This window comes from Streptomyces clavifer (assembly GCF_036345975.1).
Lineage (GTDB): Bacteria > Actinomycetota > Actinomycetes > Streptomycetales > Streptomycetaceae > Streptomyces > Streptomyces clavifer.
The window spans coordinates 7,673,966-7,731,636 of the sequence record NZ_CP107793.1; the positions used below are offsets into that span (position 1 = coordinate 7,673,966).

Sequence of the window (57,671 nt, forward strand, 5' to 3'; positions counted from 1 at the left end):
GAAACCCAGATCGCCGTCCGCGGCGACACCCTCACCGTCCCCCGGCTCACCCGCACCGCCCCGCCGGCCCAAGGCCCGGCACCCCGATGGGACCGGGGCACCGTCCTCGTCACCGGCGCGACCGGCACCCTGGGCACCGTCCTCGCCCGGCACCTCGTCACCGAACACGGAGCCCGCCGGCTGCTGCTGCTCAGCCGCCGCGGCCCCGACGCCCCCGGCGCCGCCGAACTCCGCACCGAACTGGAAGCACTCGGCGCCCACGCGATGACCGTCGCCTGCGACGTGACCGACCGCGACTCCCTGGCCGGCGTCCTCGCCACCCTCTCCGACGAGCACCCGCTGACCGCCGTCGTCCACACCGCCGGCGTCCTCGACGACGGCGTCGCCGCCCGGCTCACCCCCGACCAACTCGACAACGTCCTGCGCCCCAAGATCGACGCCGCCTGGCACCTGCACGAACTCACCCGGGACCTGGACCTCACAGCCTTCGTCCTCTACTCCTCCGTGGCCGGCCTCATCGGCACCGCGGGCCAGGCCAACTACGCGGCCGGCAACACCTTCCTGGACGCCCTAGCCGCCCACCGCCGCGCCCACGGCCTGCCCGCACTGTCCCTCGCCTGGGGCCTGTGGGCCCAGGCGAGCACCATCTCCGGCAGTCTCGACGACACCGACCTGCGCCGCCTGGCCCGCGCCGGCCTGCGTCCCCTCGCCACCCAGGAGGCGATGGCCCTCTTCGACGCGGCCCCCGCCACCGGCGAGGCCGTCCTCGCCGTCACCCGCCTCGACACGGCGGTCCTGCACGGCGCAGGCGACGAACTGCCCCCCGTCCTGCGCGCCCTCGCCGGGCCGGCCAAGCGCCGCGCCACCACCGCCGCGAGCACCGGGACGCCTCAGGAGGCCCCCCTCGCCCAACGCCTCGCCTCCCTCGGCCCCGCCGAACGCGAACGCACCCTCACCGATCTCGTACGCACCCAGGTCGCGGGTGTCCTGGGACACGGGGACCCCGGCCGCATCGAGGCCGACCGGGCCTTCCAGGAACTCGGCTTCGACTCGCTCACCGCCGTCGAACTCCGCAACCAGCTCGGCCGGGCCACCGGACTGCGCCTGCCGACCACCCTCGTCTTCGACCACCCCTCCCCGCAGGCGCTCGCCACCCACCTCCTGGCCGAACTGGCCGTGGAGGACGCCTCACCGGCGGAACCGGTCCTCGCCCCCCTCGCCGGTCTGGAGACGGCCATCGCCGCCGCACCGGACCAGGAGACGCGCAACCTGATCGCCGCACGGCTCAAGGAACTCCTCAAGGCGGCCGAGGCCGCCGGCAGCCCCGGAGGACCACAGGACACCGACGACGAGCAGAACCTCGAAACGGCGAGCGACGAGGAACTCTTCGCACTGCTGGACGAACTCGAATGACCCGCCAGGCACGCGCCGCCCACGGCACGCACACGGCAATCGGACACACCATCACCGGGGAGCTGAATTCACGTGGCTGACGAGGTACAACTCCGCGAATACCTCAAGAGGGCCATCGCCGACGCCCGGGACGCACGCAAGCGTCTGCGCGAGGTCGAGGACAAGGAACAGGAGCCGATCGCCATCGTCTCCATGGCCTGCCGCTACCCCGGAGGCGTCACCTCGCCCGAGGACCTGTGGCAACTGGTGGCCGACGGAGTCGACGCGGTCTCCTACTTCCCCACCGACCGCGGCTGGGACCTGGAGGGCCTCTACGACCCCGACCCGGAGAAGACCGGCACCTCCTACTCCCGTGAGGGCGGATTCCTCTACGACGCCGACCTCTTCGACCCCGAACTGTTCGGGATGTCCCCACGCGAGGCCCTGGCGGCCGACCCCCAGCAGCGACTCCTCCTGGAGACCGCCTGGGAGGCCTTCGAACGGGCCGGCATCGACCCGGTCTCGCTCAAGGGCACCCGGACCGGCGTGTTCGCCGGCATCATGTACAACGACTACGGCTCACGCCCCCACCTCCCCCCGGAGGACTTCGAGGGCTACCTGTTCAGCGGCAGCGCGGGCTCCATCGCCTCGGGCCGCGTCGCCTACACGTACGGCCTCGAAGGCCCGGCCGTCACCATCGACACCGCCTGCTCCTCCTCCCTCGTCGCCCTGCACCTCGCGGCCAGCGCCCTGCGCCGCGGCGAGTGCGACCTGGCCCTCGCCGGCGGCGCCACCGTGATGTCGACACCGGTCGCCTTCGTCGAGTTCTCCCGGCTGCGCGGACTGGCGGCCGACGGCCGCAGCAAGTCCTTCTCCGCAGCCGCGGACGGCACCGGCTGGGCCGAGGGAGTGGGCCTCCTCCTCGTGGAGAAGCTGTCCGACGCCCGCCGCAACGGCCACCGGGTCCTGGCCGTCATGCGCGGCTCCGCCGTCAACCAGGACGGTGCCTCCAACGGTCTGACCGCCCCCAACGGCCCCTCCCAGGAGCGCGTCATCCGCCAGGCCCTGGCCGCCGCGGGCCTCACCCCCGCCGACGTGGACGTCGTCGAGGCGCACGGCACCGGCACCCGCCTCGGCGACCCCATCGAGGCACAGGCGCTGCTGGCCACCTACGGGCAGGAACGGCCGCACGGCCGTCCCCTCCACCTCGGCTCCCTCAAGTCGAACATCGCCCACGCCCAGGCCGCGGCCGGCGTCGGCGGCATCATCAAGATGATCCAGGCCATGGAGCACGGCGTGCTGCCCCGCACCCTGCACAGCGATCAGCCCACCACCCACGTCGAATGGGACGCGGGAGCCGTCTCCCTGCTCAACGAGGCCAGGCCCTGGCCCGACACCGGGGCCCCGCGCCGCGCGGCCGTCTCCTCGTTCGGCTTCGGCGGCACGAACGCCCACGTGATCATCGAGGAGCCGCCCCCGGCCGAAGGAACCACGGACGGCCCCCCGCGGACGGTGACGCTCCCCGTCATGCCGTGGATCGTCTCCGGCGGGACCGCCACCGCCCTGCGGGACCAGGCGCGACGGCTGAACGCCCGCCTCACCGCGGACCTCGACGTGTCCCCGCTGGATGTGGGTTTCTCCCTGGCGGCGGGGAGGGCGGTTCTGGAGCATCGTGCGGTGGTGACGGGGCGGGACCGTGGGGAGTTGCTGGCGGGGGTGCGTGCGCTGGCGGAGGGCGGGACGGCTCCGGGTGTGGTGCGTGGTGAGCGTGCCGGTGGCCGGTTGGGTTTTCTGTTTACGGGTCAGGGTGCGCAGCGGGTGGGGATGGGGGTGGGTTTGTGTGGGGTGTTTCCGGTGTTTGCGGGGGTGTTTGATGAGGTGTGTGGGTTGTTTGATGAGGTTTTGGGTGGTTCGTTGCGTGGGGTGATTGTGTCGGGTGTGGGTCTGGATGAGACGGGGTGGGCTCAGCCGGCGTTGTTCGCGGTGGAGGTTGCTTTGTTTCGTTTGGTGGAGTCGTGGGGTGTGTGTCCTGATTTTGTGGTGGGGCATTCGGTGGGTGAGGTGGTGGCGGCTCATGTGGCGGGGGTGTTGTCGCTTGAGGATGCGGTGGGGTTGGTGGTGGCGCGTGCGGGGTTGATGCAGGCGTTGCCGGTGGGTGGGGCGATGGTCGCGGTCCGGGCGGGGGAGGAGGAGGTTCTGGCTGTGCTGGGGGGTCGGGACGGGGTTGCTGTTGCTGCGGTGAATGGTGCGGGGTCGGTGGTGGTCTCGGGTGTGGAGGCCGGTGTGTTGGAGGTGGTGGCGGAGCTTGAGGGGAGGGGTTTCGGGTCGAGGCGGTTGCGGGTGAGTCATGCGTTTCATTCGCCGTTGATGGATCCGATGTTGGAGGAGTTCGGGGCTGCGTTGGCGGGGGTTTCGTTCGGGGTGCCGCGGGTGGGTGTGGTGTCGACGCTGACGGGCCGGGTGGCGGTGGGTGAGGACCTGCGGTCGGCGGGGTATTGGGTGGATCAGGTGCGTGGGACGGTGCGTTTCGCTGACGCGGTCGACACGATGGCCGCTCAGGGAGTGACGTCGTTTCTGGAGATCGGGCCCGACGCGGTGCTGTCGGTGCTGGCGCAGGGTGCGGTTCCGGCGTTGCGCCGGGACCGTGACGAGGTGGTGTCGCTGCTGTCGGCGGTGGGTGCCCTGTTCACGCGGGGTGTGCCGGTGGACTGGCGGGCCCTGTATGCGGGGACCGGTGCCCGTCGGGTACCGCTGCCCACCTACGCCTTCCAACGCCAACGCTACTGGCTCGAACCCGGACCCGTCCCCGGGGCCCACAGCCACGACGCCCCCACCACCGGCCACCCCGTCCTCGGATCACCCATCACCGTGGCCGGCTTCAACCAGATTTTGTTCACCAGCCGCCTCTCCCTGCAGAGCCACCCCTGGCTCGCCGACCACGTCGTGCTCGGCTCACCCGTCCTCCCGGCATCGGCCCTGGTCGAACTCGCCATCCACGCAGGCGACCTGATCGGCCACCCGGCACTCGACGAACTCAACCTCCAGGTCCCCCTGGTACTCCCGCACGAAGGCAACATCCAGCTCCAGGTCAGGGCCGGAACCCCGGACGACACCGGACGGCACTGCCTGTGCCTCTACTCCCGCCCCGACGACTTCGACGCACCATGGACCATGCACGCGGAGGGCTGGTACCTCACCGAGGAGCCCGAGACCGCAGCCTCCCTCGCCTGGGACGACAAAACGACCGGCCGGACCACGGAGATCCAGCTCCCCGAAGGCCTCCGCACCGACGCCGGTCGGTACGGACTGCACCCCGTCCTGCTGCAGGCAGCCCTGCCCACCCGCCCCGAAGACCCGGCATCCGGCACCGTCCCGGTCCCCGCCGACTGGTACGGCGTACGCCTCCACGCCACCGGAGCCACCGCCGTCAAGGCACGGGTCGCAGAGATCAACGACGACTCCTACTCACTCCAACTCGCCGACGCGGCCGGCAACCTGGTCGTCTCGGTGGAGTCCGTCGTCTTCCGCGACATACCCAACGAACAGTTCACAGCCGCCGTCGGCGGCGACAGCACAGGACGCGAATCCCTCTTCCACCTCGACTGGACCCCCACCGCACTGCCGGAGACCGCCCCACCGCCCGCCTGGGCCGTCCTGGACCCCGACACCACCGGCGAAAACCGCTACCCGCACCCCCGAGCCGTGGCCGACGCCCTGGCCTCCGGCACCCACCTCGACGCGGTCCTGCTGCCCTGGCCCCCCGAACACCCCGGCACCGACCGGATCGCCGCCACCCACACAGCCACCCGCACCATGCTGAAGCTGGTGCGCGAGTGGCTGGCCGACGAGCGCCTGGAGGAGACCCGGCTCGTGGTCGTCACCTCGGGAGCGGTCGCCACCCGCGACGGAGAAGACGTCACCGACCTCGCCGGCGCCGCCGTCCGGGGCCTGCTCCGCTCCGCCCAGTCGGAAGCCCCCGACCGCATCGTCCTCATCGACACCGACACCGACACCACGGCCCACGCCGACATCACCGCCCCCCAGGCACTGCCCGCCCTCCTCGCCGCCGGCGAACCCCAGGCCGCCCTGCGCGAAGGCAGGACACTCCTGCCCCGCCTACGACGAGTCCCCGCCACCGGCACACATACCGGCCGGGCCCCCGTCTGGAAGCACGGCACCGTCCTCATCACCGGCGGCACCGGCACCCTCGGCGCCGAATTCGCCCGCCACCTCGTCGCCGAACACGGCGCCACCCGCCTCCTGCTGCTCTCCCGCACCGGGGAACAGGCCGACGGCGCGGCAGGCCTCCTGGACGACCTGCGGGGCATCGGCGCCCACGTCACCGTCGCCACCTGCGACGCAAGCGATCGCGACGCACTCGCCCGGGTACTCGCCGACATCCCGCAGGAACACCCGCTGACCGCGGTCGTGCACACCGCCGGCGTACTCGACAACGGGCTGATCCCCGCACTCACCGACGACGGACTCACCGACGTACTGCGACCCAAGGCGGACGCCGCCTGGCACCTGCACGAGCTGACCCGGGACCTGGAACTCGAGGCGTTCGTGACGTTCTCCTCCACCGTGGGCGTCCTGGGCGGCCCCGGCCAGGCCAACTACGCGGCAGCCAACGCCTTCCTGGACGCCCTCGCCGCACACCGGCACGCCCAGGACCTGCCGGCGACCTCCATCGCCTGGAGCCTGTGGCAACTGGGCGGCATCAACGCCCACCTGACCGAGAGCGACCTCAACCGCTTCGCCCGCGACGGCTTCCGGCCGATCGCACGCGTCGAAGGCCTCGCCCTGTTCGACCGGGCCACCGCCGACAGCCGGGCCGCCCTCGTCGCGACACCGATCGGTGTGTCCGCGGTACGGGCCCAGACCCGGATCCCCGCCCTGCTGAGCGAACTCGCGGCACTACCGGGCCGGCGCGTCGCCCACTCCGGACCCGCCGGCCCCTCCGCCGACGACCCGGCGGCCGGCCTCGCCGCACGACTGGGCGAACTGAGCGAGGCGGAACAGGAACACCTGCTCCTCACCCTCGTACGCACCGATGTCGCCGCGGTCCTCGGCCGTAACGACGCCCAGTCCATCGCACCGGGACGAGCCTTCCAGGACCTGGGCTTCGACTCCCTCACCGCGGTCGACCTGCGCAACCGGATCGGCACCGCCACCGGGGTCAAGCTCCCCGCCACCCTCGTGTTCGACCACCCCACCCCCGCCGCCCTCGTCGGATACCTGCGGGACCGCCTCACACCGCAGGAACCGGACGCCCACCGGACACTGCTCGACGAACTGGACCGGATGGAACGGACGCTGGCCGCCGCACCCCAGGACGACCAGGGCCGCTCCGCCGTCTCCGCCCGCCTGCGGGCACTGCTGTCCCGAGTCGAGGAGACCGGCGCCACGGCCCCGGCGCCCGGGACCGGCCTGCCCGACCCGTCCGACGCCATCGAGTCGGCCTCCGTCGACGAACTCCTCAGCTTCATCGACAACGAACTCGGCAACCCCGCCACCTAGCGACCGGTCCGCCCCGGTGGCGGACACGGAACCCCAAGCCGGTCCGGCGGCCCCTCGCCGGACCGGCCGGCCCCCTGCCACTCAGCCTTCCGCCCGAGGAGCATCAACCCGATGTCCAACCCGTCGAACGAAGAGAAGCTGGTCGAGTACCTCAAGCGGGTCACGGTCGACCTGCAGAAGGCCAACCGCAAGATCGCCGCACTCGAGGCGGCCGAGTCCGAGCCGATCGCCGTCGTCGGCATGGCCTGCCGCTTCCCCGGCGGAGTGACGTCCCCCGACGGACTGTGGCACCTGGTCGACTCCGGAACCGACGCCATCACCGACTTCCCCACCGACCGCGGCTGGGACCTGGAGGGCCTCTACGACCCCGACCCGGGCCACCTGGGCACCTCCTACACCCGCCAGGCCGGCTTCCTGCACGACGCCGCCCTCTTCGACGCCGCGTTCTTCGGGATCTCGCCCCGCGAGGCCCTCGCCATGGACCCCCAGCAGCGCCTCCTCCTGGAGACCTCCTGGGAAGCGCTCGAGCAGGCCGGCATCGACCCCGACACCCTGCGCGGCAGCCGCACCGGCGTCTTCGCCGGGATCATCGAGCAGAGCTACCTCGGCCTGCACGGACCCGAGGAGTTCGAGGGCTATCTGCTGACCAGCAAACTCAGCAGCGTCGCCTCCGGCCGGGTCGCCTACAGCCTCGGCCTCGAAGGCCCCGCCCTCTCCGTCGACACCGCCTGCTCCTCCTCCCTCGTCGCCCTCCACCTCGCGATCCAGTCGCTGCGCTCCGGCGAGTCCGACCTCGCCCTGGCCGGCGGCGTCACGGTCACCGCGACCCCCGGCGGATTCATCGACTTCTCCCGGCAGAGCGGCCTGGCGCCCGACGGCCGCATCAAGTCCTTCTCCGCCGACGCGGACGGCACCTCGTGGTCGGAGGGCGTCGGCATGCTCGTCGTGGAGAAGCTGTCCGACGCCCGCCGCAACGGCCACCGGGTCCTCGCCGTGGTCCGCGGCTCCGCCGTCAACCAGGACGGTGCCTCCAACGGCCTGACCGCCCCCAACGGCCCCTCCCAGGAACGCGTCATCCGCCAGGCCCTCGCCGACGCCCGCCTGACCACCGCCGACGTGGACGCCGTCGAGGCACACGGCACCGGCACCCGCCTCGGCGACCCCATCGAGGCACAGGCGATCCTCGCCACCTACGGGCAGGGCCGCCCCGAAGGCCGTCCCCTCTACCTCGGCTCCCTCAAGTCGAACATCGGGCACACCGTCGCCGCCGCCGGCGTCGGCGGCGTCATCAAGATGATCCAGGCCATGGAGCACGGCGTGCTGCCCCGCACCCTGCACGTGGAGAGCCCCACACCGATGGCGGACTGGGACTCCGGCGCCGTCGAACTGCTCACCGGGGCCCGCGCATGGCCGGCCACCGACCGCGCCCGCCGGGCCGCCGTCTCCGCCTTCGGCGTCAGCGGCACCAACGCCCACGTGATCATCGAGCAGCCGCCCGCGGAGGAGCCTGCCGAGCCGGCGCCGGCCGGGACGGCCGGCCTGCCCGTGATCCCCTGGCCGATCTCGGGCAGGACACCGCAGGCCCTGCGGGAGCAGGCCCGCCGCCTCCTCGACCACATCTCGGCCGACACGAGCCTCTCCCCGCTGGATGTGGGTTTCTCCCTGGCGGCGGGGAGGGCGGTTCTGGAGCATCGTGCGGTGGTGACGGGGCGGGACCGTGGGGAGTTGCTGGCGGGGGTGCGCGCGCTGGCGGACGGCGAACAGGGGGCCGGTGTGGTGACGGGGGCGGTTGAGGACGGTCGGTTGGGTTTTCTGTTTACGGGTCAGGGTGCGCAGCGGGTGGGGATGGGGGTGGGTTTGTGTGGGGTGTTTCCGGTGTTTGCGGGGGTGTTTGATGAGGTGTGTGGGTTGTTTGATGAGGTTTTGGGTGGTTCGTTGCGTGGGGTGATTGTGTCGGGTGTGGGTCTGGATGAGACGGGGTGGGCTCAGCCGGCGTTGTTCGCGGTGGAGGTTGCTTTGTTTCGTTTGGTGGAGTCGTGGGGTGTGTGTCCTGATTTTGTGGTGGGGCATTCGGTGGGTGAGGTGGTGGCGGCTCATGTGGCGGGGGTGTTGTCGCTTGAGGATGCGGTGGGGTTGGTGGTGGCGCGTGCGGGGTTGATGCAGGCGTTGCCGGTGGGTGGGGCGATGGTCGCGGTCCGGGCGGGGGAGGAGGAGGTTGTTTCCCTGCTGGGGGGTCGGGCCGGGGTGGCTGTTGCTGCGGTGAATGGTGCGGGGTCGGTGGTGGTCTCGGGTGTGGAGGCCGGTGTGCTGGAGGTGGTGGCGGAGCTTGAGGGGAGGGGGTTCGGGTCGAGGCGGTTGCGGGTGAGTCATGCGTTTCATTCGCCGTTGATGGATCCGATGCTGGAGGAGTTCGGGGCTGCGTTGGCGGGGGTTTCGTTCGGGGTGCCGCGTTTTGGTGTGGTGTCGACGCTGACGGGCCGGGTGGCGGTGGGTGAGGAGTTGCGGTCGGCGGGGTATTGGGTGGATCAGGTGCGTGGGACGGTGCGTTTCGCTGACGCGGTCGACACGATGGCCGCCCAGGGAGTAACCGTCACGCTGGAAATCGGACCCGACAGCACCCTCTCCGCCCTCGCGGCCGACCTCGTCCCCACCACCGTCGCCCTTGCCCGCCGCGACCGCCCCGAGACCGATACGGTCGTCACGGCACTCGGCCTCCTCCACCAGCACGGCGTCCCCGTCGACTGGAAGGCGTTCTTCTCCGGCACCGGTGCCCGCCGGATCCCACTGCCCACCTACGCCTTCCAGCACCAGCGCTACTGGATCGACTCGGCGGCCGCAGCCCCCCGCACCGCCGGACACGGCCTCCGCCCGACCGGCCACCCCCTCCTCGGCGCCGCCGTCACCCTCGCGGGCGCCGACCGGACCGTGTTCACCAGCACCTTCTCCGCCCGCACCCACCCCTGGCTCGCCGACCACACCGTCTCCGGTTCCGTGGTGCTGGCCCCCGCAGCGCTCGTCGAGCTGGCCGTCCGGGCCGGCGACGAGTCCGGGGCCACCACCCTCGACGAATTCGTCATGGACACCCCGTTCGTCCTCGGCAAGGCCCGCACCCACCAGCTCCAGGTCGAGGTCGGCGCCCCCGACCCCACAGGCCGCCGCCCGGTCACCGTGCACGGCCGCCCCGACGACCCCGACGCACCGTGGACCATGCACGCCCACGGCACGCTCGGCGTCACCGCCCAGGGCCCCGCGTTCGAGCCGGCCCCGTGGCCGCCCGCCGACGCCGAGGAGATCGCCCTCGACGAGCTGCACGCCGGACTCGCCGAAGCAGGCCTCGCATACGGGCCCACCTTCCAGGTCCTCACAGCCGCCTGGCGCCGCGGCGGCGAACTCTTCGCCGAAGCCGCCCTGCCCCAGCCGACCGGCACCGACGGCTTCACCCTGCACCCCGCACTCCTCGACGCGGCGGTACGCCCCCTCCTGCCCGCCGTGACGAAGGGGAGCCCGCTCGTCGGCCACTGGCACGGCGTACGGCTCTACGCGACCGGTGCCACCACACTCCGGATCGGCATCACGCCGGGGGACGGCGGCGCACGCATAGAAATAGCCGACCCTTCCGGACAGCCCGTGGCCCTCATCACCGCGGCGTCGGCGCGCGGTGTCGAGGACCGCGCGTTCGCGGCGGCCGCCGACCGGCACGACGACGCGCTGTTCCACATGGGCTGGACGCCCCTGGCCGTAGAAGCGGCGGAGGGCATCACCCCCGCCGCACTCGGCGACGACGGCGACTTCACCAGCCCCGCCGAAGTCGCCGCGGCCGTCGCCGCCGGCCGGACAGTCCCCCTGGTCGTGCTCCGCACCCGGCCGGAACCGGCGGGCTCCCTGCCCGGCTCGGTCCACGCCACGACGGAGAAGGTCCTGAAGCTGGTGCGCGAGTGGCTGGCCGACGAGCGCCTGGAGGAGACCCGGCTCGTGGTCGTCACCTCGGGAGCGGTCGCCACCCGTGAGGGGGAGGACGTCACCGACCTGGCCGGCGCCGCCGTCTGGGGCCTGCTCCGCTCCGCCCAGTCGGAAGCCCCCGACCGCATCGTCCTCATCGACACCGACACCGACACCACGCCGGCCCGCACCGACACCGGCACGGCCCGCCGACCCTGCCCCGCGAACGGCGGGCACGTCGTCGCCCTCGCCGCCTCCGGTGAACCCCAGGCCGCCCTGCGCGCCGGACAGGTGTACGTCCCCCGCCTCGCACGGGCCGTCACCCCCCGCCCCGGCACCGCCCCGGCCTGGAACCCCGACGGCACGGTCCTGATCACCGGCGGAACCGGCAGCCTCGGAGCCCTCTTCGCCCGCCACCTCGTGACCGCACACGGAGTGCGCCACCTCCTGCTCACCAGCCGCACCGGCCCCGCGGCCGCCGGCGCCCAGGAACTGTCGGCCGAACTGACCGCCCTCGGAGCCCGGGTCACCATCGCCGCCTGCGACACGGCCGACCACACGGCACTCGCCGAACTCCTCGGCACGATCCCCGACAGCCTCCCGCTCACCGGCGTCGTGCACGCCGCCGGCGTCCTGGACGACGGCCTCGTCACCACCCTCACCCCCGAACGGCTGCACCGCGTGCTGCGCCCCAAGGCCGATACCGCCTGGAACCTGCACCGCCTCACCCAGGACAAGGAGCTCACCGCTTTCGTCCTCTTCTCCTCCATCGCCGCGGTCGTCGGCGGCCCCGGCCAGTCCAACTACGCCGCCGCCAACCAGTTCCTGGACGCCCTCGCCCAGCACCGGCACGCACACGGGATGCCCGCCACCTCCGTCGCCTGGGGGCTCTGGGAGCAGTCCGGCGGCATGAGCGGCCACCTCGGCGAGAGCGACCTCGCCCGCATCGCCCGCAGCGGATTCCGCCCCGTCCCCCAGGACCAGGGACCCGCCCTGCTCGACCGGGCGATCGCCCTCGGGCACCCGGCCGTCGTCGCGACCCCCCTGGACATCGCCGTCCTGCGCGAACAGCCCGGCCGCATCCCGGCAGTCCTCACCGGTCTCGCACCCGCCCCCGCACGCCGGACCGCCGTCGAGAAGGGCACACCCGCAACCGCCTCGCTCGCCGACCTGGTCGCCGGGCTCGAGGGGCCAGAGCGCGAACAGGCCGTCCTGGAAGCGGTTCTCGACCTCAGCGCGGCCGTACTCGGCCACGCCGACACCTCCGGCATCCAGGCCGGACAGCCGTTGACGAAACTGGGCTTCGACTCGCTGACCTCCGTCGATCTCCGCAACCGGCTGAGCGCCCTGGCCGGCTCCAAACTGCCCGCCACACTGGTCTTCGACCACCCCACCCCCGCCGCCCTCGCCGCCTTCGTCTGCGGGCAGCTCGCCGGCGGGCCCGGCCCGGACACCACCCCGGCCCCGCCCACCGTGGACTTCGCGGCCGAGGCGCGCCTCGCCGACGACATCCGCCCTGCGGCCGGGACCGTACGGCCGGCCGAGGAGCCGCACTCGATCCTGCTGACCGGAGCCACCGGCTTCCTCGGCGCCTTCCTGCTGCGCGACCTGATGCGGACGACCACGGCGACCATCCACTGCCTGGTCCGCGGCGCCGACCAGGACGAGGCGAGGGACCGGCTGCGGACCAACATGCAGTGGTACCGGCTGTGGGACGAGGTCGACGAGAGCCGGCTCTCCCTCGTCCTGGGCGACCTGGCCGAGGAGCGGCTCGGCCTCACGCAGGAGCGCTTCGACGCCCTGGCCCACACGGTGGACGCCGTCTACCACAACGGCGCCCGGGTCCACTGGCTGCATCCCTACACGGCACTGCGCGACGCCAACGTCCGCGGCACCGAGGAGGTGCTGCGCCTGGCGGCCCGTCACCGCACCGTCCCCGTCCACTACGTGTCCACCGTCGGCGTCTTCGACGGCGTACGGGAGGAGGGCGTCCCCCTGAAGGTGACCGACCCGACGGGCCCCGCCGAGGCACTGCCCAGCGGATACCTCCAGAGCAAGTGGGTCGCCGAGCAGCTCATCGGCACCGCCCGCGACCGGGGGCTGCCCGTCTCCGTCTACCGGGTCGACGTGATCTCCGGAGACACACGCAACGGCGCCTGCCAGACCCGCGACTTCGTATGGCTCAGCCTCAAGGGCATCCTCCAGTCCGCGGCGGTGCCCGGCGGCACCGGTGGCCGCTTCCACCTGCTGCCCGTCGACTACGTCAGCGCCGCCATCACCACCCTCTCCCGGCAGCCGGACACCGCCGGCCGCACGTTCCACCTGTTCAACCAGAGCTCCCTCAGCCTCGCCCAGTGCGTGGAGAACCTGCGGGCGCACGGGTACGCGCTGGACGAGCAGGACTGGCCCAGCTGGAACGAGAGGGTCAGCGCGAGCAGCGACAACGCACTGCGTCCGCTGCTCCACGCCTTCGAGATGATGACCTCGGACACCGACGGCTTCTACCCGCCGATCGACACCTCGGAGACCCTCGCGGCGCTCGCCGGGACAGGCGTCGACTGCCCGCCGCTCACCGACGGCCTCTTCGCCCGGTACGTCGACTTCTTCGTCGAGGTGGGCCACTTCCCACCCGCGCCGGGCAGGGAGCAGGCGCGCGCCTGACCGGAGGTCCGGGCCGGCAGCCGGGCGAAGCGCCCGGCCCGGACCTCCCCCCGGCACCCTGGGACCCGGAGGAGGCCCGGGGCCCGGGGCCCGGGCCCCGGACCTCCCCCGACCTGACATACCCTGCCCCGGCCTTGCGGGAATGCGGGCCGGCGGCGGACCGCCCGATGGCAGCATCGGCGCCATGAGCGATACGGGTGGATTACTGCGGGACAAGGTCATTCTGGTCATGGGCGCGAGCAGCGGGATAGGCGCGGCAGCCGCGTACCTCTTCGCCCGCGAAGGCGCGTCGGTGGTCCTCGCCGCACGCCGCGAGGAGAGGCTCGCCGCTCTCGTGGCGCAGCTGACCGCCAAGGGGTTCGAGGCCTCCTCGGTGGTGTGCGACGTGACGCGCGCCGACGACGTGCGGCGCGCGGTCGGGCACGCCACGGAACGCCACAGCCGGCTCGACGGTGCCTTCAACAACGCGGGCATCGGCGGGGACCGGGCCCCTCTCCACGAGATGGGGGACGAGGTCTACGACACCATCGTCGACATCAACGTGCGCGGGCTGTGGAACTGCCTGCGCGCCGAGATAGGCGCGATGCTCGCGAGCGGCGGCGGTGCCATCGTCAACAACAGCAGCGTGGGAGGCCTGGTCGCGATACCCACCGCCGCCCCGTACGTGGCGTCCAAGCACGCGGTGGTCGGCTTCACCCGCGCCGCGGCCGACGAGTACGCCCGCCAGGGCATCCGCGTCAACGCGCTGGCGCCCGGTTCGACCCGCAGCGAGATCACGGTGGACTGGTATGCGCGCAACCCCGGCCTGGAGGAGGCGGTCCACGCGGTCACCCCCCAGGGCCGTACCGCCGCACCGGAGGAGGTGGCCGAGGCCGCGGCCTGGCTGCTCAGTGACCGGTCCTCCTACGTCACCGGCACCGTGCTGCCGGTGGACGGCGGTTACGTCAACCGGTGAGCACAGCCCCGGGAACGGGGCGGGGAAACCGAGGAGGGGGCGGTGCCGGTCCGTACGGACCGGCACCGCCCCCTGTGCCGCGGGCCGGATCCTACTGCGCGCAGTCCATGGTGATGGAGAAGGTGCGCTCGCCGCTCTGCACGCCGGTGACCTCGACGCGAACGGTGTCCTCGTCCTTCGCGGGGACGACCGCGGCGTCGATCAGGCACGGCGCGTCGAACTCGACGTAGGAGTCGAAGGTGCTCATGACCCGAACGGGGCCGTGTCCCGGACCGGTGACCGCGTGGGCGGCCTGGTACGCCGCCTCTATCAGCACGAGACCGGGCACATGGTCGACCCGGTGGTCGTACAGCGCGGGGTTGGACACGTCCATGCGCAGTTCCCAGCGGTCCGCAAGCCCCGTGGGAGCCAGCAGGACCTCGTGCTCGTGGGCGCGCCCCACCGTGTGCGGCAGGACGGGGGAGGGAACGACGACCTCCCCCCACGGGACCTCGGCGTGTGCCCCGCGCAGCCGGCGGTAGGCGCCCGGGGCGATCCAGCTGAAGTCGAGGAGCGACTCCGCGACCAGCCGGCCTTCCGAGAGGATCGACAGCTCGACCCGCAGTGACCTGGGGTTGTTCGGCTTGAACGTCAGAAGAACGAACAGGTTGTCCGGTTTATTTTTTGGATCGTAAAAATCGCTGGAGACACTGAAGTCCATCCACTCCATCAGCGTCTGGTGCGGAAGCGGAACCGAGAGTTCGGCGTGCCCGATGAGCAGGCAGCTCTGCCGGATCGTCTGGGCGAGCAGTAACTGCACCGAGTCTCCGAAGAATCCGCCCCGGGGCCAGTGCGCGCTCACGGCGTAGCGGCCGGATCCGAGGGTGGACCAGTTCGTGAGGAGGACGGCTTCCGTCCGGTGCAGGTGGATGAACTCTTTGGGGATGCGCTGTACGGGTGCCGCGATCCGGCGGACTACGTGGCTGTGTCTCTGGCGATCGGAAAGCAGTGTCTTGGGCATGATCCCCCCCTGGGTCAGGCCGAGATGAGGCGCCGGGGTTCGGCACGGGATAATATACCGCGCAAGCGGTCCTTTTTTCGATAGGTAAGAACACAAACACCAGGGGTGACTGTGGCGCAGCAGGAACGAGCGATCCGGACCCGAAGGGTCATCCTGGCGACGGCCGCCGAGATCTTCGACGAGCGCGGCTACGAGTCGACGACCATCGCCGAGATCCTGGAGCGGGCCGACGTGACCAAGGGGGCCCTGTACTTCCACTTCCCGTCCAAGGAACACCTGGCACGCGGCGTCCTGGCAGCCGCGGTGACCACGGACGGAGTCCGCCCCCAGGCCCTCAAACTGCAGGAACTGATCGACATCGTCCTCCTGCTGGCCTACCGGCTGCCTCGTGAACCCGTACTGAGCGCCGCCCTGCGCATGGCCATCGACCCCCAGTCCCGGCGCCAGTTCGGCACCCGCTGGGTCGACTGGACCGAGCTGCTCACCGCGCTCCTCAAGGAGGCCAAGGAGCGCGGGGAGGTCTGCGCGGACGTCGACGAGACGGAGACCGCCCGCATGCTGGTGTGCTGCTGGACCGGTGTCCAGGTGGTCACCGAGGGCCTTCCCGGGAGTTACGACCTGGCGGGCGAGATCGCCTCCCTCCTGCGGCGTTTCATGCCGACCATCGCGGAACCCGGCGTCATGTCCCGGTTGACGGTCTCGGCCGAGCGGGCGGCCCATCTCCACGACGACATGCCCGCCTGGCGTTCCGAGACGGGGGAATCCGAGTTCGTCGGTCTGACCCCCTGACGTCGAGGGGGCGTTCATCCGGATCGGGCCGAATCCCACATGGGCACCACGACGCCGCCACCGAGCGGCGTGGTGGGACCCGGCGGGACCCGGACCGGGCTGAGCACGCTCTCGTGCAGCCACTGGATGTCGCGCGACGGCTCGAGGCCCAGCTCCTCCCGCAGCAGGCGCCGGACCTTCTGATACGCGTCCAGCGCCTCGGCCCGCCGTCCCGCCTGGTGCAGGGCGGCGATCAACTGACCGTGGAACCACTCGTTGAGCGGGTAGTCGTGCACGAGCGTCCGCAGCTCGGGGATGAGTTCACGAAGCCGTCCGAGCCGCTGCATGGCCTCGACCCGCAGCTCCAGCGCCCTGATCCGCAGCTCCTGCAGGTGGACGATCCTGCCGGCGAGGACATCGCCCGTCGGCACGTTGGAGAGCACGGGGCCGTGCCACAGGTCGAGCGACATGCCGAGGGCGTCGGCGGCGGCCTCGTACCGGCCCGCCCGGAGCTCGCTGTTCCCCCGGGCGACGAGCCGTTCGAAGATCTTGATGTCGATCTCGGAGTCGTCGACGCGCATGGTGTACCCGCCGAACCGGGTGGTCAGCAGGGAGTGCTCGGTGCCGGGACGGGCGTCCTGCGTGAGCAGTCTTCGCGCGTGGTGCACATAGGTCTGCACCGTGTTGAGCGCCGAACGCGGCGGACCGTGCCGCCACAGCTCCTGGATGAAGGTGTCCGGCGTCACGAGGTCGTTGGAATGGGTGAGGAGCACGGCCAGGACCTGGGAGACCTTGGGGCTTCCCACGGGGAGGACGGAACCGTTGTCGGCGATGATCTGTAACGGTCCGATCAGGTTGAATCGCATGAGCACTCTCCTTCGATGCGAACGTCTTCGGCGGTCCGGCGTACGGCGGGCGGCCGGGGGAGAAGAGGGAGGGCCGGCCGGATCAGCCGGCCCCCGGCAGCAGCGGCACCAGGGGCGTCCGGTGCGGTGCCGCGGTGGTGAGGGCCGCCCGCATGTAGGCGAGATGGGCCACCGACGCCAGCGTGATGTGACGGTGCCAGCCCTGGAAGGACCGTCCGGCGAAGTCCCGCAGCCCCACGCGTGAGGCCACCAGGGCATCGTCGCGGTCCACGACCTCGGCGAGCCCGGCCAGCCGCAGCACCCCGGCATGCCCCAGCCGGCTGTCCGCCAGCCACAACCGTGCGGCGGACAGGTCGGATTCGGGCCACTGGGCCACCAGGAGCCGCTGCCCGCCCGCCTCCCGGCCGCCGTCCGGCGCCCCCGGCAGCACGACCGCGACCGCCATGGACAAGCTCCTGCCGCCCGCTGCGGGCCGGGCCCGCCAGAGCTGCCGCATCGAGCCGACGAGCCGGCCCGCGCTGAGTGGCACGTCCCCGTGGCCGGGTAACGCCAAGGGCCCCACCCGCAGCCGGAGGCGCTGCTCGACACGCTGCACCAGAGGGACCCCGGCCCGCCCGAAGCGCCGCACCATACGCAGCGGATCGAGCCCCGGCGCGTCCAGCACCACGGGAAGGGGAACCCCGGAACGAGCGCGCACGGCACGCAGGGCCACGTCGCCCGCGTTCTCCTCCGGACTCAGCGCCCGGCCCGTCGCCGGGATGCGCGCCCGCCGCCGACGCAGCTCCTCGGTCCAGTCGGCCGACAGGGCGAGCTGCCAGTTCACCGGCACACCCGCGGCCGGTGAGACCAGCCAGGCCCCGAAGGACTGCTGCGCGGTGACGGTCCGTCCGAGCTGCGGCGCGAAGTACTCCGCCACACCGACCGAATGCCCGCCCCCCTTGGGGACCACGGTGGGGCGCACCACCCAGGCCCGGGGCCCGAGCAGCTCGTCCGCACGCCGGGCGAGACCGCGGCGCACGGGCTCCCACTCCCACGAGGACTCGCTGATGAAGTGATGGATGCTCTGGCTGCGCGCCGCCTGCCCGCCCAACTGGCTCGCCACGTTGCGCAGGGTCTTGCGCCCGTGCGCGCCCAGCAGCCCGGCCACGTACTCCCCGGCCTTCGACCGCTGGTCGTTCCTCGGCAGGGAGTCGAACAGGTCCATGGGTATCTCGGCGAGCATCTGGTGGAACGAGGGCGAGTGCATGTCCCATAACTCCCTGCGAAACCCTGGTGTCCTGTTTTCGGTCATGGCGCGCCGACGGCAGGCCGCGCCGCGCGCGAAGCCGCGTGGCGAGCCGTCATCAAATGAAACCACACACGCGGTTTGTTGTGTTGTCCTCGTGAAGCCTTACCCGTGCAGAGCGAACCCGCCACCCCCGCCGACCAGGGCGGGGCGACGGGAAAGAACCGGACACCCGCTCCCCCGCGAAAGCCGCGGCCCGCCCCCGGGAGGCCCGCCGCCCCCGGGGCCGTCATGCTGCTGCGGCCACTGACGACGCACGCGACGGGTACGCCGTCCTGCATCACGGTCACGACGAACTGCGCCCACGGGGCCGCCACGCCCACGGGAGCCGGGCAGGGCTGACGCCGCCCGACGGCCGTGCCGCCCACCCCCTGCACCCCCCCACTCCCGCACCTACGAGGAGCACAGGGGCAGGGTGGTGGTGAGCTGGGTCAGGCTGTCGGGGTGGACCCGGATTCCGGGCAGCCAGAGGCGCCTTCCGCCGTGCGTGACCTGGATCCAGATGCTGGTGTGCTTGTGGTTCTCGTCGGTGACGGTGACCCCGTTGGCGACGGTGCAGCGGGCGCGGAGCAGGTCGTGGTGCCAGACACGGTCGGCCGCGTTGGTCGTGACGTAGGGGCGGTAGGGGCTGTAGGCCAGGGAGAGCGCACATGAAGTCGTGCGCGGTTCCTGGCAGACCTCCTCGACGTTGTGGACGAGAACACCCGCATCACCACTCCTGCCCGAACCGCCCTCGGCGCCCCGTGCGCCGGGTGCGGCACCCGGCACCCCCTGCGAGGGAAGCAGGAACAACAGGAGCCCCACCGCCACGAGTCCGCCCGCAGCGGCCGCGGCCACCGCGATGACCCCCCGGCCGGACAACGGCCCACGCCATCGGTGCCACCGGGCCGGGCCGCCGCGGGAGCGTGACGGACCGACAGCATCTTCACCGGCACCCGATTCCTCCGGAGTGCGCCGGACGACCGCGGCGACGGGCTCGTCGGGCGGGGCCTGGCCGGTCGCCTCCCACAGGGCGCGGTACTCGGCAGGATCCGCCCCCAGCGCCCGGCACAGGTCCCTCACCACGGGCCAGGCCGGCACGGTCTCGCCCCGGAAGTAGCGGGAGAGCGACGAGTCGCTGATACGGACCCGGGTCTCCAGGCCGCGCAGTGTGCACCCCGATCGCTGCTGCAGGCTTCGCAGCGCCGCTCCCAGCTTCCGTGCTGCCGCATCACGGTCGGGCCGTTGGCCGGTCATCGAAGTCGCCCTTTCCGCAGGCGGGGCAACGGCGTCCCGCCGCCTGTCCCGCGTCCCGGGACGGATGCGTCCCAGCAGGTCAGGACTGTATTTATCCCGACATCGGTGAAGCAAGCGGGATCTGGTTGTAAAGGTGCGGCTTCCTGCGCAAACTCGGCGTACCGGCTGAACAGATCACCCCCAGGGGTGAGCGTGCCGGTGGCTGTGGCCGTGCCGGCGGATGCCGCACGTGCCGACTTCGTATCCCTACCGGAAGGATCTTCACCATGCGTGTACGCACCGCACTGTCCGCTTTCGCAGCGATGGCCGTGGTCGGGCTCGGGCTGGTCTCGGCGGCACCCGCCGTCGCGGTGTCCGGGGCGGCGTCCCACCCGGTGGCCGCCGTCCAGGCGGCCGACGGCCTCGACATCCACCGAGGCAAGTACATGACCCTGGGCGGCTGCCAGACCGCCGGACAGCAGGGCATCGAGCGCGGACACTGGGACCGCTACCAGTGCGCCGAGGGCTCAGCCTGGCCCTGGGTGTGGAACCTGTGGACCAACCGCTGAGCACATGACGCCGGCGGTGGCCTCCCCCACGCAGGAGAAGCCACCGCCGGCCCGCACCGGTCCGTACGCCGTGTGCCCCCGGACGCCGTACCCCGCCCGTGCCGCCGGGTACAGCGCCCAGGGGCCGCAACCCCGAAGGGCATTGACCGAATCCGGACCCGGGCCGGTACGCACCGGTGCCGTGACCGAGCCGTCTCCTGCCGCCCGGCAGCCGAACCGCCCCGGGCGGTACGAGACGACCACGTGCCACGGCCTCCACGGGCTGGTCGCGTTCCCCGGCCGGCGCGACCACCGCTCGGCAGGCGAGCTCGTCGATCCCGAGGCCAGGGCATCAGGCGCGACCCGGTCCGCCGCGTCGCCGAGCGGTCCGCGTCGCCCTCGGCGCTCGCCGTCACGCGTGTCGCGGCGGCTCCGAAGGCGTCGTGCCGCGGCCGGGCGCTCGCCGGTACCCCCGTCCTGCGCGACCCCCGGAATCCGCCCTGGGCCCCCGCCCGGCCACGGCAGGGGTGCTCAACGACAACGAGGGGAGCAGCGGCACCACTCCGCCCAGCGAATCAGGCGGGGCCGACCGCAAGAACACCGCGCCCACCGAGGCGCCAGTCGTGGAAGCGATCCCTTCCCGACTCCGGCAGCCCGCCCTCTGGCTGGGAGGTGACCGCAGACGCCTCGCACCCCTGCTCCCCGCACATCCGGGGATGGCCCCAACCGGCCGAACAACCCAACCGGGGCGCTTCTTACGGATCTTCGTTCCGGGGGTCCCGGCGGGCGGTACAGTCCGCGTCGTGGACATACCCGACTGGTTCGGCTGGATCCTTCTCGCTCTGGCCGTCCTGCAGGCACTCGCCCTCGTTCCCGTCATCCGCCGACTCCGCGAAACCGACTCCGCGGTGCGCTCCAAGGCGCGTCTCGACTTGCTGGACACCATGGGCAGCCTGGTACTTCTCGGCGGCCTGCTGCTGAGCCTCCTGCTGGCGGAATCCTGGTTCTGGCTCGCCCTCGCCGGCCTCGTGCTCAGTGGTGCCTCCTACGCCATGAAGGGCCTCAACCTGCTCCGCGCCCGCCGCCGTCGCGCAACCTGACCCGGCGCCCGCCGTGACCGGCAGGGAGACGCCGACGCCCCCGGCTCTCAGGGCCTGATGCTGGTCGAGGCCTGGCCGACCGGCGCCGCCTACGCTTGGGAGACCCGCGACCGGCGGCTGTGCTGGGCGTCGGCCACCGGCCCCGGGTTCTCCGAACTGTCCTGCACCGTCGAGCCCGTGCCCGTAGGAAAATCAAGGAAGGTGGATCCGCTCGCAACCCTGTTCACCGATGGCTGGGTTCAGCTCTTCGCCACCGACCACCAGCAGGTGACCTCCGCGACCTGTGGCGGCAGCCCCCTGGAAGTCCGCCGGGTCGGCACCGCCGCGCACGGCGTCCGGACGCTGTACGCCGTGCGGTTCCCGGACCACACGAAGGGCAGCATCGCGCTGCTCCTGAGCCACGACGGCACGACGTCCCGGGCCGCGCTCCAGCTCGACGACACGGGCGATCGCACCTGCACCGCCACCTAGCGGCATCCTGCCCAGCAGGTCGAGCTCGCCTCGCGAGCGCATCGACACCGACAGGAGTCCGAGCACGGTCCCTTCACGAGCACCCCGCTGCGCCGGGTGCGGGACAGGAAACGCTGCTGCCCGCCCACACGGGAACGCCATGCTGCGCGCTTACCGGCAGGCAGCGGCGATCCAGTCCGGTGCAGACGTGGCCCCCGGCCCGTGGACCGGGCCCGTCGTAGTCCGGGCGACCGTCGCCCTGACGAACCGTAGGCGCGGCCCATCTCCGCGACTGCAGGCCACGCAGCCTGCTCCCCGCTTGCGAGGAACGTCGCGTGGCCGATGCCCTGGTTCGGGGCCGCGATCACGCGAGGAGGAACGGCTCCGTCAGATGCGGCGTCGCCAGGTGCAGCGGCATGGCGGTCTCGCCGCCGAACATGCGCTCCCTCGAGTGCCTGGCCGCCTCAGGGTCGGCCTCGTGCGCGTAGGCGAGCTCGGGGTGGAGCAGCTGGAGCGCGTGTACCAGGAGGTCGCCGGTGACGAGCGCGCGTTCGCGCCCGTCGGCGACCAGCACGCTCTGGTGTCCGGGCGTGTGTCCGGGCGTGGCGACCGCACGCCCGGCGCGCAGCGGCGTGTCCCCGTTGAGGAGCCGGAGCCGTCCGGCGGCCGCGAGCGGGTCGGTGAGGGTCTCGCGAAGCTGCGGGTTGAGCGTGTCGATGGCGTCGAACTCGGCCTGCTGGAGCAGGTATTCGGCGTTCGGGAAATAAGGGCGGCGGCCGCCGGCCGAAGCGCTGCCGTCCACCGCGCCACCCGCCGGCGGGACGGCCGCCTCGGTCACGACCGCCCACCCGACGTGGTCGGTGTGCAGATGCGTGAGCACCACGGTGTCGACCTCCGCCGGGTCGATGCCCGCGGCGGCGAGTGACTCGGGGAGCACACCGGGCACGGGCGCCCACGAGCCGGCCGGGCTGTCCGCCGGACCGATCCCGGCGTCCACGACGGTGAGGCCCTTGTCGCCGCGGATCGCGTACGCGCGGAACTGGAGCCGCCAGCGGTCCTCGGCGTCCACCGCGCCCGGGTCGTAGCGGTCGGCCTCGGCCCACTGCGCGGCCGTGGCCTCGGGGAAGGCCTCGGCGCGCGGGGAGAAGAACGGGCCCTCGCCGTCGGCGAGGGCGATGATCTCGGTCGAGCCGATCCGGAGGCGGGGCACGCGGAGGGACATGAACGCGATCCTGCCATGCCTTCACACGGGTGGTGCTTGTCCCATGCGTGATGATCTCGATGTGGGGACACCGACCTTGCGAAGAGGATTGCGAAGACGGCGTTCTCCCTGCCGACTTGCCTCCGACGGCGGCGGTACGAGGCGCACTGCAGGCGGGTGACCGACGCGGGGCCCGACGAGGACGCCGCACCGAGGCGCGACAGGGAACTCACCTTCGGCAACAGGCACTCGACCTTCCGTCCAAGAAGCGCGGGCACACGGCACCCGGGGATTCGACGGTGACCATCCGGCCGGGGGTGTGGGAGCGAAAGCCTCTCGCTCTACCCTGACGAACCGGGCCCGGTCTCGACTGGTGCCCGTACAGAGTGTGGGGGACAGGCCCCGGTCACGGGACGGGCCGCACCACGACCGAGGCCGCCCGTGGCACGACCAGGCCGACCCGTGGTGACCGGGCGGCCCGGCCTCATGCGCATCGTCCGGAGCAGCGGCATCGATTGCCGCATTCGTGGTCAGGGAATGGCTGTCGCCGCGATCGACACGGCCCGGGAACCCTGAAGGGCATCGCCGGAATCCGGCCCTGGCCGTAGGCCGTTCGTCTCATGCCGCCTTGGACGGTTCCGCGCCGGGCAGGCCGAGTAGACCCCGTGCCACGGCCTCCACGGGCTGGTCGCGTTCCCTGGCCAGAGCGATCACTGCTCGGCAGGCGAGCTCGTTGATCCCGAAGGCCAGGGCATCGGGCGCGACCCATCCCGCCGCCTCGTCGAGGCGGTCCGCGTCGTCCTCGGCGCTCGCAGTCACATAGGTCGCGGCGGCTTCGAAGACGTTGTGCCGCGGCCGGGCCGGGTCCCGCGGCGGAACGGGGACGGGTGGATGGGCGGTGAAGACCTTACGGAGGGGGGCGAGCGCACGACGAACGGCGATCATATGAATCCGCCTTCCCTGAGACGAAGCGGTCGTTACCGTATACCGCTCACCCATCAAGTCTTCCACTGAGCAACGAAGTTCGAACAGGATCGGTCCGAGAAGCACAACCAGTGCACAGACGGACGGCGCCGGCGCAACTGGATGTGAAGCGTAGGCCGCAGGCGGAGAGGCTGACGCCGAGCGCCTGGGAGGAGCTCCAAGCTGCTCTTTCCGACGTGGGCTCGTTCCGTCGGGGCCGCCGCCCGCTGGTGGTCGAGGGACTCCCCGCCCGTAGCAGGCTCAGCGAGGACCGTGTGCGAGCCGTAGTCGATACGAGTGGAGGCCCCCGAACCGTTACGGGTCCAAGGAGGCTTCCTGCTGAGCTGCCGCTCGTCGGCGCGCCCTTGCACGGCTTCCTGGAAGCGATCAGCGAAGGGCCCCTGCCTTGCCTCCGCCAGGCGGATGCAATTCCTTGCTCGGCGTGGGGCAGGTCAAGTACCAGTCGATTCGTGGGTTTTCATCTCTACGTGTCAGGTGCCGAGGCGGGCGCCCGGCTTGCGCCGGTGTGAGCTGGGGCACATACCAGGGGATCCATGACCACTCCTCGGTCATATGACTACGGGGAACTGGCAGGTAGCGGGCCGTTACCGAAGGGTAGTTGCGTATTGAATGTCCCGTCGATGCCTGGCGGGATGAAATTCGCGTACTCGTGCATGAACGATCGAGCGTTCGGGGCGCTTGAGTGGTCGTCACATAGCTGCGGCTGCGGGCCAAGTGCCCGGTAGGGGCGCTACTTCGTCCTCGCGCGAAGAGGAGTCATGAACGACAACGAGTACGTCAAGCACATCGGTGGCAGCGGGGACCCGATCGGGGTCCACCTCCGCCTGCCACTGAGTTACCAGGCCCTGTACCTGGCTGACCAGACGGCCTTCCACGACTACGCCTTCGCCGTCCTGGACGACGACGAGGCTGCCGAGGAGTCCGTGCACACCGCAATGCTGCGGGTACAGGACAACTGGGACGAACTGCTGGTCGAGAGAAACATGCAGCAACAGGTCTGGGCGATCATGCGCCAGACCGTGGAGGAGTTTCGGCAGGACCGCGAGGATCGGGCCGCGATAACGCAGGGCCTGGACGACTACCGCCGGGGACTGCACCGCCTGAACAGCGAGCAGGGCGTCTTCGAAGCCCTGGCCGCGCTGCCGCCCCAGCAGTTCGACGCTGTCGTCCTGCGCTACAAGCCCCAGCGCATCGGCTGGTACATGGGCATCAGTGAGCAGACAGTCGCTTATCACTGCCGCCAGGGCAAACAGCGCCTCGAACAGGCCGTGCCCACGCTGCTCAAGAAGGACGGCGAGGCCCGCACCGGGGGACCGCAGCGAGACGGACACGAAGGACTGACGCCGTGAGCAGAGCGAAACTCAATCATCCCCGTCCCGCCGACACTGTCGAAGAGATCCTTGCCAAGACCGGCGAAGCCCTAAGGGCCCGCCGCCGCCCCTTTGACGAGGCGACAGGCCTGCGCCGCCTGGCCCGCGAAGCGGCGCTCCCCAAGTCACGCGAAGCACCCCTGGTGATGCGGGCCCGCCGCCAGCTGTCCGTGATGGCGCGCCTGTACCTCAAAGGCCCCGGGGCGCCCCAGCACGTCGAAGAGCTGGCCGCTTGCCTGGGTGACGACGGTGAGGGCAACCTGCACCCGCCGTTCGAAGACCTCGACATCGAAGGGGCCCAGCTCTTCGGCTGCATGCTTCACCTCGCCGGTCATGCGCAAAGCGCGCAGTTCTGGTGGGAACTGGCCGCAGGCGCCGGCCACCTCGGTGCCGCCTACTGCCTCTACCTCCATCACACCGGACAAGGCGCCCGTACCGAAGCCATGCACTGGGTGGACCAGCTGCACCTGCAGGCCATCGATCTCGACAAGGAGTTCCTGCTCGGCGCCGCACGCTTCACCCGGTGGATGCACGAGCACCGTCCGCCGGCTGCCCACCCTGACCTGCTCGAGGAAGTCGTGAGACTGGCCGTGCACCACAGCGACGAGCAGACCCTGGTGTGGCGGCCGGAACGGCAGATCGCCGACCGTCTTCACCACTCGGGCCGGCGTGCCTGACCACCGAACCCGCAAGCGCTCAGACCCGAATCAGGACACCGAGGACTACGTCCATCTCCTGCCGCGCGAGCGTTCCGAGCCAGGGGTCGCCCGCCTGATCCTGGCCGCGAGCCGGTGCCGCGGTCCAGGTGTACGCGCTGCCCCTCGTCTCATTCCAGGATGAGCTGCCGGACGGCGGGGCGTCCTCTCCGATCCGAGCTCCGTACGGCCGCACCCGGCCGATCCGGAGCGGCTGCCGCGACCGACTCGTCCGGCCGGCGCACCGGAGGGCGGCGCTGCCGGCGAGCCCCGCCCTCCGGCACGCCGCGTTATCGGCTGTGGAGGCCGGCCGAAGTGGGCCACCGGGCAGCCCAGGTCATGAGGAAGCCGCACGATGCATGAGGGGCCCGCCGCGTGGCAGGCCCCTCATGGTGTCGAGGCTTCCCCCGACGGCGAGACCCTCGTTGGCGCGAGGGACTCTGTAATCCGCAAGCGTGTCCAAGGTCAGGAACAAGCGCTGTGGATAGCGGCCACGGTGGGCCGCTGCTCCATGGTTACGAATCCAGGAGCAGTAGGGCCAGCGTAGTGGACAACATTGTTTGAAAGCGAGTTTCCTGAAGATCTCCCACAAGGCGTTGAGCTGGACAGACAGCAGCGTGGCGGGTTTTCGGAGCTGTGTTGTTCAGTTCTTCACCCCACGTGCTTATAGCCAGTTCGGGTATTCCCAGCCACCCGATCGGGTGATGGCCATTGCGGGCCAACCGCCCATACCGGTCGACGGGTTGGTGCCTCTGTGACCCCAAGGAAGATCGCTTGGAAACAAGCGCGGACATCGTCCTCTCCGCAGGGTTATTCAAGATTTCGGCCGTCGCATGCTCTGCCGGCTTCCAGCGTGGTGGAAGCGCCTATACGTGCGGCAGTATGAATGTGTAAGCGGTCGGATCCGTTGGGGTGTTGGCGCACCCGTCAGTCGGCGGTGACGACCTTGTCCGAGGTCGAGCAGGGTCCCTGTCCTCATGTCGAGGTACTCCCTTGCCTTAAGCAGGGACCCTGTTTCTTTCAGGAGAAGAAGCAGTGGAGATCTACGCACCCCTTCCCGGCGGCATCTGCCTGCCCTATCCCTACTACCCTCTGCCCAAGTTCCGCCTGCCGCGGGCGCCTGACGCGGTCCGCGCGACCCGCAAGAGGATCACCGACACCACACGCGGGTTCGCACGGTCTCTGCGTGCCACTCTGTACGCCGCCGCCGGTGCCGCCTCAGTCGCCGGTACCACACTGATCGGCATCGACCCCGTCGAGGCGACCTCACTGGGTCTGAACGTCACGGCTGCGCTGTTCGCCGTCGCACCGCTCCCGGCCAAGCAGAGCATCGTGGCTGACGAGCAGTCCGGCACGGGCACCACCGGCGACATCGAGATGACGGTCCCGGCCTCAAGGCCCCGTGACTCCGGGGACCATCGACGGTGGAAGCGCTCCGCGCGCCGCTTCGTCCTCAAGCACAGCCCGCAGCACACCTTCCTGGCGGAGGCCTGAGATGGCACGCCCCGAAAGCCCCATCTGGGTCGGAGCCAGCCCTGAGAACCGGTCCCTGGTCCTCGCCATGCGCGAACTGCGTACCGAGAAGGGGATGCCGTACACCACCCTGGCCCCGCTGTGCCACTACTCGGTGGCCACGCTCTCCACCGCAGCCTCCGGCAAGAAGGTCCCGAGCTGGGAAGTCGTCAAGGCGTACGTCCTGGGCTGCGACCCCGACACCGACCTCACTCAGTGGAGGAGCCTCTGGGACGCGGCCCGGCTCGCAGGAAACCCTCGGCCCGCACCGGCCGCACCTGCTGTGGCGCCCGCAGCGCCCAACCGCCGTGAGCGCCGCCGTCGTCAGCGGTACCCCGATCCGCAGCCGCTCGAACTGCCCTCGGAGTCGCTGGCCGAGCTCCTGCGCACGGCTACGATCTCGATGCCGCGGCAATCGCATCAGCGCCCGGGGCGCGACGACACGATGCGGACGGCACTGATGCTCTGCACGACGCCGGCCGACTTCACCGGGCTCCTGCGGGACCTGCGCCAGCACGCCGACCTGTCCGTCCGTGAGATAAGCGACGTCGCTTCCCAGAGGCACGGCATCCCGATCTCCAAGTCGGCCGTCCATGACATGACCAGCGGAGGGAAGCTGCCGACCACCGAGCAACTGCACGCCTACCTCCTGGCGTGCGGTATCGACCGCGACGAAACGACGATGTGGCACCACACAGCCACCCGTCTGAAGATCTCGCAGATCCGTGAAGCGGGCCGCCCGACGGCCACACCGATCCGTGCGGCTTTCGAGAAGATCAGCCACATCGGGTTCGAGGCCCTCATGACTACCGTGATGACGCTGTTCGTCATGCTCGTCCAGGTCAGCCACATGACCGAGGGCCTTTTCTAGAACGGCGACACATCACGTGAGCCCCGGCCGGCTTCCACGGTCGGGGCTCACTGGCTCGAGGATCACCCAACAGTTCGCTGCCTTCTGCTCCCCGCGTACGCGGGGATGGTCCCCACGGTAGATCCTTCGGCCCTTCCCAACGCAACACCGTTTCGATATGAACATCGAAGCGATGCGGGCGCTGGAGGCATGCTGGCAATCGCGATCCCCGGCTCCCTCGCCGAAGGCCCCCTGCCCGGCCATGAGCTGCGCCGCCACGTCACGGCACTGACCGGTTACAGCCGTCCGGACAGCTACGGCACGCTCTACCCGGAGCCGGGCGTGGTCACTTACCGGGACGACGAGGAGTACCACGCCGCCCACCCCTGAGAGCGGGTTCCCGGCCTCCTGGCACCGGGCAGTCGTCGCGCGGGTCGCCCAGGAGGTTCCGACGCCGTCCATCGCATTCGCCGACGCGGTCGCAGCCGAAGCCCCGCCGCACGGCCGGGGCCGTACTGCGGCAGACCGGACGACGAACGAGGGGGTACGGCGGTGAGCCACGCACTGCGCCCTTATCAGCAGGAGGCCGTCGAGGCGATCAGCGCCGGCCTGCGCGAGGAGGGCCGCGGCCGGCTACACGCGGCATGCGGGTCCGGCAGGACCCTCATCTCCGCCATGACCGGGGCCCGCCTGGTGCCCGCCGGCGGCCTGCACCCCGACGAGCACGCCGGCTTGCGAAAACTCACCGGGTGCGAACGCGGCGAGGCCGCAATGCGCTTCGGTGTTCTGGCGGCCCGGCCCGAAGGTGAATTCGCAGCTTGCTGCCCGGCCGAGCAGGACACCCAGGACTCCAGCGAGCACGGACGCGTCGTCGTGCCCGGGGAATCAACCGTATGCGGCACTCGGGTGGACCGGCTCAACGAACAGCCGATCCATCGAACCCCGCATAGTTGTCGGGCAGCGGGAGTTCTGCCCAGATGGTCTTGCCGCCGGCCGAATACCGAGTGCCCCAACTCTGAGTCAGCTGGGCCACCAGCATCAGCCCGCGGCCGCCCTCGTCGAACCCGGCCGCCCGGCGCAGATGGGGGGCGGTGCTGCTGGTGTCGGAGACCTCGATGATGAGCGTACGGTCCAGGATCAGCCGCAGCCGGATGGGGCCGGAAGCGTGCCGGATGGCGTTGGTGATGAGCTCGGTGACCACCAGCTCAGTGGTGAACACCGCTTCCTGGAGCTCCCACCACGTCAGCTGCCCGTCGATGTCCTTGCGGGCGACCCCGCAGCTCGCCGGGTCGGCGGGGATCTCCCACGACACCACGTGCGCTGCGTTGAGAACCCGGGTGCGCGCCATCAGCAGAGCCACGTCATCGCCCGGCGCCCCGCTCGGTAGCAGCGCCTCAATGACCGCCCCGCACCGGGCATCGAGCGAGACGGCCGGGGCGGCCAGCGCCTCGTGCAGCACGCGGTAGCCCTCGTCCATGTCTTGATCGCGGCGCTCGACCAAGCCGTCGGTGAACAGCGCCAGCACCGACCCTTCGGGCAGCGAGAACTCCGCCGATTCGAACGGCAGCCCCCCCAGGCCCAGTGGCGGCCCAGCAGGCAGATCCATGATGGTGGCCCCGCCCGTTTCCGGGTCGATCAGGACGGGGGGCGGATGTCCGGCCCTGGCTACTGTGCAGGCGCCGGTGACCGGGTCGTAGACCGCGTACAGACAGGTGGCGCCGATGTCCCCGGCCGTCTCCTCACCCCCGGTCTCCTCGGAGAGACGGAGCACGAGGTCGTCCAAGTGGGTGAGTAGCTCGTCCGGCGGCAGATCGACGTCCGCGAGCGTGCGTACCGCGGTACGCAGCCGCCCCATGGTCGCCGATGCCCGCACCCCGTGCCCCACCACGTCGCCCACGATCAGGCCCACCCGTGCCCCGGACAGCGGGATCACATCGAACCAGTCGCCGCCCACCCCGGTCTGCCCGGCCGCCGGCAGGTAGCGGGAGGCGACCTGCACGGCGCTGCGCTGCGGCAGCCTCTGCGGCAGCAGACTGCGCTGGAGCGCAAGCGCGGTCTCCCGCTCCTGGGTGAACCGCTGCGCATTGTCCAGGCACACTGCGGCCCGCGTCACGATCTCCTGCGCCACCAGTACGTCGTCCGGCGCGAACGGATCCGGGCGCCGGTACCGCAGGAATTGCGCAACCCCCAGCGTCACCCCGCGCGCCGACAGTGGCACAGACAGGATGGAGTGCACCCCCAGCTCCCTGGCGTGCCGCGCCCGCAGCGGTTCCTGCTCCGCCCAGGTGTGGAAGGCCGGATCGTCCTTGTGCAGCACCACCGGCTCCCCCGAGAGTACGGCCCGCACCGGCGAGGACGCGATGGCGTGGTCCCACACCTGCCCTGTCTCCACCAGCGCCTCAGGGGTGTCCTCCCGGGTGGAGCGGTGCGCGACCCGGCGCAGGGTCAGCACGCCGTTCTCCAGCGACGGCGGGGCGTCGCCGTGCAGGTACGGGGTGGCGAGCAGGTCCACGCTGCCGAAGTCGGCCAGCCGGGGGACGCACACATTGACCAGCTCCAGGGCGGTGCGGCCGATCTCCAGGGTGCTGCCGATCCTCCGGGAGGCGTCGTTGACCAGCTGGAGCCGGGCCTGCGCCCGGTCCTCGCCGGATATGTCGACGGCGGACAGCGCGACCCCCACCAGCTCGCCCCGTGTGTCCCACACCGGGGCGATCCGTCCCAGCCAGGCGTGCTCGCGCGGCTCGCCACCGGTACGCAGACGGGTGCGGACGTCCCTGGGCCTGCCGCTTTCCATCGCCTGGCGCAGCTGCTCCTCCAGTTCGATGCTCTGCGGCTTGCCGCCGATCTCCGACAGACGTAGGCCGCGAGCCTCATCCTCGGTGAGCCCGATGACCTGCTCCATCGCGTGGTTGGCGCGCCGCAGCCGGATTTCGGTGTCGTAGAGGGCGAGAGCGTTGGGCGCGTAGAGGAACGCTGGGCGGGGCAGTTGGTCGTCCTCCTCGGTGCGTTCGGTGCCGGCCAGAGGGCTGACGAGCAGCCACCCTTCGGAGCCGTCTTCGTGCTGCTGGAGCCGGTGGGCCAGCAGCCGTACGGTCAGCCGCCGGCCGTCGCGGTGCCGCAGTTCCACGGTGCCCCTCCAGGGCATCGGCCGCTCGTCGCCGGACGGGGCGGTGGCGGTGGCGGCGACGGGATCGGCGAGTAGCTCGGCTGCCGAGTGGCCCAGCATCTGCGCCGCGGTGTGGCCCAGCAGCCGCCGGGCACCGTCGTTCCAGTGCGTAATTCGGCCGGAGCCGTCCAGGAGGGCGCGGGCAGTGGCCGCCTCGTCCGGGACCAGGCCCCAGGGGTCGTCCCCGCCCCGGGAGGGTTTTCCATAACCGACAGTGCTCACCTCCCCAGCCTGGGGCATCAGTGAGCAGGCCGACAGCCAGAGAACGCCCGCCGGGGACTCCGTGCGGATCGTGAGACGGCGCAGTCCGCTGGTAGTACGGGGGTGGAAGATCAGGTTCTCGAGCATTCAGATCTTTTTTCATCGCCCGGTTGCCGGGCGCGTCTCGTTGGTGATGCGGGCCCGCGGGAGCTGGGCCGTGGCAATGGTCACCGCTCCTCCGCTGCTGCCACGGCTGACCGCCCCTTGATGAGGCGGGACGTTGGCCGGAAGTCGGGCTAGTACTGCGGTTTTTGGGCACATGAACTCGATGTCCGCCACGGCGATGATGGCGTTCACGACCTGGCCGTCGACGCACTTCACCTCGGAGATGAAGCACAGCCGCTTCGCCAATCGTGCCGCCGACCTGCATGGCTGTGTCCCCCGGGTCATGCCTTCGACAGAGGGACACAGCCATGCCGAGCCAGGAGGCCAGCGGCCCCGTTGCGGGACCGCGAAAAACATGACGAGGGGGCGAGGAGGCCCCGACGTCGCGTAGCCCGGTGGTGGGGGAGTACCCCCCCGTGGCAACCACGAGGACAGAGTTGTCCAGGCATGCCCTGACGTCGGCCTGGCTGTCAACCAGCAGGACCTTTCAGGGATCGATCAGGGTGTTCAAGCTCCTGCTGGTCGCGGTGCAGACGAGATCGACACGTTCGTCGTCATCTCCCCGTAGCAGCCATTCGGCGCTCTCCCACGGCCTGGCCGACCGAGCGGACAGGCCCCGGTACCGTGGCCTGGGGCAGGCACCGAAGCGGGCTGCCCGGTTCCCCTGGGCGGGAGCCAAGTAGCCCGCTGGGTGCTCAGGACTCTATGGGACGGGTCAGAGCGCACTGCTGCCGTTGATGATGCAGCCCGCCTCGAGCTCCTCCTCCTCGCTGTGCGCGACGACCTCCGGCTCGATGTCGTCCTGCTGCTCAGGGTTCGTGTTCTCGGGCATCCTGTCCTCCTTGATGGACGGCGACGGCTACGCCGGCTGGGACAGAAGGTACGAGCCCCCGGTATGGGAACGCCTGGCCGCGAGTTCGGTACCGGTACCGTGGCCCGGCAGCTCTTGGGCCGGTACGAACCGGCCGCTGCACGCCGGCCGTCGGCGGGACCGCCCGGCTACGGAGCAGACCTACTCCTTGGCAGCTATGGCTGTGGGGGCCACGGCCCGCTGCCGAGATTGTTCCGTGTGGTTACAACCAGCACAAATGACTGACTGTCATGTGTGCTGGAGTACTGGGAACATGAACTTGACTGAGTACCTCGGTCAGGGCTGCCGCGTGTCCGGCCGCTGCCCCCTGGCGTATCACGCACCGAGCTGGATAGCCCTGAGCCGCGGATCCGGGCGGCCGCACTGCGGCGGGATGGCAGTGCCGTTCACGATCCGCGGATTGGTTCGGCGAGATTGCAGGTGACAGCAGTGCCGGTGGGGAAATCGTCGCCCGCGGCCTCAGAGCGTCGTGACCACCACGCGCTGGGCGTACGGCGCGCCTTCGAAGTTGCTCACGCTTGCCGTGACTTTCACCGGGTCGCCCTCTCCGAACGGGAGATGGTTGCCCGACAGTGTGCGGGCGGTGATCGCCACCGTGTGCTTCTGCCCGTCACAGGTCAGTTGGGAGGGCTGCACGGTCGCGACTCCGCGGGGGCTGTTGATCTGCGAATCCCGCTCGTCGGCCAGCCGCCACGCTATACCCAGGTAGAGGGTTGGGGCCGGATCGCAGGAGTACGTCACGTAGGCCGTGATGCCGTCCCTGTTCTGCGTCGTCGCAGGGAAGTACGTTGCCTCGCCCACAGTGACGGTGTTGTCCTTGCCGAAGATCGTCGAGTCATCCCCGGCCAGGGCCGGGGGAGCGGCGGCCAGGGTGCCCGCTCCGGCGAGGAGCGCAGTGACGGCGACGACGGAGACGCGGCGTCGCAGAGCTAACAAGTGCATGCTGAACTCCCCTTGTCCACCGACGGTTTGCCGGTCCAGTCGTGGATCTTCGCAGCTGCCCGGACACGTGTCCAGAGTGCGCCGCGCGCCCGCAGCGGGCCCTGACCCCGGCGGCACTGCCACGACGGTCGAGGTGGTCGGGGTGGTCGGACAGCCGGTGAGCCAGGCCGTGGGCGCGGGGTCGAACAGGACACGGCCGTCGATGTCGTCGGTGAGGAAGCGGGGCGGGCGCTGGGTGAGCCGCGTCAGGCCCACGTCTCCGTGGGCGGCAAGGTCCGCGGGCACTCTGCACCGGAGTTGCCGCCGCCGACCACGACGACGTGCTGCCGGGCGAGAAGTCGGAGGGCCGCCGTCCGCTGCCGGTGGTGCGCAGTCGGCATCCGGTGAACGTCTCGTGGCCGGTCCGCGTATCCCTGACTGGGGCATCCGCGAGATCGGTACAGAATCCCTGCTCGTCCGTGATCTCCATCGGCTCGGTCCTCGCCGTCCACGTCCCGCTCCTGCTCACCTTCAGCCTGCTGGGGACCCCATGGCTCTGGCTCAGCTTTCCCGCGGCCGCGGTCCTCTCAGCCGCCGCAGCGATGCTCATCCTCCGCCGCACACACCTGCCCGAACGGGCGAATCCACGGTCCGCGCCGTGAGCTTGCCGACGTGGCGGCACGCGCGCTCGACCAGGTCCCGCATCTGTCCGGCGGTGACGGGTCGGGCGTCGTCTCCGGTCTCGTCGCCGCGGTCCCCGTCCCGGTGATCGCCGAGGGCCGATCGCGCCCCCTGAGCAGGCCGCCCAGGCCCTCGCGGCGGGCGGGCTCGGTCTCGTCGTTGGGGCCGCCATCACCGTACCGGCAGCTCTGACCAGGACCTTTGTGGCTGGCCTCACGTCCTGAGGCGGCGGTGGGCGCGGTACGGGCGCCGGTTAGCCTGAACGGCATGCGTGTCATCAGGGACCTGCCGGCACTCGCCGCGGGCGAGGGGGACGTGCCCTTCGTGATCCAGGGGTACGAGGAGTTCGTCGCCGCCGACACGACGTGGAACGAGCACTCGCACCCCTGGCACGAACTCCTCTGGAACGAGTACGGGACCTCCACCGCCGTCGTCGGCTCCCAGGTGTGGTGCGTCACGCCGACGCTGGGGCTGTGGATGCCCGCGGGACAACTGCACTCCGCCTCCGCGGTCGCCGGAACCTCCTACCGCGCCCACTTCTTCCGGCACGGCACCCGGTCGGCACTGCCCGACGTGCCGGTGGCCGTGGAGATCACCCCGCTGCTGCGGCTGCTCCTGGAGCGGATCGAGGAGCCCGAACTGCCGCCGGCGTCCAGGGCGGTGGCCGAGGTGATGGTGCTCGACGTCCTGCGGCCCTCGCCCAGGGCCCTGCTGGTGCAGTTGCCCACCTCCGCGTTGCTGCGGCCGATCGTGGACGCCGTACGCGGCGATCCATCCGACCAGCGCACGCTGACCGGATGGGCCGCCGCGCTGGGATGCAGCGCCCGTACCGTCACCCGCGCTTTCCAGAGTGAGACGGGCACGAGTTTCGCCCGCTGGGTCGCCTCGGTGCGGGCCCAGCACGCCGTGCACCTGCTGTCCCTCGGCTTCGAGGTCGACGTGGTGGCCGACGCGGTCGGCTACCGCTCGGCGAGCGCCTTCGGCGCTGCCTTCCGGCGGACGACCGGCATGACTCCCGGCAGGTTCCGGGTGCGCTGAGGGGGCTGCCGCGCCGGAGCGCCCGCACCGTTCTGTGTGTCCCGATCGCTACAAGGGCTGTCGGGAAAGCTTGATTGATCCACACGCCCCAGCTCCATACTCTTTGCAGGCAAGCCTTACCTAACTAGAGTGAAAGTTGAGCACGGGCCGATGAGAACTCCACGCCTCCGCACGCTCGCCCTCGCGGCGGCCCTCCTGATCGGTCTCACCGCCTGCGGCGGCACCGACGGCACCGACGACAACGCCGCCGGTGCCGACGCCAAGAACTCCGGCCAGTTCCCGGTGACGGTCAAGCATGCCCTCGGAACCACCGTGGTCCCCAGCAAGCCCAAGCGTGTCGCCACCGTGAACTGGGCCAACGAGGAAGTGCCACTCGCCCTCGGCGTCGTCCCCGTCGGCATGGCCAAGGCCAACTTCGGCGACGACGACGGGGACGGTGTACTGCCCTGGACCGAGAAGCGCCTCAAGGAACTCGACGCCAAGACGCCCGTCCTGTTCGACGAGACCGACGGCATCGACTTCGAGGCCGTCGCCGACACCAAGCCCGACGTCATCCTCGCCGCGTACTCCGGGCTCACCGAGCAGGACTACGAGACCCTCAGCCAGATCGCCCCCGTGGTGGCCTACCCCGAGGCCGCCTGGGCTACCCCCTGGCGCGACATCATCCGCCAGAACAGCAAAGCCATCGGACTCGCCGACGAGGGTGACAAGCTCATCGGCGACCTCGAGGGACAGATCGGCAAGACCGCCGCCAAGTACCCCCAGCTCAAGGGGAAGACGGCGATGTTCATGACGCACGTGTCCTCCAAGGACGTCAGCGAGGTCGGCTTCTACACGACCCACGACACCCGCACCCAGTTCTTCACCGACCTCGGCATGAAGATCCCCGCCAGCATCTCGGGGCCGTCCGAGTCCACGAAGAAGTTCGTCCTCACCAAGAGCGCCGAGCGCATCGACGACTTCAACGACGTCGACATCATCACCGGCTACGGCGACGACACCGGCGAACTGCTCAAGGCCCTCAAGGACGATCCGCTCACCTCGAAGCTGGCTGCCGTGAAGCGGGGCTCCATCTACCTGCTGCCCGGCAGCACCCCGCTGGCCACCGCCGCCAACCCCACCCCGCTGTCGATCCCGTACGTCCTGGACGACTACGTGAAGGCACTCGCCGAGGCCGCGGACAAGGCCAAGTGACCGTCACCCCCACCCCGGTCGCGCCGGACGCCGTGCTGATACGGCGTCCGGCGCGCGTCCGCGTCCTGTGGCTCCTCATGGTCGCCGCGGTCCTGGCCGCCGTCATGGTGGCCTCCCTCGCCTTCGGCTCCCGCGGCGTCGCCTGGTCCGACGTGTGGGCGGCACTCGGCGGCGCGGAGGCCACCCTGGAGGAGGCCGCGGTCGCCAAGCGCATACCGCGCACCCTCCTCGCCGTCGTCGTGGGCGCCGCCCTCGGACTCTCCGGCGCGGTCATGCAGGGGGTGACCCGCAACCCGCTGGCCGACCCCGGCATCCTCGGCGTCAACATGGGCGCCTCGCTGGCCGTGGTCACCGCCATCGCCTACTTCGGGCTCGCGTCGGCGGACGGGTACATCTGGGTGGCGATGCTCGGGGCGGCGCTGACCGCCGCCTTCGTGTACGCCATCGGCTCGCTGGGCCGCGGCGGCGCCACCCCCCTGAAACTGGCCCTCGCCGGTGCCGCCATCACGGCCGCGCTGACCTCCCTGGTGAGCGCCGTCGTCTTGCCGCGCAACGACATCTCCGACACCTTCCGGCTCTGGCAGATCGGCGGCGTCGGCGGCGCCTCCTACGAGCAGCTCGGCAGCGTCCTGCCGTTCCTCGGCGCCGGTTTCGTCATCTGCCTGGCCTCCGCACGCGCCCTGAACTCGCTGGCACTGGGCGACGACCTGGCCGCCGGACTCGGCGAGCGGGTGGCCCTCGTCCGGGGTGGCGCGGCGCTCGGTGCGGTGGTGCTGTGCGGCGCGTCCACCGCCGTCGCCGGACCGATCCTCTTCGTCGGTCTCGTCGTACCGCACGTCTGCCGGCTCCTGGTGGGTGTGGACCACCGCTGGCTGCTGCCGTTCTCCGCGCTGAGCGGCGCGGTCCTGCTGACGGCCGCGGACGTGGTGGGCCGGGTCGTGGCACGCCCGGCCGAGATCGACGTGGGGATCCTGACCGGGATCATCGGCGCCCCCTTCTTCATCCACATCGTCCGACGCCAAAAGGTCAGGTCCCTGTGAGCGCACCAGCGGTCCGCGTCCCGTCGTCCACACAGTCGGCCGTCACCCGGGCACGGGTCCGCGGCGCGAACCGGCGCCGGCTCCTCGTCCTCACGCTGCTGGTCCTCGTAGCCGCCGCGTTTCTCACGTCCCTCATGGCGGGCCACACCTTCTATCCGGCCGGTGACGTGCTGCGCGTGATCATGGGCGAGCAGGTGCCGGGAGCGTCCTTCACCGTCGGCACGCTGCGACTGCCGCGGGCGGTGCTGGCCCTGACCGCGGGCTTCAGCTTCGGCATGGCCGGCGTCACCTTCCAGACCATGCTCCGCAACCCGCTCGCCAGCCCCGACGTCATCGGCATCACCGCGGGAGCGAGCGCGGCGGCGGCCCTCGCCATCGTGACCTTCTCGATGAGCGGGACCGGGGTGTCGACCGTGGCGATAGCCGCGGCCCTCGGGGTGGCACTGCTCATGTACACCCTCGCCTTCCGGGACGGGGTCGCCGGCATTCGGCTCATCCTGATCGGCATCGGTGTCGCCGCCCTGCTCGACAGCGTCACCTCCTACGTCCTGTCGGAGGCCGGCGAGTGGGACCTCCAGGAGGCGATGCGCTGGCTCACCGGCAGCCTCAACGGAACCACCTGGGCGGAGACCGTGCCCGCCGTCCTCGCCGTGCTCGTGTGCGGCCCGGTGCTGCTGTCCCGGGCCCGTGACCTGAGCGCGCTGAGCCTGGGCGACGACACGGCCTCCGCGCTCGGCGTCCGCGTCGAACGCACCCGCGTGATCGTGATCGTCGCGGCCGTCGGACTGATCGCCTTCGCGACGGCGGCCGCCGGACCGATCGCCTTCGTCGCCTTCCTCTCCGGCCCGATCGCCGCCCGCCTGACGGGAACCGGCGGCTCCCTGCTGGTCCCGGCCGGACTGGTCGGTTCCCTGCTCGTGCTGGTCGCCGACTTCACCGGCCAGTACGCCTTCGACGTCCGCTACCCCGTGGGCATCGTCACCGGCGTCCTCGGCGCGCCCTACCTCGTCTACCTGATCGTCCGCACCAACCGGGCCGGAGGCTCGCTGTGACCGCGTCCCACACCCTCGCCACCGAGGACCTCGAACTCGGCTACGGAGACCGCGCCGTCATCGAGGGCCTGGACCTGACCCTCGCGGCCGGACGGATCACGGTGATCGTCGGCGCCAACGCCTGCGGCAAGTCGACGCTGCTGCGCGCGATGTCCCGGCTGCTCGTGCCGCGCACCGGCCGGGTCCTCCTGGACGGCAAGGAGGTCCACCGCACCCCCGCCAAGGAACTCGCCCGCACCCTCGGCCTTCTGCCGCAGTCACCGGTCACTCCCGAGGGCATCACCGTCCTCGACCTGGTCGGCCGGGGCCGCCACCCCCACCAGCGCGCCTTCTCCCGCTGGACGGCCGAGGACGACGCCGCGGTCGCCGCCGCGCTGGAGGCCACCCACACGACCGACCTGATGGACCGGGCCGTCGATGAACTCTCCGGCGGCCAGCGCCAGCGCGTGTGGATCGCGATGGCGCTGGCCCAGCAGACCGACCTGCTGCTGCTCGACGAGCCCACCACGTTCCTCGACATCAGCCACCAGATCGAGGTCCTCGACCTGTTGACCGACCTCAACCGGTCCCGCGGCACCACGATCGTCATGGTCCTGCACGACCTCAACCTGGCCGCCCGCTACGCCGACCGGCTGATAGCCCTGGCGTCCGGGCGACTGCACGCCTCCGGAACACCCGGGGAAGTAATGATCGAGGACACCATCCGGGCCGTGTACGGCATGGAAAGCCGCGTCATCGAGGACCCGGTCTCGGGCAAGCCCCTCGTCCTGCCGATCGGACGCCACCACTCGACGACCGCTGCCGCCGAAACCGCGGCCGGGTCGCCGCAGCACACGGCCGGGTCGCCGCAGCACACGGCCGGGTCGCCGCAGCACACGGCCGGGAACCGCTGAACCATGATCAAAAAGCTCGCCGCGATCCTGCCCGACCTCACACCCTGGCGCTCCTCCCGGGACTTCCGCCTCCTGTGGGTGCAGGGCCTGGTCACCTATCTCGGCAGTGTGATGGCGCTGATCGCGCTGCCGCTCCAGATCAAGGAACTGACCGGCTCACCGCTCGCGGTGGGCGCGATGGGCGCCGTCGAACTGGTGCCACTGGTGGTCTTCGGCCTGTACGGAGGCGCGCTCGCGGACGCGGTGGACCGGCGCAAGGTCATCGTGCTGACCGAAGCGGGGCTGGGCGTGCTGGCCGCCCTCCTGCTGCTGAACGCGCTGCTGCCCAGCCCCATGCTGTGGCCGCTGTACCTGGTGGCGGCCGGGGTGGCCGCACTGGCGGGACTCCAGCGTCCCGCCCTGGACTCGCTGCTGGCCCGGATCGTCCCGCACGACCAGCTTCCCGCCGCCGCCGCGCTCAACGCCCTGCGCTGGCAGGCGGGCGCGATCGGCGGACCCGCACTGGCCGGCCTCGTGGTGGCGTACGCCGGGAACGTCCCCGCCTACACCACCACCGTGGTCTGCTTCTTCGGGTCGGTCCTGATGTGCCGTCGGCTCTCCCCGGTACCGCCCGTCGAGCACGCCGCCAAGCCGTCGTTGCGCGGCATCGCGGAAGGGGCGAGGTACGCCTGGTCGCGTCCGGTGCTCCTCGGCACGTACGCGGTGGACCTGGCGGCGATGTTCTTCGCCTTCCCCAACACCATCTTCCCCTTCCTCGCCGACGAGCTCGACGCCGACTGGGCGCTGGGCCTGATGTACTCGGCGGGCGCCGTCGGGTCGCTGCTGGTGAGTCTGACCAGCGGCTGGGCGTCGCGGACACCGCGGCACGGCCTGCTGGTGGTCTTCGGCGCCGCCGGCTGGGGCCTGGCCATGGCGGCGGCCGGGTGGGCGTCGAACGTCTGGCTGGTACTGGCGTGCCTCGGCCTCGCGGGAGCGGGGGACATGCTGAGCGGTCTCGGCCGCTCCACCATCTGGAACCAGACCATTCCCGACCGGCTGCGCGGGCGGCTCGCCGGCATCGAGGTCCTCTCCTACAGCGTCGGTCCCCAGCTCGGCCAGGTCCGCGCCGGGGCGATGGCCGGCTGGACCGGTGCCCGCCCGGCGATCTGGAGCGGCGGACTCGCCTGTGTCGCCGCGGTGGGCCTGCTCACCGCCGCGCTGCCGAAGCTCGTCAGCTACGACGCCCGCACCGACGAGGACGCGCTGCGCCGCCGGGCCGACGAGAGCACCGGAACGGCACCGGCCACCCCGTGACATCGCGTCGCCCGCTGCTCCCGCAGCCACCGGGCCGCGGAGGCGGGCCGCATGCCGGGTGCGGGCAGGCGCGTGGATGGCCGGCCCTCGCAGTCGGGCACCTTCATCCCCGGCCAGAACACCGACTTCGCCCTGGACGCCTACGACACCAAGGGCCAGGGCATCCTCCGCACCCGGGTACCCAAGGGCACCTACCTGCTGGAGACACCGGTCCAGACCCGCAAGGGCACCCAGGCCGACCCGGACACCCGCAAGGGCGTCACCTGGGGCTTCTCCGCCGGGCAGCACCAGCCCGGCAGCGGAGACGACAGCCTTGAGGTCATCTTCAACGAGCCGACCCCGAAGGCCTACCAGCGGGGGAAGACCTACACACAGACGTTCAACGTCGGAGTGTTCAGCCCCAAGATCAACACCTACAACACCGCCCGCCGCTCGGGCAACGACCTCAGCTTCTGCATCGCGGAGTACACCGACGGCGCCGGCAACATCGGCCTGTCGACCGTCACGAAGCAGCAGACCCGCGTCACCGCCGACGGCAAGAAACTCCTCAACTCCGAAGAGGGCCTCTGCCAGGACGTCTACGGCCTGCCGTCGAAGAGTGCCGCCTACCGGATCAGCACGGACGCGACCCGCTCCACCAAGGTCGCCGGCGTCACCACCCGCCTCACCGCCGCCTGGACCTTCCGCTCCAAGAAGACCCCGGCCGACAACTACACGGTGCTCCCGCTCTCCTCGGTCCGCTTCGCCCCGAAGCTCGACCTGCACAGCCGGGCCGCAGCCGGGAAGAAGCTCACGGTCCCGCTCACCCTCCAGGGTCCGGCAGCCAAGAGCTTCAAGAGCCTGTCCGTACAGGTCTCCTACAACGGCGGCAAGACCTGGTCCAAGGCCCCCGTTCTCACCAACAAGAGCAAGCGGACACTCTCCCTCAGCCACCCCAAGAAGGCCACCTCGGTCTCCCTCAAGGCCAAGCTCACCGACAGGCAAGGAAACACCTACCAGGTCACCATCGTGAAGGCCTACCTGCTCAAGTAGTCGGCCCTCATGACCGCCGGCCTGCGCACGCCGTGTCCCGCCCGGGGAAGCCCCGGGCGGGACACGCCGGCTGCCGGGTTCCACGTCCGGTTCGCACAGCGCGGCGAGGGCCGCCTCGCCATCGACGAGCGCGCCATCGCTGTCGAGGAGCCCCCAGCCGCCGCGGTGGAGAAGCGTGACGGACCTGGAACGCCGGGACCCGACTTCCACAGTCCCCCGCCCGGGCCCGGCTAGGAAGTCCGGTACGCGGACCGGATCGAGGCCGCGCACCAGCAGGCGATCGTACGGGTGCTGGAGTGGATCGAGGACAAGGTCGCGGTGATCCGGCACGGCAGGGACGGCGTCTACCGGGTGAGGCCGCCCGGCGGTCTGGTCGCCGCCCGCTTCCGCCATCACGAGGCCCGCTCCGGCCGACCGTTGCTCCAGACCAGGTGCTGCCGTCGGCGAAGGGGCAGCGCCTGGACGGCACGTGGGGCTCGATCCACACCACGGCACTGCACGAGAACACCGTGGCCGCTTCCGCGCTCTACAACGAGCAGGGGAATCCGGCCTCGAACGTGGCGTGGATCATCTGCTCTTCCGTCGCAGGAGCCCGCGGGCCGGTCAGGCCGGCACCGTGTTGTCGGATGTCAGCCACGCCGACCTGATCCGCCGTTCGGCGGCCAGCGACCGTACCGCCGCCGTAGCTCCGGCGCCCTGTGTCGACTGGTGTCTGTTCGCCACCGCCTGGAACGTCTCGCTCGTGCGACGCGATCCGCGCCGGATGACGTGGAGCAGGATCCGTTGTCGGTGAGGACGCGTTCGGCGGTGGCTCCGCAGGAGGGGACGCAGGTGCCGTAGGAGGGCTGCTGTGCCCTCGTCCGGTGGTTGGGGATCTCGCTTCCGGCGAGGCGACACGGTTTGCCTGCGTCGGTGTCGGCGGGGCTCCTCTGCCGACACCGACGCAGTGGTCCTCAGTTCTGGTTCAGCGGGAGTGCGATGTCGACGACCTGACGGCCGGCCGGGAACGCGCCGACGAGGGACGTTTCGCCGTCGAGGATGCTCACCTGGTAGAAGCGCTGCTTCCCGCCGGTGTTCAGAGTCGCGAAGCCGCGGTTGGAGCCGTCGGAGGGCTTGTAGTAGATGTCGAACCCGGCCTGGGGGCCGGCGTTCGCTCCCAGGTTTCCGGTGGGGGCGAGGGTGCCGGCGTTGGCCGGGGACTGGAGCGAGATCCGGTCGTTGACCGTGTCGATGTCGAACAGGGTGGTGGCGGTGTCGACGTCGAGGTCGTTGTTGGTGTAGGCGGCCCCCGTGACGCCGAGCGCGGTTGATGGCGGCGTGGTCGGGTTGGTGAGGGTGCCGTCGGGTGTGGTGGTTCGCGGTGCGGCCGGGTCGTCGATGTTGTGGCGCAGGTTCTGGCCGGTGTCACTGATGACGCGCAGGCGGTTGGCAGCGGGGTTGAAGTCCACGCCGAAGTTCTCGCCCGCCAGGGCGACGGTGAGCTGGGACACCTTGACGGCCTGCGCGTCGCTGTTCACGGTGTAGACGCCGCCGCGGTCGCCGACGCCGTAGAGCTTGCCGTTCTGGACACGGAAGTCGATACCGACCAGCTTCCTGTCCGCACTCAGGCCGGACACCTTGCCGAACGACCAACTGTCGCCCGGGTCCGTGACCCGGAAGCCGACCAGGCGCTGGTCCGAGGTCAGTCCCACGCTGACGAGACCGGGTGCCGTCGCACGTCCGCGCGGACCGAAGGGGGTGGGCTCGGCTCCCGCTGACGCGAGAGCGGGAGCAGCGAGGGACGCCGCGATGACGCCGGCGGCGGCTGCGGAGAGAAGACGGGTACGCACGGTTGCACTCCCAGTGGTAGTTCGACCGCCCACGGAACGGGGCGGGTACACCCTTCCTTCGATGCCGGTCTCGCCCTGGTTTGGGCTTACGGGATAATACGCCCCAGATGGCCTAAGTGGATTGATATATGCCGCATTGTCCAGGTGTGGCGAAGGCGGGTGAGCTGGATCTCCCCTCGACACAGCGCGCACGGCCGACGGCGCCCTCTTCCGCATACGAGCTCGTAAAAGGCTGGCTGACGGCGGCGCTTGACGGATGTCGCCGGAGGCCGGGGCCTGCGGGAGCGGGGCGTGGACGACCGAACCCTTCTCGGTCTCGGGGATCAGGCCGTACACGAGGATGCACGAGGCATCGATGCGGCCCGACGGGTCGGGGCCGGTCGGGTCTACAGCACCTCCCCCCGCACTCCGCCTCATCACCTGCGGCGGCGACTGGCCCAGCGACACCGGATACCGCGCCAACACGGTGGTGTACGCGACGCTGACGGGGACGGAGCAGCCCCTCAAGAGGAAGCGGCCCCCGGTCGGACGGGTGCGTCGACCCCGCGTCCACGTCGGCGTCCCCGGGAGGTGTCCCGCGGCAATCTCCGAAAAGCATCGGAGGGGATTCCCGCCGCGGGCCTTCGCGGGTCACCGGCCGGGAGCCCCGACGGACGTCCGACCGGGGGGTGGACGCATGCCGACGCGCCGAATCGTCGTCGCCCTGCTGAGGGCTGCGACCGTATCGCCGGCGACGGTGGCCGTCGGCGTCCTCGCTTCGCTGGCGGCCAACGCCGCCACGTCGGACGAGCGGTGGCCCAAGCCCCTGGACTGGATCCGGACCCACTCCTGGCAGTCCGTCGGGTACCTCGCCGCCGCCTTCATCCTCGCGTTCGCGGCGAGCTGGGCCACCGCGCAGGGCGCGACCGCCGATCCTCCCCCGCCGCCGGCCACGCGGGTGCCCGAGTGGGTGGTCGACCGGGGAGAGGGCGACCGCGCCGTCGCCGCGGTGCGGGCGAAGGCCGACGGACGGGCCATCGCGATCACGACCTCGCTGGAAGGGGCCGGCGGGTTCGGCAAGACGACGCTGGCCGCGTCGTGTGCGCGCACCCGAAGGTCCGCCGGCACTTCCGGCGCCGTGTCTTCACCATCACCGTCGGGCGGGACGTGCGGGGCAGGGCGGCGATCGCGGCCAAGGTCGCCGAGGCCACGCGGTTCATCACCGGCGACACGACGGCGTTCGACGACCCCGCGCTCGCCGGCGCGCACCTCGGCCGGCTGCTCGACCAGCGGCCCCGGACGCTCCTGGTCCTGGACGACGTGTGGGAGGCGGCCCAGCTGGCGCCGTTCCTGCTGGGCGGCGCGCGCTGCGTCCGGCTCGTGACGACCCGCGTGCCCGGCCTCCTGCCGCCGGGAACCGCCCGGGTCACCGTGGACGAGATGACCGTCGAGCAGGCCCGCCGCGTCCTCACCTGGCAACTTCCGCCGCTGCCTCCCGCGACGGTCAGGGAGCTGCTGGCGGCCACCGGACGGTGGGCCCTCCTGCTCCGTCTGGCCAACCGCCTCATGGCCGACCAGATCGCCTCCACCGCCGACCCGTCGGCCGTGCTCGACGCCGCGGAGAACGTGCTCGCGAACCTCAGGGCACGAGGGCCTGCGGCGGCGGACCCGTCCGCCGCCCCGCTGGACCTCGACGATCCGCAACGCCGCGCCCTCGCCGTCCGGGCCACCGTCGAGGCGGCGACGACACTGCTGCCGCCCGGCGGCGCGGAACGACTGGCCGAGCTCGGCGTGTTCGTCGAGGACGAGGCCGTCCCGATCGAGCTGATCGCCCGCCGCCGGCAGTCCACCGGAGGACTGCCGGCGGCGGAGACCCGGACCCTCTGCGGACGGCTCGGCAGCCTGTCGCTCGTCACCCTCTCCACCGCGCACGGCGGCTGCATCACCCTCCACGACGTGCTCCGCGACTACCTGCGCGGCGAACTCGGACCGACCCGCCTCACCGCCCTCCACGGGGTGCTGGTGGACGCGGCGGCTGCCACCGTGGCCGGCGGAGCCGCGGGCCCGTCCTGGTGGGAGCTCTCCGACGGGTACCTCCTGGACCACCTGGTCGAGCACCTGCACGCCGCAGGCCGGACCGGCGAGGCCGAACGGCTGGCCGGAGACATCCGCTGGGTCGAGACCCGGCTGCGCAACGCGGGCCCTCGGCGCCCTGGAGCGACCTGGCCCGCCTCCCCGGTCCCGCCCCCGCCGCCCTGGCCCGTGACCTGACCCGCGCCTCGCACCTGCTCGGATCCCCGGACGCCCCTCGCCTGATGCGGAACGTGCTCCACAGCCGTCTGGAGGACCTGCCGCACTGGCAGGGCCAGGTCGCCGCCCGTCGACGGGACCCCGGCCTGCGGCCGTACCTGGCCAACCGTCACCGACTGCCCGACGACCGCGTCCTGCGCAGCCTCACCGGGTTCGCGCGGCCCGTCACCGCCGTCGCCACCGGCGGGGGAGTCCTGGCGACGGCCGAGCCCGGCGCCGTCCGCCTCTGGAACCCCGACGACGGCGGCTGCGTCCTGGTGCTCCCCGTCGACGGCACCGTCGTCGGGCGCGTGGCCGTGGTGCCCGACGGGGCCTGGGTCCTCGCGGCCGACGCGCGACGGATACGGATGTGGGCCACCGCCACCGGCGCGGAGCTCCGCACGTTCTCCGTCGAGGCGGACACCCGGCTGAGCGACACCGTCGCGGCCCTCGCGGTCTCGCCCGACGGATCCCTTCTGGTGACGGCCTCCGTCGACCACGTCGTCACCGTGTGGGAGACCGCCTCGGGCCACCGCCTGCGCGAGGTGCCCCACGCCTACCCCGTGGAGGCGCTGGCGACGGCCCCGGACAGCTCCTGGTTCGCCACGTGCAGCGGCGACACGACCCGCCTGTTCGAGACCGCGACCGGCCGGGGACTCCGGACACTCTCCACCGCCTACACCGGCGCGCACGGCTCGGTGGCCGTCGGTCCGTCCGGCACCTGGCTGGTGACCCAGCACACCGACGGGCCGCGGATCTGGGGCACCGGCCCCGGCGCCGCGCCGCAGGCCATCCGGTCCACCACGGGCATGGACGCCCGGCTCGCCGTCGCCCCGGACGGCCGCTGGATCGTCACCGGAGGCCGGCGGACCGAGGTGTGGGACGTGGAGTCCCGAACCCTCCTCGGCGCCCTGGACGGACGGACCACGTCCGTCGCCGTCGCCCCGGACGGCGCGTGGATCGCCGTCGCCGGCGAGCACACCGTACGACTCTGGGAACCGCCGCGCGCCGACGCCGCCGGCGCGGGAGGCGCCACCGGGGAGATCACCGCCCTGGCAATCGCCGTGGACGACAGCCGTCTGGTCACCGCCGCGGGACCGGATGCGACCGTGTGGGACCCGGCCTCCGGCACCCCGGTGCGCGTACGGACCGGACACACCGCCCCTGTCACCTCCCTCGTCGTCGCCCACGACGGCGCCTGGGCCGCCTCGGGCGCGAGCGGCTCCCTGCGGGTGTGGGACACGGGGAGCGGAGCCGACCTCCGCACCCTCGTTGACCCGTACGCCGACACCAGGGCCGCCGCCGGCCTCTGCGACCAGGTCAAGGTCACCCGGTCGATGGGTGCGGTCGGCACCAGCGCGGACAACGCGGCCTGCGAAAGCTTCCACGCGTCCCTCACACGCGAGACGCTCAAAGGCGCCCGCGACTACGGCGACCCGGTCACCTGCAGGACCAAGGTGTTCGCCTGGCTGATCCGCTGCAACGCCCGCCGTCGGGACTCCGCCAACGGCCGTCTCAGCCCCGACGAATACGAACGCCGACACCACGCGGCTGAACTCATGCTCGCCGCGTGATCAACGACGCGTGTCCACCGCCACGGAGGGAAGGTCTGACGTCAACCCTCGAAGGATTTCCGGAACAGATCACTAAGTGACATAGTCGGCAGGCGTCGGCAGGATGGGCAGGTCGGCGGCCACTGTGCCGAGTAGTGCGAGGGCCTGCTGGGAAGCGCTGCCGGGCTCGGCCTGGTACACGATGAGTTGCTGGTCCGGGGCGCTGTCGACGGTGAACGAGTCGTAGGTCAGGGTCATCTCGCCGACCTGGTGGTGGTGGAAGGCCTTGGCCTCGTGCGCCTTGCCCCGTACATCGTGCCGGGCCCACAGAGCGCGGAACTCGGGGCTTTTCAGGGAGAGTTCGCCGACCAGTTCCGTGAGCCGGCGATCGTTCACGAGGTCGCCGCCACCCGCGCGCAGGGCCGCGAGCCCGGACTTGGCGACACGGTCCCAGTCGGGGTAGAAGTTCCGGGCGTCCGGGTTCAGGAAGGTGAACCGGACGAGGTTGGTCTCGCCATGGTCCAGCATCCCGGCGAAGAGGGCGCGTCCGAGGCGGTTGCCCGCCAGCACATCCAGCCGGTGGTCGAGGATCAGCGCGGGTGTGTGATGCCAGCCGTCCATCAGGCGCAGCAGACTGGGTCCCACCGACACACCACCACCTCGCCGGACAGTGCCGCGAGCCGTTCGTGCCAGTTGGTGCAGGTGCGCGGTCTCCTCGGGATCCAGTCCCAGGGCGCGGGCCAGGGCGTGCACCACCTGTGCGGAAGGATGCTTCTCCCGTCCCTGTTCCAGTCGGGCGTAGTAGTCGGTGCTGACGCCGGACAGCTGGGCGACCTCCTCCCGGCGCAGGCCCGGCGTCCTGCGCCGGCCCGACCAGGGCTGACCGGCCCGGTCCGGGCTGGTCATCTCTCGCCTCGCGCGGAGGAACTCACCCAAGGGGTTGGCACTGTCCATGCCGCAACGATAGGCGCGCACGCGAGGGGTTGCCTGGGTGTGGCACACCCTGGACAACACCGCCCTGGCTGAACGCCCACTCACCGAACAGGCTCGGTCCCATGACAACCAACGCCAACGTTGCAGACAACCTGCCGAACAACTCCTCTTCGCCCGTCGCCGGTGGGCCTGCGCGTCTGCTGGCCGGCCGGGTCGCGGTGATCACCGGGGCCAGCGCCGGGATCGGCGCCGCGACCGCACACCGATTTGCCGCCGCCGGAGCGACGGTAGCGCTGCTCGGCCGGCGATCCCGGCTACTGGACGACCTCGCCGCGACCCTGCGCAAGGAACACTCCGCCAAGGTTCTGCCGCTCGCGGTCGATGTCACCGACGCCGCCGCACTGACCACCGCCGCATCGACGATCCGTGCCACCCTGGGCCGGCCCGACCTGGTCGTCGCCAACGCGGGGGTGATGCTCGGAGCGCCTTTCGAGGAGGCGGACACGGCCGAGTGGGACCAGATGATCGACGTGAACCTGCGAGGTCTGCTGGCGACCGGCCGGGTCTTCATCACGGACCTGCTCGACGCGGCCGAAGCCGGACGGCCCGCGGACCTGGTAAACCTCAGCTCGATCGCGGCGGAGGTGATCTTCTCCGACTACCCCGTCTACGGCGCGACCAAGGCGGCGGTCACTCAGCTGACCCGCAACCTGCGCGCCTCTCTCGGCCCTCGCGGCGTACGGGTACGGTCCGTCGACCCGGCCTTCGCCGTCACCGAACTCGGCGCCGACATGGCACACGAGGCGACTCGGACCGGGCTGGACAGGATGCGCTCGGCCATCACGGCCATCACCGCGGAAGACGTGGCCGACGCCATCACGTACTCGGTGGCGGTGCCGGCCCGGGTCAACATCGCCGAGCTGACGGTCGTTCCCACCCAGCTCGGCTGAGAACGACAGGCGGGCGCCATGGGCTGTTCCTTGAAGGAGACGGACCACGAGGATTTCGATCGACAGGCGATCATGCAGCGCATGACCTCGGTCTACCTGCGCTCCTGGCTGTCCGACGGATGGGTGGGTGCGACGGACCCTCCCTGAACCCCGCTCGCGGTCCTAGCGTCGAGTCATGAACGATGAACAAGTGATCGCGGACCTGCACAGCCGGTGGATGTTCGGCTGGGAGCGCAACGAGGGGGACGCACCGTTCGACTTCCGGCGCACCTTCGACGAGTTCTACGACTTCAGCTCTCCGGACGTCCGCCTCTACGACGACTTCGACCCCGAACAGCGCGTGGCGAAGACAGCCGCCGGATACGGCTCGATCTGGGAGCCCAACTTTCACAAGATGGTCTCCGCACACCATGCCGTCGATGACGGCCCGCACGTCATCGCCGACCACGATTTGGCCGCGTCCACCCTGACGTTCGTCGCGCGGATCACCATGCCCGACGTCACCACGGACATTCGTACCACGACCTCGCTGGTCTGGCGCCGAACGCCGGACGGCTGGCGGATCGTCCGCGAACACAACTCGACCACGGTTCTGCCCACAGGGAACCTCGACGGCAGGCTGCCGGCCCCTGAGGCTCTCTGACCCTCTGGGCAGGCTCGGGCTCAACAGGAGATCCTGGCCCGGTCGCTCGCCGTCGAAGACGGTGGCCCATCAGCTCATCGACGAGCTGATGGGCCGGTCTCAGGCCGGGGGCTGCGGCTCCATGACGCCCAGGCCACCACCGGTCAGGCCTCCCTGATCAGGTCTACGAGGTCCCATGCGACTCGGGCCGCGGTGGCGTGGCCTTCGTCCCGAACGGCCAGGACGCTCCGGCCGCCCCGACGATCGATCCGGAGGGGGTGGCGCGGCGGGCGGCTGCCTCGATGCATCTGGACGGTCCGACCGTGGCCGGCGCACGCAGGACGGTGCGCACCCTCAGAAAACGTCCCGGTCCGGCTCTCACCACCACTCACGCGAAGGGGACGACAGCGCCGTCGCCGCGCCGCCCGACCCGTCCGAAGCCGGGCCGCTCCGGCGCGACCAGGACACCGGCCCTGTGGCCCGGGCGCCTGACCGTCGTGGAGAGCACGCCGCGCCGGGGAGGCCCACCGAGACGCAGAGCGTCCGCGCGACCCGGGTGCGCGGACGCATCGAAGCCGCAGCCGCCCCGGCGATCCTCGTGGAGGACGAACTCCACCAGGAAGCCGGCTTCAGCGTGCCCGGCGGGACGGCAAGGCGGCAGCGGCGCGACGGACCGGCTGGAAGGCAGGTCCGCCGCTGCGGCTCGCCGCGGCCAGTACCGGTGGCGCGGCGAGCGGGGCCCGAAGGGCTGCGGAACAGGGAGCCTTGGGGTGCCGGCGGGTTCAGGCGGTGGTGAAACTGGACAGCATTGCGGCCGGGTATCGGCTGCCCGCCGAGCCGTGGGGGAGGATTTCGGTGATGCGGGCCAGGTCGGCACCGGTGAGTTGGACGCCGTCCGCGCCGGCGTTCTCCTCGACACGCTTGGCACTGCGGGTGCCGGGGATGGGCACGACGTCCTGGCCCTGGGCGAGCAGCCAGGCAAGCGCGAGCTGAGCGGTGGTGATGCCCTTGGCCGCGGCGAGTTCTTTGAGCTGTTCAGTGGCGCGCAGGTTGTAGGTGTAGTTCTCGCCCTGCCAGCGCTCGTCCCAGTTGCGCATGTCGTCTGCGGGGTATTCACTCGCCGGCTTGACCGTGCCGGTCAGGAAACCTCGGCCGAGAGGGGAGTAGGGAACCAGGCCGATGCCGAGTTCCCGCAGGGCGGGGAGGATCTTCTCCTCGACCTCGCGCTCGAAGAGGGAGTACTCGTACTGGAGGGCCGAGACCGGGGTGACGGCGTGGGCGCGGCGGATGTACTGGGGGCCGACGTTGCTCAGGCCGAAGTACCTCACCTTGCCTTCGGCGATCAGGTCGCCGACTACGCCCGCGACCTCTTCGGCGGGCACGTCGGGGTCGGAAATGTGCTGGTAGAAGAGGTCGATGTGGTCGGTCTGCAGGTAGCGCAGGCTGTTCTCGGCGACCCTGCGGATGTTCTCGGGGCGGCTGTCAAAGCCGGAACCGATCGGCTGGGAGGTCATGTCGAAGCCGAATTTGGTGGCCAGGACCACCTCGTCGCGGAAGTCCCGGACCGCTTTGCCCAGCAGGATCTCGTTGCTCCCGGTACCGGCGCCGTACAGCTCGGCGGTGTCGAAGAAGTCGATTCCGAGTTCGTGGGCACGGTGGATGGTCGCCGTGCCCTCGTCATCGTTCGATGCCCCGTAGGCCATGGACATGCCCATGACGCCAAGGCCGAGGGCCGAGACGCGCAGGCCCTGGGAGCCCAGAGTGCGGTGCTGCATGAGTTCACTTCCTCAGTGTTTTGCCGGTCCCACTCGAAAGGGTCGAACCGAACTGTTCGGTTTTAACTCTACGGACAGGCAGCCGCAAGACCAAACCAAACAGTTCGCTGCCTTATCCTGGGGCCATGTTCGACTCCCCCGACTCCGGCCGGATCCCCGCGCCCGCTGCCACCCCCGACAGCAGTGACACCACGCGTGAGCGGATCCTCACCGCGGCCATGGAGGAGTTCGCCCTCCACGGGATCGCCGGCGCCCGAGTCGACCGCATCGCCAAACTCGCCCGGACCAGCAAGGAACGGGTCTACGCCTACTTCCGCAGCAAGGAAGCGCTCTACACCTACGTCGCCACGCGAGAGCTCTCCGTCATCGCCGAAGCCACGCAGATAGACCCGTCCGACCTCCCCGGGTACGCGGGCCGCCTGTTCGACTACTTCACCGCCCGCCCCGACCACCACCGTCTGCTCGCCTGGGGCCGCCTCGAACTGGCTGACACCGAAGCCGCCGACTCCGATCCCACCCGGGCTGCCATCACCCGCAAGCTCACCCAGCTCCGCCAGGCCCAGCAGGCCGGACAACTCGACCCAGCCTGGGACCCGGCCGACATCCTCGCCCTGGTCAACCAGATCGCCACGACCTGGGCAGCCCAACCCGAACTCACCCGAGCCGCGACCGAACACGCCGCAGACTCCACCACCGCAGCCCGTCGCACCGCCGTAGTGACCGCAGTCGAACAACTATTCCCCCGCACCCCCTGACCACCAGCGACAAACCGCAACAGCCCAGCGCCGGGCAACCAGCGCCCCCGGCCGCACCGGCTCAAGGGCGACGCCCTCCAGATCCACTCCGACGAACCCGGCCTGCCCCTTCTGAACCCGGACCGATCAGGACAGCCAGAAGACGAGCACGAACCGGCCAAGAACCTCCTCGCCGAACCGCACCGCTGACCGGCGGCCCTGGCCGACCCCTCTCCTCCGGCCCACCGCGGGGCGGCGGGCCGGCCGAGGAACGCAGCACGCCAGGACGCAGCCGCCCCGCCACTCCCGCCCTACTCCCGCCGCTGCGCCCGGCGCTCGGCTTCGGCGGTGCACCTGGTCCTGGCCATGTTGACGGCCGTTCCCACGTTCAGGCACCGCCGCCGTAGACGTGCCGGCCGCACGGCCAGGCCCCGCCGACACCAACCAGCCCCGGCGCAGCTCCCCCACGCGACCACGACGACCTCAGCACACCCCACAGACACCCCCGCTCGCCATCGAGGCCGCCGCTCCCGAGCTCGGAGACGCCCAACCCGGCGTTCCTACGCCCCTGGTGGACAGCCCGGAACGCCTCGACGGCCTCCTGGCCGCAGAAGCCGACCCGGCCGATGGTGACCACACGCTCCGGATGGCGACGCGGTCCACTACGGGCTGCCGGTGGCAAGGGCGTACCGGTGGGCGACGGTTCGAGCGTCCCGCCCCGGTACGTGACGTGCCGGCCACGGACCACCCCGCGGACTTGTTCAGTCCTGGCGGGTGTTCCGCAGGATCCGGTCGACGACCTGCGCGGCTTGTGACGGCTGCTCCTCGAACCAGTTGCCGAGATGTTCACGGACGGCCTCCCCGACACAGTCCCGTACGTCGGTGTTGCCGAGCAACTCGTGCGTGGCGCCGAGGTATTCGGGGCGGTCGAGTTTCACCGACACGACTGCCGTGAGGCCCTCGCCCATCCAGTCGGCGCAGCCATCGGTGTCCGCCGCGGGCAGCCCCCGTTCTCGCACGTACGCGGTGACCGCGGCCACCACTCCGTCTCTGAAGCCGTCCACGTGCGCGCCGCCCTCGCGAGTGGCCCGGCTGTTGACGAAGCTGCGTATCCGCTCCTGGCCGGACCCGCTCCACAACAGGGCCACCTCCATCGTTCCCGCCATCCGCGGATCCTCCCGCTCGAAGCCCATCACGTCCGGACGCAGGACGGCCCCCGTCTCCGCGTCGAGTGCGGCCACGAAGTCCCGCACTCCGTCCGGAAACCGGAAGCTCACCGCCCGGGCCCCGCCCGCCGGGCGTTCGTCGGTCAGTGAAAGTCCCAGGCCCCGGTTGAGGAAGGCCACCTGCCGGAAGCGCTCCGCCAGCACGGCGAACGAGCACCGCGTCGTCCCGAAGATCTCGGTGTCGGGCCAGAAAACGATGGTCGTCCCGCTGCCGGCCGTAGGCCCCAGGGCGGCGGGCGGGGCGGCCGCGACACCGCGCGCGTACTCCTGGACCCGGCGGCTCCCCTCACACCGGACCTCGGCCGTCAGCCTGCTCGACAGGACGTTGGCCACGAAGAGACCTCCACCGAAACAGCTATGGCTCACGTACGCGATGTGCCGGCCGCAGGGCTCGGCCTCGGCGCACACGCTGGTCAGCAGGGCTTCGAGGCCGGGGCCGCCGGCGTCCCGGGGGGCCGTGAAGGAACACCCGGGCCCGTTGTCGGCGACCCGCACACCGCCGTCGCGGGTGAGCGTGACATCGATACAGTCGCCGCCACGGCCGGCCAGGACGTCGTTCACCACCCGGCCGACGACCTGGAACACCAACTCGTGCAGACCGCGTTCACCGGTCGAGCCCACCCACATACCGGGCCGTTTCCGAATGCCTTCCCACCCCTCCAGCTCCTCGATCCGGACAGCGCCGTACCCTGCTCTTTCCGCACTCATGAAGACCCCTCCCATGGCGTCCGGCAGACCTCCGCAGCCTATGCGAGATCTAAGGAAATGCCAGGTCAGAGCCGCTTTGGCGAAGCTGCGGGCGGGCGGATGAGAACGTGCCGGGAAACAGTCGGCCCAGGCGCCGCACACCACGCCCGGAACCTTTCCGCCGGCCCGCCGAAGCCGCGTACGACCCCACTCCGGGCACCCCGTAGGCCCCCAATTCCGTTACGTGACAGCCACCCCGCGGACTGCGCCGACTGCAGGGCCCGACGTCCCGGGGCTGTGCCGGTCGGCCCGTAGACACCGCGCAGCTCGCCGGGAGCGACCCGAATGGCCTGAGCGCGCGCTCCGCAGACACCGGCCACCCCCATGGCCTTCTTCTCCCCGACCCGACCCGACCCGACGTGCTCCTGCGCCCGGAGGCGCCCGGCAGAGCGGCCCCTGCGCCCGCCGTTACACGCATGACTACGAACGGCTCGTTCAGCACTTCGAGACGCTCATCACCTGGGCCGTCATCACGCTCATGACCAGGCGGCCTACCCGCAAGTCGGCCCGTCGCACCGAGCCGTCGACGACCCGTTCGTCCGGACCAGCTCGCGCAAGCCGCCTCATCTGCAGGAACAGGAAACGACCCTAGGAAGTCGGCAGCAGGTGATCACCGGTTCCGGCTTGTGACGCAGCGCCATTCATTGCGACCATCTCCGCATGTTCGAGCTACTCCCCGAAGTCGGTCTCCGGCTCCCCGGCTGTGCCGGCACCCTCCGCTTCGGCATGGACGAGCGCACCGCCCAGTGGGCCGTCGCCACCGTCGCGGACGTTCGCCAGGGTTGGGTCTGTGGCGCCCGTTGGGCCTTCAGCGCGCAGTACCGGGGCCTGACGCTCGACGTATACGGCGACACCACGGACCGCCGCGGCCGGCACCAAGACACCCCTGGCCTGGCCGGCATCGGCCTCACCCGCGACCCCTTCACACTCACTGGGCCGTCTGCCTGCCCAGTTGTCCTCCGCAGCATCAACCTCTTCGGCCACCCGGCCGCCGAGGTCTCGGATGCCCTCGGTGACAGCCTGCCCCCGACGCTCCGACTCGGCGGCGACGGTCTCCACCTCACCACCGTGTCGGTCCACGCGGAACCCGTACCTGTCGAGAGCTGATCACGACGGCAAGCCGGATCGACGAGACCGAGCCCAGCGGGCATACCCCAGACCCCTGCCCTGGCGCCTGACGTGCAGGCATCAGAAACAGCCACTGTCACCAGGAGCCTGATCGCCGCCCGAAGCCGCGAGACGCGATCGGGACGCCTCGCCGACCATCCGGCCGACGCGGAGGCCACTGCCTGGGGCGTGCTCAGTCCTGCTGCTCGACGACGCTCTTCAGCACGCTCGTCGCTCCCATGCCGTTGGGCCAGCCGGAGTAGAACGCCAAGTGCAGCAGAGCCTCCTGCAGCTCCTCGTCGGTGACGCCGTTCTGGCGGGCGAAGCCGAGGTGGAACTGCAGCTGGTCCATCTTCCCGAGCGCGGTCAGAGCAGAAATGGTGATGAGGCTGCGGTCGCGCTTGGACAGGCCCTCACGCTCCCAGACTTCGTCGAAGAGGACCCTGTCGGTGTAATGGACCATCCCCGGAGCGAAGTCGCCGAAGGCGTTCTTCCCGCCGGTCCAGCCGGTGCTTGTGTTCTCAGCCATGATCTTTCCCTACCAGCGTCGATGTCCGTCGGTCGCTCTCTGAAGGTGCAATGCCAATGACATCGCCGCACCTGCAAAGAGAGGGAGTCACCGGTGAAGGACGTACTGGCAGGGCATCCCTCACCGGGCCTTCGCGCCTTAACGTGGAACGCATGGAAGCCAGGAACGAAGCACGGGAGTTCCTCATGTCCCGTCGAGCGAACCTCGCTCCCGAGCAGGCCGGTCTGACGGTCTCCGGACACCGGAGGGTGGCGGGCCTGCGCCGCGGCGAGGTGGCGATGCTCGCGGACGTGAGCCCGGAGTACTACGCCAAGATCGAGCGCGGCCACCTGGCCGGCGTCTCCGACGCCGTCCTCGAGTCGGTCGCGCGGGCGCTGCAGCTCGACGACGCCGAGCGCGAGCACCTCTTCGACCTCGCCCGGGCAGCCAGCGGCGCGGCCCGGACCGTGCGCAGGCGCAGGTCGAAGAAGTGGGTGCCCAGGGACAGCCTGACCCGTGCGCTGGACGTCATCGACCACGGGCCCGCGTTCGTGCGCAACGGACGGATGGACATCCTCGCCACCAACGCCCTCGGGCGCGCCTTCTACGACGAGGTCTTCGACGGAGCAGGACAGACCAACCTGGCGCGCTACTGCTTCCTCGACGAACGGGCCAAGGTGTTCTACCCCGACTGGGACGCGGCCGCGGACGTCACCGTGTCGATCCTGCGCACCGAAGCCGGCAGGGATCCCCGGGACAAGGAACTGCACGACCTGATCGGCGAGCTGTCCACGTGCAGCGACGCGTTCCGCACCCGGTGGGGAGCACACAATGTGCGCCGCCACGGATCGGGTACCAAAGGGTTCCACCACCACGAGGTCGGCGACCTCACCTTGACCTACGAGGGGATGGAGCTGACCGCCGAACCCGGGCTGTCCTTCCTCATCTACACCGCCGAGCCCGGCTCGCCCAGTCAGGAGCGCCTGCAGCTGCTGGCGAGCCTCGCCGCGACGTCCCCCGCGAGGCCGCCCGTCGGTGGGCACCCGACAAAGATCCAGGAGAGATGACCATGCACACCAGAACACTCGGACAGGGCTTGGAAGTCTCCGCGATCGGGCTCGGCGCGATGGGCATGTCGCAGAGCTACGGCCCCAACCCCGGCAGTCGCGACGACATGATCGCGGTGCTGCGCTCCGCGGTCGACGAGGGTGTGATGTTCTTCGACACCGCGGAGGTCTATGGGCCCTATGCGAACGAGGAGCTGGTCGGCGAGGCGCTCGAGCCGATCCGCGACCAGGTCGTGATCGCCACGAAGTTCGGGTGGGACATCCAAGACGGCCGGAGCGTCGGCCTCAACAGCCGTCCCGAGCAGATCCGCCGCGTCGCGGAGGAGTCCCTGCAGCGGCTCCGCACGGAGACGATCGACCTGTTCTACCAGCACCGCGTCGACCCCGACGTGCCGATCGAGGACGTCGCAGGCACCGTCGGCGAGCTGATCGCCGAGGGGAAAGCCAGGCACTTCGGGCTCTCCGAGGCCTCGGCCGCCACCATCCGCGCCGCA

At 71.0% G+C, this 57,671-nt stretch carries 44 protein-coding genes and 2 pseudogenes (2 of these 46 running past the window's edge); 33 read left to right on the forward strand and 13 right to left on the reverse strand.

Annotated elements, in window-relative coordinates; all coding sequences use genetic code 11:
- From OG927_RS33220 to OG927_RS33235, 4 genes and pseudogenes are all read left to right on the forward strand, one after another.
- Positions 1–1,413, forward strand: partial view of a type I polyketide synthase gene (locus tag OG927_RS33220; RefSeq protein ID WP_330319468.1) — the end only. 12,432 nt of this gene lie to the left of the window's left edge; the window shows 1,413 of its 13,845 coding nt (coding positions 12,433–13,845); its start codon lies beyond the left edge, outside the window; it ends in the stop codon at positions 1,411–1,413.
- Between the two features lie 90 nt (positions 1,414–1,503).
- Positions 1,504–6,912, forward strand: a pseudogene (locus OG927_RS33225) (SDR family NAD(P)-dependent oxidoreductase); the annotation flags it as partial.
- Positions 6,913–7,050: 138 nt separating this feature from the next.
- Positions 7,051–13,512: a thioester reductase domain-containing protein gene (locus OG927_RS33230; RefSeq protein WP_408058136.1), complete on the forward strand. Its 6,462-nt coding sequence runs from the start codon at positions 7,051–7,053 to the stop codon at positions 13,510–13,512.
- A 184-nt stretch (positions 13,513–13,696) separates the two neighbouring features.
- A complete protein-coding gene (locus OG927_RS33235; RefSeq protein ID WP_056791441.1) occupies positions 13,697–14,467 on the forward strand; it encodes an SDR family NAD(P)-dependent oxidoreductase in 771 nt (256 codons plus the stop codon).
- A gap of 91 nt (positions 14,468–14,558) precedes the next feature.
- Here the strand turns inward: OG927_RS33235 and OG927_RS33240 are convergent, their stop codons facing one another.
- Complete coding sequence (locus OG927_RS33240; protein ID WP_056791265.1) at positions 14,559–15,467, reverse strand: ScbA/BarX family gamma-butyrolactone biosynthesis protein; 909 nt, start codon at positions 15,465–15,467, stop codon at positions 14,559–14,561.
- A 105-nt stretch (positions 15,468–15,572) separates the two neighbouring features.
- On the opposite strand from OG927_RS33240, the gene OG927_RS33245 reads away from it, so the two are divergent.
- On the forward strand, positions 15,573–16,256 hold the full coding sequence (locus OG927_RS33245) for a ScbR family autoregulator-binding transcription factor (RefSeq protein WP_241192063.1): 684 nt from the start codon (positions 15,573–15,575) through the stop codon (positions 16,254–16,256).
- Between the two features lie 14 nt (positions 16,257–16,270).
- On the opposite strand, the gene OG927_RS33250 is transcribed toward OG927_RS33245, so the two are convergent.
- The 3 genes from OG927_RS33250 to OG927_RS33260 form a co-directional block, all read right to left on the reverse strand.
- Positions 16,271–17,101 (reverse strand): AfsR/SARP family transcriptional regulator, encoded by an 831-nt coding sequence (locus OG927_RS33250; protein WP_056791270.1) that lies wholly within the window; start codon positions 17,099–17,101, stop codon positions 16,271–16,273.
- A gap of 82 nt (positions 17,102–17,183) precedes the next feature.
- On the reverse strand, positions 17,184–18,347 hold the full coding sequence (locus OG927_RS33255; RefSeq protein ID WP_330319465.1) for an IS701 family transposase: 1,164 nt from the start codon (positions 18,345–18,347) through the stop codon (positions 17,184–17,186).
- Positions 18,348–18,779: 432 nt separating this feature from the next.
- Positions 18,780–19,622: a helix-turn-helix domain-containing protein gene (locus OG927_RS33260; protein WP_056791275.1), complete on the reverse strand. Its 843-nt coding sequence runs from the start codon at positions 19,620–19,622 to the stop codon at positions 18,780–18,782.
- Between the two features lie 266 nt (positions 19,623–19,888).
- Between OG927_RS33260 and OG927_RS33265 the strand changes: the two genes are divergently transcribed.
- From OG927_RS33265 to OG927_RS33275, 3 genes are all read left to right on the forward strand, one after another.
- A complete protein-coding gene (locus tag OG927_RS33265) occupies positions 19,889–20,170 on the forward strand; it encodes a hypothetical protein (protein WP_056791278.1) in 282 nt (93 codons plus the stop codon).
- A 782-nt stretch (positions 20,171–20,952) separates the two neighbouring features.
- Complete coding sequence (locus OG927_RS33270; RefSeq protein ID WP_330319464.1) at positions 20,953–21,249, forward strand: hypothetical protein; 297 nt, start codon at positions 20,953–20,955, stop codon at positions 21,247–21,249.
- 57 nt (positions 21,250–21,306) lie between these two features.
- Complete coding sequence (locus OG927_RS33275) at positions 21,307–21,720, forward strand: hypothetical protein (RefSeq protein ID WP_124283573.1); 414 nt, start codon at positions 21,307–21,309, stop codon at positions 21,718–21,720.
- A gap of 343 nt (positions 21,721–22,063) precedes the next feature.
- On the opposite strand, the gene OG927_RS33280 is transcribed toward OG927_RS33275, so the two are convergent.
- Positions 22,064–22,921: an MBL fold metallo-hydrolase gene (locus tag OG927_RS33280; protein WP_330319463.1), complete on the reverse strand. Its 858-nt coding sequence runs from the start codon at positions 22,919–22,921 to the stop codon at positions 22,064–22,066.
- A gap of 597 nt (positions 22,922–23,518) precedes the next feature.
- Positions 23,519–23,845: a hypothetical protein gene (locus OG927_RS33285; RefSeq protein ID WP_330319462.1), complete on the reverse strand. Its 327-nt coding sequence runs from the start codon at positions 23,843–23,845 to the stop codon at positions 23,519–23,521.
- Between the two features lie 797 nt (positions 23,846–24,642).
- Between OG927_RS33285 and OG927_RS33290 the strand changes: the two genes are divergently transcribed.
- The 6 genes and pseudogenes from OG927_RS33290 to OG927_RS36090 form a co-directional block, all read left to right on the forward strand.
- Positions 24,643–25,233: a sigma-70 family RNA polymerase sigma factor gene (locus tag OG927_RS33290; protein WP_330319461.1), complete on the forward strand. Its 591-nt coding sequence runs from the start codon at positions 24,643–24,645 to the stop codon at positions 25,231–25,233.
- Entirely contained in the window at positions 25,230–25,931 is a 702-nt protein-coding gene (locus tag OG927_RS33295) for a hypothetical protein (protein ID WP_056791292.1), read from the forward strand. Before OG927_RS33290 ends, OG927_RS33295 begins: the two co-directional genes overlap by 4 nt.
- Before the next feature lie 1,053 nt (positions 25,932–26,984).
- Complete coding sequence (locus OG927_RS33300) at positions 26,985–27,443, forward strand: hypothetical protein (RefSeq protein WP_330319460.1); 459 nt, start codon at positions 26,985–26,987, stop codon at positions 27,441–27,443.
- Position 27,444: 1 nt separating this feature from the next.
- On the forward strand, positions 27,445–28,332 hold the full coding sequence (locus OG927_RS33305) for a helix-turn-helix domain-containing protein (protein WP_319108039.1): 888 nt from the start codon (positions 27,445–27,447) through the stop codon (positions 28,330–28,332).
- Positions 28,333–28,521: 189 nt separating this feature from the next.
- Positions 28,522–28,701, forward strand: coding sequence for a hypothetical protein (locus tag OG927_RS33310; RefSeq protein ID WP_319108041.1), 180 nt, complete (start codon positions 28,522–28,524; stop codon positions 28,699–28,701).
- 162 nt (positions 28,702–28,863) lie between these two features.
- Positions 28,864–28,992, forward strand: a pseudogene (locus OG927_RS36090) (DEAD/DEAH box helicase family protein); the annotation flags it as partial.
- A gap of 235 nt (positions 28,993–29,227) precedes the next feature.
- On the opposite strand, the gene OG927_RS33315 reads toward OG927_RS36090, so the two are convergent.
- Together OG927_RS33315 and OG927_RS33320 are read right to left on the reverse strand one after the other, a co-directional pair.
- On the reverse strand, positions 29,228–31,699 hold the full coding sequence (locus OG927_RS33315) for a SpoIIE family protein phosphatase (RefSeq protein ID WP_330321285.1): 2,472 nt from the start codon (positions 31,697–31,699) through the stop codon (positions 29,228–29,230).
- A 1,474-nt stretch (positions 31,700–33,173) separates the two neighbouring features.
- On the reverse strand, positions 33,174–33,656 hold the full coding sequence (locus OG927_RS33320) for a hypothetical protein (protein ID WP_157866823.1): 483 nt from the start codon (positions 33,654–33,656) through the stop codon (positions 33,174–33,176).
- 458 nt (positions 33,657–34,114) lie between these two features.
- Between OG927_RS33320 and OG927_RS33330 the strand changes: the two genes are divergently transcribed.
- From OG927_RS33330 to OG927_RS36095, 10 genes are all read left to right on the forward strand, one after another.
- Entirely contained in the window at positions 34,115–34,297 is a 183-nt protein-coding gene (locus OG927_RS33330) for a hypothetical protein (protein ID WP_124283568.1), read from the forward strand.
- Between the two features lie 10 nt (positions 34,298–34,307).
- Positions 34,308–34,508, forward strand: a complete 201-nt coding sequence (locus OG927_RS33335; RefSeq protein ID WP_157866824.1) for a hypothetical protein — start codon at positions 34,308–34,310, stop codon at positions 34,506–34,508.
- Positions 34,509–34,583: 75 nt separating this feature from the next.
- Positions 34,584–35,354 carry a helix-turn-helix transcriptional regulator gene (locus tag OG927_RS33340; protein ID WP_056791310.1) on the forward strand — a complete coding sequence of 257 codons (771 nt, stop codon included), beginning with the start codon at positions 34,584–34,586 and terminating at the stop codon, positions 35,352–35,354.
- 150 nt (positions 35,355–35,504) lie between these two features.
- Positions 35,505–36,548, forward strand: coding sequence for an iron-siderophore ABC transporter substrate-binding protein (locus OG927_RS33345; RefSeq protein ID WP_056791313.1), 1,044 nt, complete (start codon positions 35,505–35,507; stop codon positions 36,546–36,548).
- Between the two features lie 77 nt (positions 36,549–36,625).
- Positions 36,626–37,588: a FecCD family ABC transporter permease gene (locus OG927_RS33350; protein WP_079100729.1), complete on the forward strand. Its 963-nt coding sequence runs from the start codon at positions 36,626–36,628 to the stop codon at positions 37,586–37,588.
- Positions 37,585–38,640, forward strand: coding sequence for a FecCD family ABC transporter permease (locus OG927_RS33355; protein ID WP_330319459.1), 1,056 nt, complete (start codon positions 37,585–37,587; stop codon positions 38,638–38,640). Before OG927_RS33350 ends, OG927_RS33355 begins: the two co-directional genes overlap by 4 nt.
- Positions 38,637–39,533, forward strand: coding sequence for an ABC transporter ATP-binding protein (locus OG927_RS33360; RefSeq protein ID WP_330319458.1), 897 nt, complete (start codon positions 38,637–38,639; stop codon positions 39,531–39,533). Before OG927_RS33355 ends, OG927_RS33360 begins: the two co-directional genes overlap by 4 nt.
- Positions 39,534–39,536: 3 nt before the next feature.
- Positions 39,537–40,826 (forward strand): MFS transporter, encoded by a 1,290-nt coding sequence (locus tag OG927_RS33365; RefSeq protein WP_330319457.1) that lies wholly within the window; start codon positions 39,537–39,539, stop codon positions 40,824–40,826.
- Between the two features lie 72 nt (positions 40,827–40,898).
- Positions 40,899–41,858 carry a hypothetical protein gene (locus OG927_RS33370; protein ID WP_330319456.1) on the forward strand — a complete coding sequence of 320 codons (960 nt, stop codon included), beginning with the start codon at positions 40,899–40,901 and terminating at the stop codon, positions 41,856–41,858.
- 255 nt (positions 41,859–42,113) lie between these two features.
- On the forward strand, positions 42,114–42,698 hold the full coding sequence (locus OG927_RS36095; protein WP_408058124.1) for a relaxase domain-containing protein: 585 nt from the start codon (positions 42,114–42,116) through the stop codon (positions 42,696–42,698).
- Between the two features lie 113 nt (positions 42,699–42,811).
- Here OG927_RS36095 and OG927_RS33375 read toward each other — a convergent pair whose 3' ends face one another.
- Positions 42,812–43,687, reverse strand: coding sequence for a DUF4394 domain-containing protein (locus OG927_RS33375; protein ID WP_330319455.1), 876 nt, complete (start codon positions 43,685–43,687; stop codon positions 42,812–42,814).
- 1,077 nt (positions 43,688–44,764) lie between these two features.
- Between OG927_RS33375 and OG927_RS33385 the strand changes: the two genes are divergently transcribed.
- Positions 44,765–45,937, forward strand: a complete 1,173-nt coding sequence (locus OG927_RS33385; RefSeq protein WP_124283562.1) for an NB-ARC domain-containing protein — start codon at positions 44,765–44,767, stop codon at positions 45,935–45,937.
- Between the two features lie 44 nt (positions 45,938–45,981).
- Entirely contained in the window at positions 45,982–47,529 is a 1,548-nt protein-coding gene (locus OG927_RS33390) for a hypothetical protein (RefSeq protein ID WP_330319454.1), read from the forward strand.
- A gap of 72 nt (positions 47,530–47,601) precedes the next feature.
- On the opposite strand, the gene OG927_RS33395 is transcribed toward OG927_RS33390, so the two are convergent.
- Positions 47,602–48,462 (reverse strand): helix-turn-helix transcriptional regulator, encoded by an 861-nt coding sequence (locus OG927_RS33395; protein ID WP_056791346.1) that lies wholly within the window; start codon positions 48,460–48,462, stop codon positions 47,602–47,604.
- 101 nt (positions 48,463–48,563) lie between these two features.
- Here OG927_RS33395 and OG927_RS33400 point away from each other — a divergent pair, with 101 nt between their 5' ends.
- Genes OG927_RS33400 through OG927_RS33410 form a run of 3 tightly spaced genes read left to right on the forward strand, consistent with a single transcriptional unit; the run spans position 48,564 to position 50,034 of the window.
- Positions 48,564–49,391, forward strand: a complete 828-nt coding sequence (locus OG927_RS33400) for an SDR family oxidoreductase (protein WP_079100724.1) — start codon at positions 48,564–48,566, stop codon at positions 49,389–49,391.
- Between the two features lie 18 nt (positions 49,392–49,409).
- The gene (locus tag OG927_RS33405; RefSeq protein WP_282434502.1) at positions 49,410–49,538 is read left to right on the forward strand and encodes a hypothetical protein; all 129 of its coding nucleotides are present in this window, start codon (positions 49,410–49,412) and stop codon (positions 49,536–49,538) included.
- A 28-nt stretch (positions 49,539–49,566) separates the two neighbouring features.
- Entirely contained in the window at positions 49,567–50,034 is a 468-nt protein-coding gene (locus OG927_RS33410) for a YybH family protein (protein ID WP_056791349.1), read from the forward strand.
- A gap of 761 nt (positions 50,035–50,795) precedes the next feature.
- Here OG927_RS33410 and OG927_RS33415 read toward each other — a convergent pair.
- Positions 50,796–51,788: an aldo/keto reductase gene (locus OG927_RS33415; protein ID WP_330319453.1), complete on the reverse strand. Its 993-nt coding sequence runs from the start codon at positions 51,786–51,788 to the stop codon at positions 50,796–50,798.
- A 125-nt stretch (positions 51,789–51,913) separates the two neighbouring features.
- Here OG927_RS33415 and OG927_RS33420 point away from each other — a divergent pair, with 125 nt between their 5' ends.
- The gene (locus OG927_RS33420; RefSeq protein ID WP_056791358.1) at positions 51,914–52,543 is read left to right on the forward strand and encodes a TetR family transcriptional regulator; all 630 of its coding nucleotides are present in this window, start codon (positions 51,914–51,916) and stop codon (positions 52,541–52,543) included.
- A gap of 740 nt (positions 52,544–53,283) precedes the next feature.
- On the opposite strand, the gene OG927_RS33425 is transcribed toward OG927_RS33420, so the two are convergent.
- Positions 53,284–54,456, reverse strand: a complete 1,173-nt coding sequence (locus OG927_RS33425; RefSeq protein WP_330319452.1) for a DNA gyrase subunit B — start codon at positions 54,454–54,456, stop codon at positions 53,284–53,286.
- A 699-nt stretch (positions 54,457–55,155) separates the two neighbouring features.
- On the opposite strand from OG927_RS33425, the gene OG927_RS33435 reads away from it, so the two are divergent.
- Entirely contained in the window at positions 55,156–55,602 is a 447-nt protein-coding gene (locus tag OG927_RS33435) for a hypothetical protein (RefSeq protein WP_124283557.1), read from the forward strand.
- Positions 55,603–55,795: 193 nt separating this feature from the next.
- Here the strand turns inward: OG927_RS33435 and OG927_RS33440 are convergent, their stop codons facing one another.
- A complete protein-coding gene (locus OG927_RS33440) occupies positions 55,796–56,131 on the reverse strand; it encodes a carboxymuconolactone decarboxylase family protein (RefSeq protein ID WP_056791366.1) in 336 nt (111 codons plus the stop codon).
- A 152-nt stretch (positions 56,132–56,283) separates the two neighbouring features.
- Here OG927_RS33440 and OG927_RS33445 point away from each other — a divergent pair, with 152 nt between their 5' ends.
- Both OG927_RS33445 and OG927_RS33450 read left to right on the forward strand, forming a co-directional pair.
- Positions 56,284–57,177 carry a helix-turn-helix transcriptional regulator gene (locus OG927_RS33445; RefSeq protein ID WP_056791369.1) on the forward strand — a complete coding sequence of 298 codons (894 nt, stop codon included), beginning with the start codon at positions 56,284–56,286 and terminating at the stop codon, positions 57,175–57,177.
- Positions 57,178–57,179: 2 nt separating this feature from the next.
- Positions 57,180–57,671, forward strand: the 5' portion of a protein-coding gene (locus OG927_RS33450; protein WP_330319451.1) for an aldo/keto reductase. The gene runs 495 nt beyond the window's last position; 492 of the gene's 987 nt are visible here — the first part of the coding sequence; it begins with the start codon at positions 57,180–57,182; its stop codon lies off the right edge, out of view.

Coding starts and splice junctions, on each gene's coding strand:
- OG927_RS33235 (WP_056791441.1), top strand. CDS start 13,697: ATGAGCGATACGGGTGGATTACTGCGGGACAAGGTCATTCTGGTCATG.
- OG927_RS33240 (WP_056791265.1), bottom strand. CDS start 15,467: ATGCCCAAGACACTGCTTTCCGATCGCCAGAGACACAGCCACGTAGTC.
- OG927_RS33250 (WP_056791270.1), bottom strand. CDS start 17,101: ATGCGATTCAACCTGATCGGACCGTTACAGATCATCGCCGACAACGGT.
- OG927_RS33255 (WP_330319465.1), bottom strand. CDS start 18,347: ATGCACTCGCCCTCGTTCCACCAGATGCTCGCCGAGATACCCATGGAC.
- OG927_RS33260 (WP_056791275.1), bottom strand. CDS start 19,622: ATGACCGGCCAACGGCCCGACCGTGATGCGGCAGCACGGAAGCTGGGA.
- OG927_RS33265 (WP_056791278.1), top strand. CDS start 19,889: ATGCGTGTACGCACCGCACTGTCCGCTTTCGCAGCGATGGCCGTGGTC.
- OG927_RS33275 (WP_124283573.1), top strand. CDS start 21,307: ATGCTGGTCGAGGCCTGGCCGACCGGCGCCGCCTACGCTTGGGAGACC.
- OG927_RS33280 (WP_330319463.1), bottom strand. CDS start 22,921: ATGTCCCTCCGCGTGCCCCGCCTCCGGATCGGCTCGACCGAGATCATC.
- OG927_RS33285 (WP_330319462.1), bottom strand. CDS start 23,845: ATGATCGCCGTTCGTCGTGCGCTCGCCCCCCTCCGTAAGGTCTTCACC.
- OG927_RS33290 (WP_330319461.1), top strand. CDS start 24,643: ATGAACGACAACGAGTACGTCAAGCACATCGGTGGCAGCGGGGACCCG.
- OG927_RS33305 (WP_319108039.1), top strand. CDS start 27,445: ATGGCACGCCCCGAAAGCCCCATCTGGGTCGGAGCCAGCCCTGAGAAC.
- OG927_RS33310 (WP_319108041.1), top strand. CDS start 28,522: ATGCTGGCAATCGCGATCCCCGGCTCCCTCGCCGAAGGCCCCCTGCCC.
- OG927_RS33320 (WP_157866823.1), bottom strand. CDS start 33,656: ATGCACTTGTTAGCTCTGCGACGCCGCGTCTCCGTCGTCGCCGTCACT.
- OG927_RS33340 (WP_056791310.1), top strand. CDS start 34,584: ATGCGTGTCATCAGGGACCTGCCGGCACTCGCCGCGGGCGAGGGGGAC.
- OG927_RS33345 (WP_056791313.1), top strand. CDS start 35,505: ATGAGAACTCCACGCCTCCGCACGCTCGCCCTCGCGGCGGCCCTCCTG.
- OG927_RS33350 (WP_079100729.1), top strand. CDS start 36,626: ATGGTCGCCGCGGTCCTGGCCGCCGTCATGGTGGCCTCCCTCGCCTTC.
- OG927_RS33365 (WP_330319457.1), top strand. CDS start 39,537: ATGATCAAAAAGCTCGCCGCGATCCTGCCCGACCTCACACCCTGGCGC.
- OG927_RS33390 (WP_330319454.1), top strand. CDS start 45,982: ATGCGGAACGTGCTCCACAGCCGTCTGGAGGACCTGCCGCACTGGCAG.
- OG927_RS33395 (WP_056791346.1), bottom strand. CDS start 48,462: ATGGACAGTGCCAACCCCTTGGGTGAGTTCCTCCGCGCGAGGCGAGAG.
- OG927_RS33400 (WP_079100724.1), top strand. CDS start 48,564: ATGACAACCAACGCCAACGTTGCAGACAACCTGCCGAACAACTCCTCT.
- OG927_RS33405 (WP_282434502.1), top strand. CDS start 49,410: ATGGGCTGTTCCTTGAAGGAGACGGACCACGAGGATTTCGATCGACAG.
- OG927_RS33410 (WP_056791349.1), top strand. CDS start 49,567: ATGAACGATGAACAAGTGATCGCGGACCTGCACAGCCGGTGGATGTTC.
- OG927_RS33415 (WP_330319453.1), bottom strand. CDS start 51,788: ATGCAGCACCGCACTCTGGGCTCCCAGGGCCTGCGCGTCTCGGCCCTC.
- OG927_RS33420 (WP_056791358.1), top strand. CDS start 51,914: ATGTTCGACTCCCCCGACTCCGGCCGGATCCCCGCGCCCGCTGCCACC.
- OG927_RS33425 (WP_330319452.1), bottom strand. CDS start 54,456: ATGAGTGCGGAAAGAGCAGGGTACGGCGCTGTCCGGATCGAGGAGCTG.
- OG927_RS33435 (WP_124283557.1), top strand. CDS start 55,156: ATGTTCGAGCTACTCCCCGAAGTCGGTCTCCGGCTCCCCGGCTGTGCC.
- OG927_RS33440 (WP_056791366.1), bottom strand. CDS start 56,131: ATGGCTGAGAACACAAGCACCGGCTGGACCGGCGGGAAGAACGCCTTC.
- OG927_RS33445 (WP_056791369.1), top strand. CDS start 56,284: ATGGAAGCCAGGAACGAAGCACGGGAGTTCCTCATGTCCCGTCGAGCG.